General features: G+C 52.0%; 48 protein-coding genes, 2 pseudogenes and 1 other annotated feature (2 of these 51 cut by a window edge). Of the genes and pseudogenes, 13 read left to right on the forward strand and 37 right to left on the reverse strand.

All coding sequences use genetic code 11. From position 1 onward, the window contains the following. From DPQ25_RS07315 to DPQ25_RS07335, 4 genes and pseudogenes are all read right to left on the reverse strand, one after another. Positions 1-1,134 carry the 5' portion of a Ger(x)C family spore germination protein gene (locus tag DPQ25_RS07315; protein ID WP_112332513.1) on the reverse strand. The gene continues 12 nt to the left of window position 1, outside the view, so only the first 1,134 of its 1,146 coding nucleotides appear in the window; the start codon lies at positions 1,132-1,134; its stop codon lies off the left edge, out of view. After that, on the reverse strand, positions 1,115-2,236 hold the full coding sequence (locus DPQ25_RS07320; protein ID WP_112332514.1) for a GerAB/ArcD/ProY family transporter: 1,122 nt from the start codon (positions 2,234-2,236) through the stop codon (positions 1,115-1,117). The genes DPQ25_RS07315 and DPQ25_RS07320 overlap by 20 nt, the downstream gene beginning before the upstream one ends. Positions 2,237-2,245: 9 nt before the next feature. Beyond that, a pseudogene (locus tag DPQ25_RS15325) lies at positions 2,246-3,018 on the reverse strand (spore germination protein). Beyond that, positions 2,949-3,695, reverse strand: a complete 747-nt coding sequence (locus DPQ25_RS07335) for a spore germination protein (RefSeq protein ID WP_112332517.1) — start codon at positions 3,693-3,695, stop codon at positions 2,949-2,951. Before DPQ25_RS07335 ends, DPQ25_RS15325 begins: the two are co-directional and overlap by 70 nt. Before the next feature lie 125 nt (positions 3,696-3,820). Between DPQ25_RS07335 and DPQ25_RS07340 the strand changes: the two genes are divergently transcribed. The 7 genes from DPQ25_RS07340 (at position 3,821) to DPQ25_RS07370 (ending at position 8,953) form a co-directional block, all read left to right on the forward strand. Beyond that, positions 3,821-4,504, forward strand: coding sequence for a DUF421 domain-containing protein (locus DPQ25_RS07340; RefSeq protein ID WP_112332518.1), 684 nt, complete (start codon positions 3,821-3,823; stop codon positions 4,502-4,504). Continuing rightward, positions 4,501-4,884 (forward strand): DUF4363 family protein, encoded by a 384-nt coding sequence (locus DPQ25_RS07345; protein ID WP_112332519.1) that lies wholly within the window; start codon positions 4,501-4,503, stop codon positions 4,882-4,884. Before DPQ25_RS07340 ends, DPQ25_RS07345 begins: the two co-directional genes overlap by 4 nt. A 250-nt stretch (positions 4,885-5,134) precedes the next feature. Continuing rightward, the gene (locus DPQ25_RS07350) at positions 5,135-5,338 is read left to right on the forward strand and encodes a helix-turn-helix transcriptional regulator (RefSeq protein WP_112332520.1); all 204 of its coding nucleotides are present in this window, start codon (positions 5,135-5,137) and stop codon (positions 5,336-5,338) included. Beyond that, entirely contained in the window at positions 5,339-6,253 is a 915-nt protein-coding gene (locus DPQ25_RS07355; RefSeq protein WP_112332521.1) for an ABC transporter ATP-binding protein, read from the forward strand. It abuts the gene before it with no gap. After that, complete coding sequence (locus DPQ25_RS07360) at positions 6,250-7,524, forward strand: ABC transporter permease (RefSeq protein WP_112332522.1); 1,275 nt, start codon at positions 6,250-6,252, stop codon at positions 7,522-7,524. The genes DPQ25_RS07355 and DPQ25_RS07360 overlap by 4 nt, the downstream gene beginning before the upstream one ends. A 158-nt stretch (positions 7,525-7,682) precedes the next feature. Beyond that, on the forward strand, positions 7,683-8,306 hold the full coding sequence (locus tag DPQ25_RS07365; protein WP_216083974.1) for a cytidylate kinase-like family protein: 624 nt from the start codon (positions 7,683-7,685) through the stop codon (positions 8,304-8,306). An 83-nt stretch (positions 8,307-8,389) separates the two neighbouring features. Beyond that, the gene (locus DPQ25_RS07370; protein ID WP_112332523.1) at positions 8,390-8,953 is read left to right on the forward strand and encodes a GNAT family N-acetyltransferase; all 564 of its coding nucleotides are present in this window, start codon (positions 8,390-8,392) and stop codon (positions 8,951-8,953) included. A gap of 84 nt (positions 8,954-9,037) precedes the next feature. Here DPQ25_RS07370 and DPQ25_RS07375 read toward each other — a convergent pair whose 3' ends face one another. Continuing rightward, positions 9,038-10,258: a GNAT family N-acetyltransferase gene (locus tag DPQ25_RS07375; RefSeq protein WP_112332524.1), complete on the reverse strand. Its 1,221-nt coding sequence runs from the start codon at positions 10,256-10,258 to the stop codon at positions 9,038-9,040. Between the two features lie 315 nt (positions 10,259-10,573). Between DPQ25_RS07375 and DPQ25_RS07380 the strand changes: the two genes are divergently transcribed. Beyond that, positions 10,574-12,301 (forward strand): MutS-related protein, encoded by a 1,728-nt coding sequence (locus DPQ25_RS07380; RefSeq protein ID WP_112332525.1) that lies wholly within the window; start codon positions 10,574-10,576, stop codon positions 12,299-12,301. Between the two features lie 145 nt (positions 12,302-12,446). On the opposite strand, the gene purF is transcribed toward DPQ25_RS07380, so the two are convergent. The 9 genes from purF to DPQ25_RS07425 form a co-directional block, all read right to left on the reverse strand. After that, positions 12,447-13,820 (reverse strand): amidophosphoribosyltransferase, encoded by a 1,374-nt coding sequence (purF, locus tag DPQ25_RS07385; RefSeq protein WP_112332526.1) that lies wholly within the window; start codon positions 13,818-13,820, stop codon positions 12,447-12,449. A gap of 90 nt (positions 13,821-13,910) precedes the next feature. Further along, positions 13,911-15,638 carry an ammonium transporter gene (locus DPQ25_RS07390; RefSeq protein ID WP_112332527.1) on the reverse strand — a complete coding sequence of 576 codons (1,728 nt, stop codon included), beginning with the start codon at positions 15,636-15,638 and terminating at the stop codon, positions 13,911-13,913. 242 nt (positions 15,639-15,880) lie between these two features. Then, complete coding sequence (locus DPQ25_RS07395; protein ID WP_112332528.1) at positions 15,881-17,062, reverse strand: LL-diaminopimelate aminotransferase; 1,182 nt, start codon at positions 17,060-17,062, stop codon at positions 15,881-15,883. Between the two features lie 18 nt (positions 17,063-17,080). Further along, positions 17,081-18,715 carry a CTP synthase gene (locus DPQ25_RS07400; RefSeq protein ID WP_112332529.1) on the reverse strand — a complete coding sequence of 545 codons (1,635 nt, stop codon included), beginning with the start codon at positions 18,713-18,715 and terminating at the stop codon, positions 17,081-17,083. Between the two features lie 48 nt (positions 18,716-18,763). After that, complete coding sequence (locus DPQ25_RS07405) at positions 18,764-19,330, reverse strand: ANTAR domain-containing response regulator (RefSeq protein ID WP_112332530.1); 567 nt, start codon at positions 19,328-19,330, stop codon at positions 18,764-18,766. A gap of 45 nt (positions 19,331-19,375) precedes the next feature. Further along, positions 19,376-20,683: a glutamine synthetase family protein gene (locus DPQ25_RS07410; RefSeq protein ID WP_112332531.1), complete on the reverse strand. Its 1,308-nt coding sequence runs from the start codon at positions 20,681-20,683 to the stop codon at positions 19,376-19,378. A gap of 20 nt (positions 20,684-20,703) precedes the next feature. Continuing rightward, entirely contained in the window at positions 20,704-21,429 is a 726-nt protein-coding gene (locus DPQ25_RS07415; RefSeq protein WP_112332532.1) for a GltB/FmdC/FwdC-like GXGXG domain-containing protein, read from the reverse strand. 14 nt (positions 21,430-21,443) lie between these two features. Then, positions 21,444-22,949: a glutamate synthase-related protein gene (locus tag DPQ25_RS07420; RefSeq protein ID WP_112332533.1), complete on the reverse strand. Its 1,506-nt coding sequence runs from the start codon at positions 22,947-22,949 to the stop codon at positions 21,444-21,446. Then, on the reverse strand, positions 22,946-24,103 hold the full coding sequence (locus DPQ25_RS07425) for a class II glutamine amidotransferase (RefSeq protein ID WP_112332534.1): 1,158 nt from the start codon (positions 24,101-24,103) through the stop codon (positions 22,946-22,948). Before DPQ25_RS07425 ends, DPQ25_RS07420 begins: the two co-directional genes overlap by 4 nt. 450 nt (positions 24,104-24,553) lie before the next feature. On the opposite strand from DPQ25_RS07425, the gene asnA reads away from it, so the two are divergent. From asnA to DPQ25_RS07445, 4 genes are all read left to right on the forward strand, one after another. Next, positions 24,554-25,564, forward strand: a complete 1,011-nt coding sequence (gene asnA / locus DPQ25_RS07430; RefSeq protein ID WP_112332535.1) for an aspartate--ammonia ligase — start codon at positions 24,554-24,556, stop codon at positions 25,562-25,564. A 48-nt stretch (positions 25,565-25,612) separates the two neighbouring features. Continuing rightward, entirely contained in the window at positions 25,613-27,736 is a 2,124-nt protein-coding gene (locus DPQ25_RS07435) for a glutamine synthetase III family protein (protein ID WP_112332536.1), read from the forward strand. Between the two features lie 346 nt (positions 27,737-28,082). After that, positions 28,083-29,255 (forward strand): class I SAM-dependent methyltransferase, encoded by a 1,173-nt coding sequence (locus DPQ25_RS07440; RefSeq protein WP_112332537.1) that lies wholly within the window; start codon positions 28,083-28,085, stop codon positions 29,253-29,255. A gap of 64 nt (positions 29,256-29,319) precedes the next feature. After that, the gene (locus tag DPQ25_RS07445) at positions 29,320-30,360 is read left to right on the forward strand and encodes a phosphotransferase (protein ID WP_112332538.1); all 1,041 of its coding nucleotides are present in this window, start codon (positions 29,320-29,322) and stop codon (positions 30,358-30,360) included. Between the two features lie 89 nt (positions 30,361-30,449). On the opposite strand, the gene trpA is transcribed toward DPQ25_RS07445, so the two are convergent. The 23 genes and pseudogenes from trpA to thyX all read right to left on the reverse strand — a co-directional run bounded on the left by trpA (position 30,450) and on the right by thyX (position 55,825). Next, positions 30,450-31,226 (reverse strand): tryptophan synthase subunit alpha, encoded by a 777-nt coding sequence (gene trpA / locus DPQ25_RS07450; RefSeq protein ID WP_112332539.1) that lies wholly within the window; start codon positions 31,224-31,226, stop codon positions 30,450-30,452. Then, the gene (gene trpB / locus DPQ25_RS07455; protein ID WP_112332540.1) at positions 31,219-32,403 is read right to left on the reverse strand and encodes a tryptophan synthase subunit beta; all 1,185 of its coding nucleotides are present in this window, start codon (positions 32,401-32,403) and stop codon (positions 31,219-31,221) included. The genes trpA and trpB overlap by 8 nt, the downstream gene beginning before the upstream one ends. Then, positions 32,400-33,011, reverse strand: a complete 612-nt coding sequence (locus DPQ25_RS07460; RefSeq protein ID WP_112332541.1) for a phosphoribosylanthranilate isomerase — start codon at positions 33,009-33,011, stop codon at positions 32,400-32,402. Before DPQ25_RS07460 ends, trpB begins: the two co-directional genes overlap by 4 nt. Further along, positions 33,008-33,796 carry an indole-3-glycerol phosphate synthase TrpC gene (trpC, locus tag DPQ25_RS07465; protein WP_112332542.1) on the reverse strand — a complete coding sequence of 263 codons (789 nt, stop codon included), beginning with the start codon at positions 33,794-33,796 and terminating at the stop codon, positions 33,008-33,010. The genes DPQ25_RS07460 and trpC overlap by 4 nt, the downstream gene beginning before the upstream one ends. Then, positions 33,793-34,802, reverse strand: a pseudogene (gene trpD / locus DPQ25_RS07470) (anthranilate phosphoribosyltransferase). Before trpD ends, trpC begins: the two are co-directional and overlap by 4 nt. After that, complete coding sequence (locus tag DPQ25_RS07475; protein ID WP_112332543.1) at positions 34,799-35,380, reverse strand: anthranilate synthase component II; 582 nt, start codon at positions 35,378-35,380, stop codon at positions 34,799-34,801. The pseudogene trpD and the gene DPQ25_RS07475 overlap by 4 nt, the downstream one beginning before the upstream one ends. Beyond that, positions 35,377-36,864 carry an anthranilate synthase component I gene (trpE, locus tag DPQ25_RS07480; protein WP_112332544.1) on the reverse strand — a complete coding sequence of 496 codons (1,488 nt, stop codon included), beginning with the start codon at positions 36,862-36,864 and terminating at the stop codon, positions 35,377-35,379. The genes DPQ25_RS07475 and trpE overlap by 4 nt, the downstream gene beginning before the upstream one ends. A gap of 68 nt (positions 36,865-36,932) precedes the next feature. Next, positions 36,933-37,178: a binding site (T-box leader), on the reverse strand. Between the two features lie 76 nt (positions 37,179-37,254). Further along, entirely contained in the window at positions 37,255-38,076 is an 822-nt protein-coding gene (locus tag DPQ25_RS07485; protein WP_207657300.1) for a prohibitin family protein, read from the reverse strand. 385 nt (positions 38,077-38,461) lie between these two features. Continuing rightward, entirely contained in the window at positions 38,462-39,070 is a 609-nt protein-coding gene (locus DPQ25_RS07490; RefSeq protein WP_112332545.1) for a toprim domain-containing protein, read from the reverse strand. Beyond that, positions 39,067-40,110 (reverse strand): DNA polymerase III subunit delta, encoded by a 1,044-nt coding sequence (gene holA / locus DPQ25_RS07495; protein WP_112332546.1) that lies wholly within the window; start codon positions 40,108-40,110, stop codon positions 39,067-39,069. Before holA ends, DPQ25_RS07490 begins: the two co-directional genes overlap by 4 nt. A gap of 7 nt (positions 40,111-40,117) precedes the next feature. Next, positions 40,118-42,319 carry a ComEC/Rec2 family competence protein gene (locus tag DPQ25_RS07500; protein WP_112332547.1) on the reverse strand — a complete coding sequence of 734 codons (2,202 nt, stop codon included), beginning with the start codon at positions 42,317-42,319 and terminating at the stop codon, positions 40,118-40,120. Between the two features lie 31 nt (positions 42,320-42,350). Next, complete coding sequence (locus DPQ25_RS07505; RefSeq protein ID WP_112332548.1) at positions 42,351-42,905, reverse strand: phosphoribosyltransferase family protein; 555 nt, start codon at positions 42,903-42,905, stop codon at positions 42,351-42,353. Between the two features lie 63 nt (positions 42,906-42,968). After that, positions 42,969-43,292 carry a histidine triad nucleotide-binding protein gene (locus tag DPQ25_RS07510; protein ID WP_242978257.1) on the reverse strand — a complete coding sequence of 108 codons (324 nt, stop codon included), beginning with the start codon at positions 43,290-43,292 and terminating at the stop codon, positions 42,969-42,971. Positions 43,293-43,438: 146 nt separating this feature from the next. Beyond that, positions 43,439-46,069 carry an alanine--tRNA ligase gene (alaS, locus tag DPQ25_RS07515; protein ID WP_112332550.1) on the reverse strand — a complete coding sequence of 877 codons (2,631 nt, stop codon included), beginning with the start codon at positions 46,067-46,069 and terminating at the stop codon, positions 43,439-43,441. 68 nt (positions 46,070-46,137) lie between these two features. After that, complete coding sequence (locus DPQ25_RS07520; protein ID WP_330409849.1) at positions 46,138-47,421, reverse strand: aminopeptidase; 1,284 nt, start codon at positions 47,419-47,421, stop codon at positions 46,138-46,140. A gap of 316 nt (positions 47,422-47,737) precedes the next feature. Further along, complete coding sequence (locus DPQ25_RS07530; protein ID WP_242978258.1) at positions 47,738-49,342, reverse strand: peptidoglycan D,D-transpeptidase FtsI family protein; 1,605 nt, start codon at positions 49,340-49,342, stop codon at positions 47,738-47,740. Between the two features lie 258 nt (positions 49,343-49,600). Beyond that, complete coding sequence (locus DPQ25_RS07535; RefSeq protein WP_112332552.1) at positions 49,601-50,803, reverse strand: peptidase U32 family protein; 1,203 nt, start codon at positions 50,801-50,803, stop codon at positions 49,601-49,603. Beyond that, positions 50,803-52,125 carry an endolytic transglycosylase MltG gene (gene mltG, locus DPQ25_RS07540; RefSeq protein ID WP_177576921.1) on the reverse strand — a complete coding sequence of 441 codons (1,323 nt, stop codon included), beginning with the start codon at positions 52,123-52,125 and terminating at the stop codon, positions 50,803-50,805. The genes DPQ25_RS07535 and mltG overlap by 1 nt, the downstream gene beginning before the upstream one ends. 103 nt (positions 52,126-52,228) lie before the next feature. Continuing rightward, a complete protein-coding gene (locus tag DPQ25_RS07545; RefSeq protein WP_112332554.1) occupies positions 52,229-52,846 on the reverse strand; it encodes a 5-formyltetrahydrofolate cyclo-ligase in 618 nt (205 codons plus the stop codon). Between the two features lie 19 nt (positions 52,847-52,865). After that, positions 52,866-53,408 (reverse strand): DJ-1 family glyoxalase III, encoded by a 543-nt coding sequence (locus DPQ25_RS07550; RefSeq protein WP_112332555.1) that lies wholly within the window; start codon positions 53,406-53,408, stop codon positions 52,866-52,868. Positions 53,409-53,467: 59 nt separating this feature from the next. Further along, positions 53,468-54,358 (reverse strand): GNAT family N-acetyltransferase, encoded by an 891-nt coding sequence (locus tag DPQ25_RS07555; protein ID WP_177576923.1) that lies wholly within the window; start codon positions 54,356-54,358, stop codon positions 53,468-53,470. A 31-nt stretch (positions 54,359-54,389) separates the two neighbouring features. Then, positions 54,390-55,055, reverse strand: coding sequence for a dTMP kinase (locus DPQ25_RS07560; RefSeq protein WP_112332557.1), 666 nt, complete (start codon positions 55,053-55,055; stop codon positions 54,390-54,392). Continuing rightward, the gene (thyX, locus tag DPQ25_RS07565) at positions 55,052-55,825 is read right to left on the reverse strand and encodes an FAD-dependent thymidylate synthase (protein WP_112332558.1); all 774 of its coding nucleotides are present in this window, start codon (positions 55,823-55,825) and stop codon (positions 55,052-55,054) included. Before thyX ends, DPQ25_RS07560 begins: the two co-directional genes overlap by 4 nt. A 252-nt stretch (positions 55,826-56,077) precedes the next feature. Between thyX and DPQ25_RS07570 the strand changes: the two genes are divergently transcribed. Then, on the forward strand, positions 56,078-57,671 hold the 5' portion of the coding sequence (locus DPQ25_RS07570) for a hydantoinase/oxoprolinase family protein (protein WP_112332559.1). It continues 143 nt past the right edge of the window; the window shows 1,594 of its 1,737 coding nt (coding positions 1-1,594); it begins with the start codon at positions 56,078-56,080; its stop codon lies off the right edge, out of view.

Genomic DNA, 57,671 nt, shown 5'->3' on the forward strand with positions numbered 1-57,671 from the left:
GCCGTCCTCTCCAAGTGTTGGCGACAGCTCCTGGCCCACTCTGGCAATATCAGCCGTTACATCAATTTTATAGCCGGCACGGGTCATCAGGTTTGTCCAATCCGCTTCATGCTCCTTCCACCAGCTTCGTTCTGCCTGGTGGAGCCGTCTGCCAAATGAAAAAACGTCCGCCTGCTCCCGGTGGATACAAACTTCCAAGCTGTCCTCCATCTGCTTTTTTATGCTCTCTTCGAGTTTTTGGGAAAAGATTGAATAATACTGTTCGCCGTATACCTGATGCGGCCCGCCATCAATAGAATCGACATTTGCCGTACAGTAGACCGATATTTCAAATACCGGCAGGCCGTTTACAATGCGTGGCTTAATATCGGTTTTCGCCATGGTGATCTCCAGAGAAACCGTGGTATCCTCCTCCACCGAAAGCACCTCAATTCCGTGTTCCATCTGACCGGTTAAAAAAAGCAAGCCGCGGGTCTCCTCCGATGTCAGCAGGTCCTTAAAAAAGCCCTGCTCGTCAAAAAGCGCCGTTCCCACGGAAAACAGCTCGCCGTTCACAAGCCCTACCGCCGGAAGGTACGGGGCGGTGGAACTGTTATCTAGCAGATTGACAAGGTCTACCATGCTGATATTGACGCACTTGCCATTCAAATCGCTCTGCTTGATTAAATCCTCCAAGTCCGTAATCGGGACAATTTTATCATCCCTCTTATAGGTCACAATTTCCTCCGCCCGGTCTTGAGCCATCAGAATTTTAGCCGATGCCCTCGTCTCTGGATGCCGGACAAAAAAGTCAATGGTTTCCTGTAGACCGTGTTCTGCGGTGCTTCTTCCTAAAACAACTGTCAGATTATGGCTGTAAACCGGCTTTTTCCCGACCTGAAGCGTCACATTGTTCAAGGAGTCGATGACCGTGTCGCCCTTGGTCTCGTAAACCATCATGCTGGTATTTCCATCCTCGGAAATATCCAGGGCCTGCACATAGATATTATATTGCCCGTCCGCATAATCAACGCCCATTCCTTGAATCAAAAGACGGTCGCGCAGCGAAAATTGTGTCTGGCAGCCAGACAGGCCGATCATGCCGGCCGCACATAAAATGACCGCCAGTATTTTTCTATTTACTTTCCAGCGCAAGCTTCTTTTTCCCTCCTTTCTTTCTCTGTTTAACAGAGTAAATAATCCACATCAGCGCCGGCAGCACAAAGCTGGCAATCAAGTTGACCGGTAGCAGCAGGTCAATTCCGAAAAAGAGACGCTGCAGCGTTAAATTTTTGCAGATCATCACCGCTAAAAAGGCAACTACCGCGCCGCCCGCTATAACCGGCCACTTTTTAAAACCGCTCTTAATATGCTGTGCACAGCCAGTAAACAAATTGACGTCGAAGGCCAGCTTAATAACCAGTGAGCTGATCCACATGGCTATGAACAAGGCGTCCATTCGCTCCATTACGCCTGCATCCGCAAACGAGGATGCCGAGTACACTGGGAACAGCTGGTAATTCAGGTAGCTTCCCATTGCCCCCACAATAACAAACAGGGTAGCGACCATCAAAAAAACAATGAGAATGTTCCACAGAATAAAGCCCGGCTTTCTGCGCCCCTTCGTCTTGGGTAAAACCAGAAGCAGCACCGCAAGCCCGCTGCTTCTGGAAAGCAACAGTGCGGTTCCTTTCAGGGCCTGATCCGGCCCCTCGTCAAAGAAGGGCAGATAGTTGAGCAGATTGATTTTTGGAATTAGCGCGGCGATGATAAACACCAATCCGGCAACAACGACAATGGTCAGCACCGTTGCGGTTCGGGCAATGGTCTCTGTCCCCTTCCAAGCCGCATAGCAGGCCACAATAACAACGCAAAGCGCAATCAGTTCAAGAGACACATAGGGCTCCATTACATTAGACATGAACAGAACGAAAAAGCCAAGATAGTAGGAAGCCATTAATAAAAAATATAACCCGTAAAATGCCGCCGCCACCTTCCCGAATTTACCGAAGCACTCGGTAGACAGCTGGTAAAAATCCTTGCCGGGCGCGGCCTTAAAAAGGAAATAAATTGGCAGGATAAAAACAAAGTTCCCTACCATGGCAAGTAGTGTAGAAATGATATAATCTTGTAAATTTGCACCATCCGAGAGAACATTGTTAACCGTCAGCAACAGAATTGCACGTGAAATAAAAAGGATGGTAAACAGCTGAGAGGTACGAATCTGGTTGGAAATACTGCTGGATTCCTTGCCCATATCAAATAATCATCCTTTCAATTTAGCCCCCGGCATGTCCTGAATTTTAGCCCCGCTTTTCCCCAGCTTTTTCCAGCTGCTGCGAATCAACACATCCCGCATGCCCCGCTTCCCAAACGGCGCTACCGGCGCGCTTAACGGAACGCCGTACAGGTTATTGCTGCATATATTGATTAAAACAAACAGGAAGCCAAGCGAAATTCCCCAAAAACCAATACTGCCGCCCAGCACAATAAAAATGAGCCGCAGCAACGCAATGGACTCATATAAATTCGGCACCGCATAGGAGGATATGGCGCTGACTGCAATGACCATCAGCGTCGGGGCCCAACTAAACCGGAGTTTACGGCGGCCTCGCCGATTACAAGCGCACCGACAATGCTGACCGCATGGCTCAGGCTCTTTGGGGCCCGCAGACCCGCCTCGCGCATAATTTCATAGATGATGTGAATCACCAGCGCTTCCAGCATAATCGGAAAGGGCGTGGTTGTCTCTGATTGGGCAATTTTTATCAACAGCGGCTCCAAAATGAGCTCCGGGTGAAAGGTGGTAACCGACACATAAAAACCGGGCAGAAAAATTGCTAGAAAGAACGCCAGGTATTTGATAAGCCGGGTAAAGGTGGCATAATAGGGCCTATTGGCATAGTCGTCAAAGCTTTGAAAATTCTCAATAAAAAGGTGCGGAACCACCAGGACATTCGGTGTTCCGTCTATAATGACCGCCACCCGCCCCTCGCTGATTTTACCACAGATGGTATCCGGACGTTCTGAAAGCCCCACACAGCTGAAAATGGAAGTACCCTTTTTTTGGCTATGAAAGGGGTCAGGTAGCCGGCGGCTAAAACATTTTTAAGCGGAATGCTTTTGATGTTGTTCCTGACCTCGCTCAGAATTTCCTGAGAGACCGTATTGCGCAGATAACATAGGCAAACTGCGGTATTGCTCTCCTCTCCCACAGTCATCCGCTCAAATTTTAGCAGCGGGGTTTTCATTCGGCGGCGGATCATCGAGACATTTACCTGGAGCGATTCGACAAACCCCTCTCTTGACCCACGCTGCACCACCTCGCTTTTGGGCTCGCTGATGCTCCTCAGCGAAAACCCCTGAACGCCGATAGCCAAAATCCGCAGGCAGCCGTCCACCAGCAGCAGGGCAAATCCGCTCATTAGCAGATTGAGTGCTGTTTTATAATCCACCACCTCCTGCTGATCAACGGTGGACAGAACAAAATCCTTCAAATAATCAAATTTCTTTACCGGGTCCTGTTCCAGTATGGCTGCATGTGTAATCGGGTTCATCACACTCTGGGCCAGGGTCTGTTTATTGACAAGGCCTTCCATGGTGACAATTGCTGCCCTTGTACCGGAAATATGAAATTCCCGGCAAATATAATCCAAGCTCCCATCAAAGGCATCTGCAAAATACTTGAGGTTTTCATCCAGATGAATAGATACCACCTATAACTCCTCCTTTTCCCTGTTTGCGTTATTTTTACAAGGCAGGTGTAAAAATATACATGTATAACCGGCAGCCGTCAATGGCAAACTATTCAACAGTTCCGCGGTCAAGGAGGCTGACTTTTATGATGATATCCTTTTTGCGCACGGCCCTGCTTTATGTAGTCATTATTATTGCCGTGCGTTTGATGGGAAAACGGCAAATCAGTGAATTACAAACCAGTGAGCTCGTCGTCACGCTGTTAATCTCAGATATTGCCGCCATCCCCATGCAGGACAGCGGCCAGCCGCTGGTCAGCGGGCTTTTGCCGATTGGGATTTTGATTGTCTGTGAAATTCTTGCTTCTATTTGGATGCTCAAGAGCACAAAATTCCGGCGCGCTATCTGCGGCAGGCCAATCGTTGTCATTAACAACGGCAGGATCGACCAGCAGGAGATGCGGCGCCTGCGCATGAGCACGGAAGACCTCAGTGCACAGCTGCGCCAAAAAGATATCTTTGCGCTGGAGGACGTCGCCTACGCTATTATGGAGACCAACGGAAAGATGAGCGTCATCAAAACGCCGGACAAGGAAACGCCTACCGCCGGCATGCTCGGCGTCGCTTTGCCGGATTCCGGCATCGAGGCCGTTGTTGTCAGCGACGGGGTGATCTCGGATTTTTCACTTGTGCTCATTCACAAAAGCAAAGCCTGGGTGGAGGGCATCCTCAAGGGGAAAAGCACACAGCTCAACGAAGTATTTATCATGACCGCCAACACCAAAGGCGATTTCCAGATTATTAAAAAGGAGGACGCTAAAACCACATGATTAAAAAAGGGATCGCTGCCGTTCTCCTGGCCCTCTTTCTGCTCGGCCTCAGCCTTACCGGCCTTTTTTACACCAACTATACAGCCGATGAAATGAACCGTCTTCTTACCGAAGCCCTGAAGGCCTCCCAAGATCAGGACCGTGACAAAGCCGTGGAGTTCAGCGAAAAAGCGTTTGAAGCCTGGGAACGTCAGCATCGGTACCTATGCACCTACATGTCCCATACCAAGCTTGAAACCATTGACCAGAGCCTTGCAGCGCTTAGTCCGCTGGCCGCCTACGAGACCTGGGATCAGTTCACCGCCGAATGCCGCCGCTGCTTAACAATGATTCATTATCTGAAAGACGGTGAGATTCCCACACTGGATAATATTTTATAACTAGTTCACCTTGATAATCAAACGGCTGGCCGCTGCCAGATTTTCCATCCTTACTCATTTTATTGTTTCTTCTCAAAACTCTATGGTTCAGGGAGGCACGGGTGCTTCCCTGAACCATTTTTATTGCGGGCATAGCGCCTTAGCTTCTGTTGACAACGCCTTTATGTAAAATTAACTTGACATTAAAAATTTCTGCTGTTATACTGAACTACGCTATAATTATTATTTCATAGCAAAGGCCGTGTTTTTTATGAAAACCAAGTTACCCGCGCTCAGAAAGATGCACAAAATTACCCAGGCAGAGTTAGCCGCCGCCATGGGTGTATCCCGCCAGACCATCATCTCCATTGAGTCCGGCAAATATACGGCCTCTCTGCCGCTGGCTTACAAATTATCCCATTTCTTCGGGTGTACCATCGAGGAAGTATTTAATTTTGATGAGGAGGAATTATGAATGACCTTTGAGGCAAAAGGCCTTACCAAAAATTTTGCTGACAAGCAGGTTCTTCAGGGAATCAGCCTACAGACACAAGGTGGAAAAGCACTGGGGCTTCTGGGCCGCAACGGCGCCGGCAAAACCACTACAATCCGCATTATTATGGGCGTTTTTCCGGCGGACTCCGGCGAAATTCTTATCGACGGTCAGCCGATTCGCCGCGAGAGGATCAATTTTGGCTATCTCCCCGAGGAACGCGGACTCTACCCTAAAAAGATAATCTCTGAACAGCTTTTGTACCTGGCTGAGCTGCGGGGTTCTTCCAAAAAAGCAGCGCTGTCCGCCATGGACCACTGGCTGCAGCGCCTGGAGATGGGCGCGTATAAAAACAAAAAGCTGGATACGCTGAGCAAGGGCAACCAACAAAAAATCCAGCTCGTTGCCACGCTGATCTCCAACCCGGATTTTGTCATCCTGGATGAACCCTTTTCCGGCCTTGATCCCGTCAACGCCATGCTGCTTAAGGATGTCGTGCATGAACTGATAGATGACGGAAAAATCGTCCTTTTCTCCAGCCATCAGATGAGCTACGTCGAGGAGTTCTGTGACGATATCGCCATCCTCCATCAGGGACGTATCGTCCTCTCCGGCAATATCAGGGATATTAAGCGCTCCTATAACCGCAACAAAATTATTGTGGACAGCAAAAACGCCCCGCAAATCGCTGCATATACCCGCGAACAATTGCCGGAGCTGGTCGAGAAGAGTACCGCGGAAGGCCCCAACGCCGTCATTACACTCCGGCAGGCGGAGCAGAAGAACAGCCTGCTTGCCGCCCTGGCAAGCCAGGCCTTCGACATAGACGGCATCAAGGTCTTTGAGCCCTCACTCAACGACATATTCGTGGAATATACGGAGGAGCATGTACAATGAAACAGTTTTGGGCTATTTATAAATTCGAGTTTAAAAACTATGTAAAAAATAAAGGCTTTTTGATTGTGACCATACTGCTCGTCGCCGCAGCGGCCGTGGTTCTTTCTCTTCCCCGCCTCGGCGAGATGATCGGCAGCTCGGACTCCCAGGCAGAACAGCAAGCAGCAGGTACTGAGGAAAAATCGGAAATCCTTCTTTCCGCAGCTTCACTTGAAGAGGCGGAAAAAGCCGCCGCTTATTTTAATCAAGCCCTTACAGACACCCGGTTCACCCCTGTAGACGAGGATGAAGCCTCCCTGAAAAAGGAAATTGAAGCCGGGGCTTACAGCGATGCCGTAATGCTGACCGGCGACCTCAGCTATACCCGGATTACCGCCAATGTGTCCATGTATGATACGCTCGACAGCCGTCTGGAAAGCGCTATTCTTAATTATTACCGCCAAACCGCCATGGAAGAACTCGGCGTTTCCGAGGCCGATGCCAATAAAATATTAACCACTCAGGTTGAGTGTTCTCTCGTACAAACCGGGGACGGAAAAAATCAAATGGAGAATTTTTTCTACACCTACATTTTAATTTTTGCTCTGTACATGGCCATTCTACTCTACGGACAGTTTGTGGCGACCAGCGTTGCAACGGAAAAAAGTACCCGGGCCATGGAGTTGCTCATCACCTCCACCAAGCCCAAAAATTTGATGTTTGGCAAGGTCTTTGGAGCCGGTTCCGCCGGCCTGGCACAATTTGTGTTAATTTTCGGCACCTGTTACTTGTTTTATAATCTGAACGCCTCGTACTTTCAGGATGATTGGATTGTACAGTCTATTTTCAACATGCCGCTCTCAATTTTAATGTACGCCATTCTCTTTTTGGTTCTCGGCTTTTTCCTCTATGCTTTTCTCTACGGAGCACTGGCAAGCTTGGTCAGCCGCATGGAAGAGCTTTCCTCAGCGGTCATGCCGGTAACCTTCCTCTTTATCATTGCTTTCCTCGTGGTTGTTTATTCAATGAACAGCGGTAATGTAGACTCCGTTCTAATGAAAGCCTGCTCCTTTATTCCCTTTACCTCGCCCATGTCCATGTTTGTGCGTATTGCGATGGGTCAGGTTGCCGGCTGGGAAATTGCGCTCTCTGTCCTGATCTTGGTTGTTTCTACAATTGCCATTGGTTTTCTGGCCGCCGGAATTTACCGCATGGGCGTTTTAATCTACGGCAAAGCGCCCACCCCTGTTGAAATGATTAAAATGCTAAAAAATAACCGCAAGCGCGCCTAAGCGGTACGCTCACCGATAAGGCTTTCATGGAAGGCGAGGACCGCCGTCTATGAAAGCCTCCTTTTTTATGCAGCGGTTTGACAAATGTTTCAGAAGGTTGTAGTATTTAAATGTACCCATTCACTAAATCTACCTGGATAAAGACTGGAGTGAGCATTATGACATCAACGATTTTTACCATTGCCCGGCAGTATGGAAGCGGCGGACGCCAGATCGGTAAAAAAATAGCCGAAAGGCTGGAAATCCCTTTTTATGATAAGGAACTAATCGCAATGGCTGCCAAACAAAGCGGCATGAGCGAGGCTATTTTTGAAAAGGCGGATGAAAAGGCCAGCAGCAGCTTGATTTATTCTCTACTGATGGGCACTTATGCCTATAACGCCCAGCTCACGCCCAATGATCTGCCCGTCAACGACAAGCTCTTTTTGCTTCAGACCAATATTATCAAGCAAGTGGCACAAAAGGGGCCGTGCGTCATAGTCGGCCGCTGCGGCGACTATATTCTGCGTGACAATCCCAATTGCTTCAATATCTACGTTTACGCGGATCAGGAAAGCCGGGTGAAGCGCGCCGTGGAGGAGTACGGCATTGAAGCAAAGCACGCGGCAGAGTTTATTGCCAAAAAGGATAAGCAGCGGGCCAACTACTATAATTTCTATACCAATCTCAAATGGGGAGCGGCCCAAAATTACCACCTTACCCTTAACTCCCAGAAATTTGGCATCGACCGTTCCGCACAGTTGATCTGCGGCGCTGCAGAGCTGCTTCATTCCGCCCCTTAAAAATAAAAATAGGTTTCCAGCGGGCTGCTGTTAACAATATAAGACCGCTGAGCGAGCCGGAAACATAAAGGAGAACGACTTTTATGAGCCATCTTGAAATGCGGTACAACGAACCGCTTCCACACCGCCCTTACCTTCTGCCTGAAGGGTATCGCCTGGTTACCGTGGAAACTGATGCCGACAAGCTGGGCTGGATCGAGGCTTGTGCAGAGGGTTTATCCACCGGGGCCTGGACCGTCAAGGATTTTGAAAAAAACATGCTGGAGCCGGAAGGGCTTGCGAAGGATCAGATCTTTCTGGTCAAGGATGCCGCAGGCAGGGTCGTTGCCACTGCGACAGCCTGGCTTAAACCTGGAAACCGTGGCTACCTTCACATGGTTGCCGCCCTCCCCGAGGCCCGCGGACTTGGGCTTGGCGGCCTGCTCACACAGCATGTGCTCGATTTTTTCCTGGCGCGCGGCGTCGATTATATCACGCTTGACACAGACGATTTCCGGCTCCCGGCTATTAAAACGTACCTGCGGCTTGGATTTATTCCTGTACTCAGCGAATATGGCGCAGAACAGCTTTGGAGAGACATTTTTGTAAAAACAGGGCTGCGCACACCTGTTTTTGAAGTTCAACACGTCAAAAAGGAAATGAACTGAACACGAGGGGTTTTGCTTTTTTACTGAAAGAACGCGCTGCCGGCTGGCAGCGCATTCTTCATTGTAACCCTTCTTTACATTCTGTTAGAATAAATCCATAATATAGCATTTTTTCCGGTAAAATACTTGTTCCAGCGGAGCCTGCGGCGTATGTACCTTTATGCGCGGCATCCAGGGGATATCCTCTGCCCCCCTGGCGCCACAAATCAGGGCGGAAAACTCATTGATTGGCATCGTGACGTCTGCTGCCGCCTCCGTCTTTTCCACCCGGTTTTCCCGGCCCGGTGCAAACGTCAGCTCCCACACCGCATTATTCTGCGGCAGCATTTCGTCCAGCACACGAATGCGGACTGTACCGCTGCCCCTGCACCTACACACGGAAAGCACATCCTCCACCCGGACAACACGCGCCATTCCATTAAAAAGTACCTGGCACTTTGCTGTGTTGTTCTCGCCCACCAAAGAGGTGACAGAAAGAGAACCCGGAACGGAAAAACGAATTTTTTCATAGTCGGCCGAGAATGCCTGTTTAACAAAATAAAGCAGGCCCTGCAGGGCGCGTACATCCAGAAAAAGCAGGCCGTTCCGCAACGCGAAACCATTAGTGCAATCCATGATAACGCCTTCCGCCTCTCTTTGCTTACGGCAGATCATAAAGCCGCGCGCGGCGCCGGTTTCATCCTTCCAAAGATAAATATACCGCTGTTGGTTCAATAAATTCGTTTTTTCAAGTTCTTCTTCGTATATTTCACGGACGGCGGCCAGATTATAATCCTTATAAAACTGCCGGTAAATTTCAAGCAGCGGCTGCGTACTCTCACCCGGCAAAAGCTGTTCAATGCGCCCGCCTACATCCATGGTTTTCATATCCTGAAGCGGCACCGTCCACACACGGTTTTCCGCGCCGACCTCATAGCCGAATTTGCGGTAATATTGAGTGCTAAACGGGTAGAGAAATGAGAGGCTGAACTCCTTCTCATACATATCTTGAAGCGCCGCGCCAATGCAAGCCCGAATTGCCCCACTGCGACGGTATTGAGGCAGTGTCGAGACTCCGCCTACACCGCCCATCAGCGCTTCACGGCCTTCAAAATTGCAGCGGTAGCGGCGAATACTCATACAGCCATATAAGGCGGTTTCATCCTCAGAAAACGCTCCCCACATCCAGTTGTCCTTGTCCGCAGCCGGGGGCTGCTTTTCCGCCTCTTCCTTTTCCTTCTGATACTCGCTGTTACCCTCAAAAGCCACAGCCTGCACCAGATGCGCCCGGTAGTATTCCGCCGGAGCTAGCTTACGCACAATCACGATTTCAATCCTCCCTTTTAACTTAGCGGGCAGGGACTGCTCCCTCTTTTCCCCTTGAATCTACATGAAATTTATCTTATCACATTACCTGTTGCCGATGCAATCCCTTAACGCAAAAAAAGCAAATTCTTTCATGCCGGCCCGTACCCCTTACCGGATCCAGACAGCACTCCCTTGCACTTAAAATTCATCGGCATTTACGCTGCAATAAAGAAAAGAACAATCCTATCATCCATAAAAATTAAAATATAGTTCTTTTATTTTTATGCAAAATAGATTATAATTAAAAAAATATATAAGGAAAGGTTTTGTTGTATGAATCAAATCAGCCTGTTATATCCCGCCGGAATGGAACCGCCCCTGGTCCAGCAGCTTACCGACGAAGCTGTAAACGATCTCTCCATCGACTACATATGTGCCTGTTTATCTCACCAGGCCACCGAACAGAATCTTATTAAAAAGATTATGATTCAGCTCTGCGATGATCCCGCCGTCATTCGCTACCGCTGTGATATTTTCGAGGATGTCCTTCGCTTTCCTGTATTACGCCAGCACATCGCAGCGCTCTTGGAGCAGCTCGATTTTCTTAAAATGGTTGAACGGCTTTCAAAGGACTCCGATGCTCCTGGTATCTGGCAGCTTATCAACCGCTTGAACGAACTCGACCATTATATCAAATGCATCGAAGGTATTCGCGACTGCCTCAATGGCCTTGATATTCAATCCCAGGGGTTCAATGACCTGAAAAACTTTGTGGACCGGATTTATCAGGACAGTGGATTTGATTACCTGAAAAAGGATATTGCCCATTTACAGGAAAATGTTTGCAAAATTAAAAGCCTGACGCTTGGGGTAAACCTCGATAACCAGCTCCGGCCCATTGAAACCGGCATTGTATCCATTAACAACGAGGCCTACAAAAAAATGGGCATTCTGCGCAACCTGCTCGACTTTACCGGCAGCCGTGAAGAAATTCATGACGGAGTTGCCTTTACCGGGATGGCCCCCTACCACCCGCCAAAGGTTACCGCTGACGACAAAGCGCTGAAGGCCGGGGAAGCCGCCGCCGATGTTATGTTGCCCGGGCGCAGAGCCCTTCGCCAGGAGGACTATGGCGCCCAGCAGATAGGCGCCAATCCACTGATGAATAACCTGAACCTCACCATAACCGATATGCTCCAGGGAGTTGTGCGCAACCTGAAAACCGCTCTGAGCAAATATGTAAATATCAGCGGCTTTGCACTTTCCGCAATCATTTCTGAATTTACCTTTTATCTCCGCTGGGCGGAACTAATGGACAAGATCATCGAAAAAGGGGCGCCCGTATGCAAGCCGGAGATTCTGGACACTCCCCGCGCCTTCGAGGGCCATGGCATCTATAATTTTAAGCTGGCCCTTCAGCTCGTTGATGGAGCTAAGCTCGACATTGTTCAAAATGAGCTCCACTTTTCAGACGAACACCGGGTGTATATTTTAACCGGGCCCAACCGCGGCGGTAAAACGACCATAACGCAAGCAGTCGGCCTGATCTATCTGCTCGCCCAAAACGGTATTTATGTTCCCGGGGAGAAAGTGGCCCTCTGTCCTGCGGACAGCCTGTACACACATTTTCCGGCGGATGAAAATCAAACGGTCAACCTGGGGCGTCTAGGCGAAGAGTCAAAGCGGTTCAGCGAAATTTTCTCGGCTGCAACCAGCCGCAGCCTAATTTTACTCAATGAATCCTTTGCGACGACTTCATTTACCGAGGGCCTTTATATTGCAAAGGATATTACCAAGTCGCTCGTCTATTTAGGCGCCAATGCTATTTTTAACACCCATATGCATGAGCTGGCAGCAGACCTGGACGAAATCAACCGATCGGTGGGCGGTGTAAACCGGGCAGCCAGCCTGGTAACTGGCATCGACGGCGGCAGGCGTTCCTATAAAATCACCCTGGCGCCGCCGCAGGGCCTCAGCTACGCCAAGGATATTGCTGAAAAATATGGCGTAACCTTCCGGCATCTAAGAGACATCATCGAAAAAAGGAAAGACCCTTCCTAAACCTCGCCAGCCAAGGTCCCTGACAGAATGCGGAGCTATAGAACCGCGCCCGCCAATCCCCCAACTAGTTGGCGCCTTTTCCCATTCTCACAAACAGAGCCGGAAAGCAAGCTTGCTTTCCGGCTCTGTTATAAATGGCGCCTGGCTATTTACTTTTTTCGCCATGGCAATAGAGCGGCGTCACATACTCGCCGTTAAAGCAGGCAAAGCAGCAGTTGCCTCCGCATGCGCGCTGCAGGTCCTCCAAAGAGAGAAACCGCAGAGAATCCGCGCCGACATATTCCCGCAGGGCTGCACTGGAAAGACGGTAGGATATCAATTCCTGCTGGGTCGAGGTGTCCACCCCGTAGAAGCAAGGGTAGATAATCGCAGGGGAGGCAATTCGCAGGTGCACTTCCTTCGCACTGGCCTCCTTGAGCAGCTGTACAATATAGCGTGACGTTGTCCCACGCACCAGAGAATCATCAATGAGCACCACCCGTTTACCCGCAACAACAGAGACGTTGACAGAAAGCTTCATCTTAACCCCCATATCGCGCAGCCTTTGTGTCGGTTTAATGAAGGTCCTTCCCACATAACGGTTTTTAATCAGGCCCATTTCACAGGGCAGGCCGCTCGCCTCGCTGTAACCCATCGCTGCGGAAAGGGAGGAATCCGGTACCCCTACCACAATGTCCGCTGCCAGCCCGTCTCTATCCTTCATCGCCATGATTTTACCGCATTTTTTACGCACCGTATGGACATTGAGCCCCTCGACATTACTGTCCGGCCTGGAAAAATAAATATATTCCATGGCACAGATTCTATGCTGTGTTTCCTCCGTATAGAAGGAGCTTTCCATGCCTTTTTCCGAGAGCTTGATGACTTCTCCGGGCCGGACATCACGCAGGAACTTCGCGCCGATCGCTTCAAAGGCACAGCTTTCACTGCTTAAGCAATAGCCCTCGTTCAAGCGGGCAATTGAAAGGGGGCGCAACCCATTTTTATCTCTTATTGCGTATAAATTTTTCTCAGTTAAAATTAAAAAAGAAAACGCGCCATCAAGCTTTTTACAAGCCTCTTGAATTTTACGCAACAACGGCCCCTTTCTGCGCTGAATCATGTGCAAGATAATTTCGCTGTCGCTGGTCCCTCGAAAGATGCTTCCGTTATTTTCCAGCTCACAGCGTAGTTCGCCGGCATTTGCGATCTGTCCATTGTGCACCACGGCAATGCTGCCGATTTGTGCCCTAGCCACCATGGGCTGAACATTTTCAATTTCATTGCCGCCCTCCGTCCCATAGCGGACATGGCCCACGCTGTTGCCGCCTTTCAGTCCAGCAAGCCCTCCCTGCTCAAAGACTGACGCTAAAAGTCCTCTGCCCTTGAAGCAATAGATGTCTTTACCGTCTGCTGTCGCTATTCCAGCGCCTTCCTGGCCCCGGTGCTGCAACGCATGCAGGCCGAAATAGGCCAGGGAGGCCGCCTCCGGGTTGTGGTAAATGCCGAACACACCGCACTCTTCCTTTATTTCATCCACTAAAAATAGCCTCCTAACATGGCCGCTATTCTGCGCGGAAAAATCTTGGCGGACTAAAAACACCGCCAAGACTCTTTCCAACCGTTTTGATTAGTCATCACCCTGAAGAGCATCGTAACCATGCTCGCCTGTCCGTACGCGTACAGTGTCCTCTACATCGTAGACAAAGAGCTTACCATCTCCTACGTTTCCGGTATACAGGGCTTTTCGAGCCGTATCAATTACCGTCTGCACAGGAACCTTGCTGACGACAATTTCTACCTTAACCTTCGGCAGAAGCTTGACATCCTCCAGCTTAACTCCGCGGTAATAGGCCTCGTGCCCCTTCTGCGTACCATACCCCAGCACCTGGGTTACCGTCATACCCGTTACCCCGATGCTGTTCATTGCATTCTTCAGCGCTTCCAAACGCTCCTGGCTGAACACCATCGCAATTTTGGTCATCTTTGCAGTTCTATCGCCTACCTTCGCAACCGTCATGCCACTGGGAAGCTGTACCGCCGGTATGGCGTCTTCCTCAGCAGGAATCTCTAAAGAGGATTCCGCCCTGCCTGAGAGCACCCCCGGCATAGCGGCGGTTGTTGGCATAAAATCGGCATAGGAGCTGCTGATGCCATGTTCTGTTACATCCAGCCCTCTGATTTCCTCCTCCTCACTTGCTCGCAGGCCGATCGTTTTCTTAATAACCATAAAAACAATGGTCATAGTCACCGCCACCCAAACGGCAACAGAGACGACCCCCAGCACCTGAACCCCAAAGAAGCTAAAGTCCCCAGTATAAAATAAGCCTTTATCGGCTGCAAACAGGCCTGTGAGCAGCGTACCAGCCGCACCGCAGAAACCATGCACGCCGATTGCGCCGACCGGATCGTCAATTTTTAAAACCTTATCGACAAATTCAATTCCAAATACCACGACAAAGGAGGCAATCAGACCGATGAAGAATGCACCAACCGGCGTTACTTTGTCGCAGCCGGCGGTAACCGCCACTAGTCCGGCTAGAGATCCATTCAACGTCATGGAAATATCGGGCTTTTTATAGCGAATCCAAGTGATGATCATGGTCGAAACCGTTGCAACCGCAGCCGAGAGATTGGTCGTCAAAAAAATGCTGCCCGCCGAGGTCAGCGACTCATCCCCTGTCATTGACAGGGTGGAACCGCCGTTAAACCCGAACCAGCAAAACCACAGGATAAACACCCCTAAGGCGCCAAGCGTCAGGCTGTGCCCGAGAATAGCCCGCGGTTTGCCGTTCTTGTCGTACTTGCCAATGCGGGGCCCAAGGATTTTAGCGCCTACCAGAGCCGCAACACCGCCCACCAGATGCACCGCTGTGGATCCGGCGAAATCATGGAAGCCAAGCTGTGCAAGCCAGCCGCCGCCCCAGATCCAATGACCGGAGATCGGATAAATCACGGCACTGATCACGGCACTGTAAACACAGTAGGAAGCAAACTTTGTACGCTCCGCCATCGCGCCTGAAACGATGGTCGCCGCCGTCGCGCAAAATACAGTCTGAAAAATGATAAAGGCCGGCAACGGAATACTCAGCCCCAGGAAGGAATAATCCCCCTTGATCAAAAAATCAAAACCGCCAATCAATGCACCTGTTCCGCCAAACATCAGTCCAAAGCCCAATATCCAGAAGATCGGCGTACCGATAGCAAAATCCATCAGGTTTTTCATAATGATATTGCCAGCATTTTTAGCACGTGTAAAACCAGTTTCCACCATTGCAAAGCCTGCTTGCATGAAAAATACCAGCGCTGCCCCCAGCAGCACCCAGATGGTATCAACAGACGAAAAAAGCTGTTCCATAAATATCCCTCCGGTTGATTTTTTCTTTTAAAATACATGGCCGTGTATATTAAAACCAAAAAGGCAAAGGCGCCGTGTTTTCCACGGCGCCTTTGCCTTCGATAGTATAAGTATATACGCAGCTTCAATAAATGTCAAGCTGTTTTGAAGTTTTAATTCTAAAAAATTCATTTTTTATTTCTTTTCTCACTAATTCTTTCTCAAAACAAAAAATTTAGAAATACATTCCAGCTATTCCTGCACTAGGCGTAAATCTCCCATAGACGCTGCATCGCCTCCTCCGTATTGGCGTTGGTATTGAACGCCGTCAAGCGGAAAAAACCCTCTCCGTTTTTGCCAAAGCCGGCTCCAGGAGTTCCCACAACATTCGCACGCTCCAATAAATCATCAAAAAAGGCCCAAGAGTCCATTCCCCGGGGGCACTTCATCCAGATATAGGGTGAATTGACCCCTCCAACGTGCCATATTCCCAGGTTGTTCAATGTTTCTACGATGGTACCGGCATTTTTACGGTAGACATCAATGTGCGCTCTGCAGGCCGCGAGGCCCTCCAGTGAAAAAACGGCTGCGGCCGCCTTCTGCACCGGATAGGAAACACCATTGAATTTTGTGGTTTGGCGGCGCAGCCACAGCTTACGCAGTGAAAAACCGCCCCGGTTCAGCTCATGGGGAACGACTGTATAACCGCAACGCGTCCCTGTAAAGCCGGCTGTTTTTGAGAGTGAGCAAAATTCAACCGCGCATTCCCTGGCGCCCTCTATTTCATAGATGCTGCGTGGTAATGCCGGATCTGAGACAAACGCCTCATAGGCCGCATCGAACAGGATAACCGCCTCCTGCTCCCGAGCATAGTCCACCCAGTCCTGAAGCTGCGCACGGTTATAAACGGCCCCGGTCGGGTTATTGGGGGAACACAAATAAATCAGATCCGCCCGCTGCCTCCGGTCTGGTAACGGTAGAAATCCGTTTTCCATATTCGCGTCCAGATAGACGATTTCACGGCCCGCCATCAGGTTGGTATCGCGATATACCGGGTAAACCGGGTCCGGTATCAAAACCTGGTTATCCCGGTCAAACAGATCCAAAATATTACCCACATCACTCTTGGCGCCATCGCTGATAAAAATATCCTCCATCTCCAGCTCCACGCCATAGCTCATATAATAATTTCGGACGGCTTCACGCAAAAAGGCATAGCCCTGTTCCGGCCCATAGCCATGAAACCCCGCCTTGGTTCCCTGTTCCAGAACTGCAGCCTGAAAGGCGCTGACCACTACTTCAGGCAACGGAAGTGTGACATCCCCTATCCCCATCCGAATAATTTTACTGTCCGGGTGCCCGGTCTGATAGTCCTCCACCTTTTTGGCGATGGTAGAGAATAAATAAGATTCCTCTAAATCAGCGTAATAATGATTCATCTTCATAAGACAAGGATTCCTTTCTCAATTCTGCGCCGTTTTTTCCCGGCTCTGCGCATCATAATTGGATGCAGCGGCAATAAAGCGCCTGAAAAGCGGGTGTGGCTTATTGGGACGGCTTTTAAATTCAGGATGATATTGAACGCCTAAATAAAAGGCGGCGTCCGACAGTTCCATTGCCTCCACTAAGTGTTCATCCGGCGAAAGGCCGCAAAACACCATGCCATGCTGAATAAAAGCCGGCCGAAAGCTATTGTTGAACTCGTAGCGGTGACGGTGGCGCTCCTGTACCCGATCGGCCTGGTAGCTGTGAGCCAATACCGTTCCCTCCTTAATTTTGCAGGGATATGCGCCCAAACGCATCGTTCCTCCCTTGGGCAGGTTTCCCTGCTGATCAGGCAGCAGATCAATTACTCGATGGGCGCTTTCAGGGTCAAACTCCGCTGAGTTTGCATCGGAATAGTGGAGTACATTCCTGGCAAACTCTATTGCGGCAATCTGCATACCAAGACAAATACCAAAATAGGGCGTCTTGTGCTCTCGGGCATAGCGGGCAGCCAGAATCATGCCCTCTATTCCGCGGTCTCCAAAACCACCCGGCACAATTATGCCGGCGGCTTCCCGGAGGCGGCCGGCTGCATTGCCCGCAGCCAGCTGCTCGCTGTCTACCCAATCAATCTCCACCTTGACCCCATTGCACCAGCCCCCGTGCTTCAAGGCTTCCGCGACTGAGAGATAGGAATCCTGCAATTGAACATATTTTCCCACCAGCGCAATACGGACGGTGCGGTCGCAGCGCTTGATCCGCTCTACCATCGTTCTCCACTCGGCAAGGTCGCAGGGAATTGACGGCTCCATCGACAGCTCGCGCATCACAATCTCTGCAAAGCCTGCTTTTTCCAGCATCAAAGGCGCCTCATACAGTACCGGAAGGGTCAAATTCTGGATGACACAGTCCTCCTTAACATTACAGAACAGGGCAATTTTCTTTAGCACGCCCGGTTCAATGGGGTGGTTGCAACGGGCTATAATCATATCCGGCATAATACCGAAGGACTGCAGCTCTTTAACAGAATGCTGCGTCGGCTTGGACTTATGTTCCTTGGAGGATTCCAGGTAAGGGACCAGGGTAACATGGATAAATAGGCAGTTCTGCCGCCCGACCTCATGTCCGACCTGCCGGATGGCTTCCAAAAAAGGCTGCGATTCCATATCGCCCGTTGTGCCGCCGATTTCCGTAATCACCACATCGGCATCTGTTTTTTTCTGAACAGAATAGATAAAGCCCTTGATTTCATTGGTGATATGAGGAATCACCTGAACTGTCTCCCCAAGGTACTCCCCTCGTCTTTCCTTCTGCAGCACGTTCCAGTAGACCTTTCCGGTTGTCAAATTTGAGAATTGGTTCAGGTTTTCGTCAATAAAGCGCTCATAATGGCCCAGGTCCAGGTCGGTCTCCGCCCCGTCCTCTGTAACGAAGACCTCGCCATGCTGGTAGGGGCTCATGGTGCCCGGGTCCACGTTGATGTATGGATCCAGCTTCTGTGCCGCCACCCTAAAGCCGCGCGCTTTCAGCAGGCGCCCCAGGCTTGCTGCCGTAATCCCCTTACCAAGTCCGGAAACTACGCCGCCCGTTACGAAAATGTATTTTGTGTTCATTTGCCTACTCCTTTATTCTCTTCGAAATAAAGCCCGGATCAATTGGCCTCAATCGCCGTAAAGCTGTAAAATCTCCTTAGCAACATCCCGCTTGGCTACACGGCGGTCCATCGCCTGTTTTTCGATGCTGCGATGCGCCTCTTCCTCCGTCATTCGCTCATATTGAATCAACAGGCACTTGGCCTTATCCACCATACGGATGTCCCGTATCTTCTGCTGAAGCTTTTCAGCCTGGGGTGCGGCAGCGGCCAAGCGCTTGTGAACCGAGGCCATCAAACGAACCGCATAAGCAAAAAAACGGTGTCCCATCGTGGTAGAAAAAACAAAAACGCCGCTGTCCGCCATTTTCTCAAAGCTAAGCTCATAAAGCTCCGGCTTGCACACCATTATTACCCCCGCCGCCGTGCCTGCCGCCATTTTTGCCAAGTCGTACCCTGCGCCGTCACTTAAAGGAGAAACCACCACCACAAGCGCAAAGCTTTTCTCCTGCAATACCCGCCAAGCCTCCCGAACAGATCTTATACAAAGCGCTTCATGGTAGGATAAATCCGAAAGAGCTGACAAAAAAACCTCTTGTCCCTTCTTTGTGCTGGCCACCAGCAGAACCCGGTTCATCTTCCACCGTCCTCTCCATCCTTGCCCATACAAACCGCCGGCATACTAAATGGTATGGAAATAACGGGCCAGCTCAAAGGCCTGCCGGTCCGCAGCCGAGCGGCAGGAGGCACACTCCCGCTTTTTCTCCGCGATATATTTCTCCACAATAGGCTCAGGAAGCGCCCGGTGGACAAACGAGCTATTTTCCGCAAGCTGCAACGCCTGCTCCAGGCTATGGGGCAGCGCCGGGAGCATCGGGTCGTCAACCTCAAACAAATTGCGGTTGTCGGGAGGCAACAGCCTTGCCTTTTGCTCAATGCCGTCAAGGCCTGCATGAATCAGCAGGGCAAAGGCCAGATATGGGTTGCAAGCGGGGTCCGCAGCTCGCATCTCCATGCGGGTGCGCTCCTCGGTAGAGGCTGGAATCCGGATCAGCTGTGACCGGTTTTGGTGGGACCAGGTGACATATTTCGGTGCTTCAAAGGAGCCAAGACGGCTGTAGGAATTTGTCAAAGGATTCAAAAAAGCCGCCATCTCCGTCGAACGCGCCAGGATTCCCGCAATGAAGCTTTCTGCATTTGCACTGTGCTTGTCCCCGCGCTGAAACAGGTTTTTTCCTCCCTGTGAGAGCGACAGGTTAATGTGCAGGCCATTGCCGCTCTCCTGATGGAGCGGCTTAGGCAGAAAAGAAGCATACAGGCCGTTCTGTGCTGCAATGGATTTAACAACCATCTTAAAGGTAATAAAATTATCAGCAGCCGAAAGCGCATCGGAGTAGCGGAAATCCACCTCGTTCTGGCCCGGACCCCGTTCGTGGTGGGAGCTCTCCGGCAGCAGCCCCATCTCCTCTATCGCCAGGCAGATTTCCCGCCGGATATTTTCGCATTTGTCGAGCGGCGCAATATCATTGTAGCCGCCGTGATCAAACGGTTCCGTAGTCGGTTCTCCCGCCTCATCGGTCTTAAACAGGTAAAACTCACACTCTGTGCCGATATTGCAGATGTAGCCCATATCTACGCTCCGCTGGACCGCTTTTTTTAAAATATTCCGGCTGTAGCCTTCAAAATCTGTTCCATCCGGATTTTTCACATTGCAGCAGATTCGCATCACCCGCTCGTGAGAGGGCCGCCAGGGCAGAATAGTCACCGTGGATCCATCCGGCACTAAAAAAAGGTCGGAATGCTCAACGGTTTGAAAGCCCTTGACTGCCGAAGCATCAAAAATAATGCCCTCCTCAAACGCCTTTTTCAGCTGCCCGGCCATGATTGCCATATTTTTCTGTATGCCAAATAGATCACAATAGGCCAGCCGGATAAATTTTACGTCGTTTTCTTCGACAAACTCCAAAATATCCGCAATCGTTTGGTCCAATGCCTGCGCCTCCCTTTATTTTAGCTCTCCGCAGCATAGAGCTGCTTATATGGATTATTCGTATTCGGCCTGATGACATAAAAGTTTCTGGCGGTTATTGCCTCAAGATCCTCATGAAAAAGGCTACAGAATCGCCGCAGAGCGGGCATAATCGCTTCCAAATCCGCTTGCTCCGCTTTTTTACTCAGCAGGCGCTCTGAAAAATCCACCGGCAGGCTTTCCGCCCGCAGGTAGATAACGCCGCCATGCATGCCGGTTCCGCAAAAATTCCCCACCGGTACCCGTTCTGCTGCATGCAGCCCCAGAACAATGATGGTACCGCCTGCCTGGTACTCGCCCAAGAAGCTGCCCGCAGCGCCGCCTACTACTAAAAGCGGCTTTTTGTCCTGATATTCCTTCATGTGGATGCCGGCCCGGTAGCCGACATTCCCGTGAATGAAAATACTGCCGCCCCGCATAGCATAACCGGTTGCATCCCCGGCCATACCGTCGATGTCAATTTCACCCGCGTTCATGGTGTCTCCCACCGCCTCCTGGGCGTTTCCATGCAGCAAAATTGTACTGCCGTCCAGGTAGGCGCCCAAGGCGTTGCCCGGCGTCCCGTAAAGCTCCAGCCTTTTACCGGAAAGGCCGCTGGCAATATAACGCTGCCCACAGCAGTTGCGGACTACGACCTGTTCGCCGGCAGCCTCATTAATTCGCTCATTTAGTGCCTTGAAGTGTAAATTTTTAGCATCAATCATCATTTTCAATCACCTCCCTATTCCCCGGCATGCTTGATGCCCAGAATATTCAGCTCACGATCCGTCAGCCCAATACCACGCAGCATCAAGCGGTTTCCCCGCAATGCCTCAATGGAATTAATCCCCATGCCGCCCATCATTTCCTTCAGCTCATGGGTCCAGGCTGTCACCAGATGGACTAGCCGCTGCGCGCCCTCCTCCGGATCCAGCCGCTTGACCAGGTCCTCGCGCTGCGTCGCTATTCCCCAGTTGCATTTGCCCGCATGGCAGGAGCGGCATAAATGGCATCCCAATGCCAGCAGAGCCGCTGTTCCAATATAAATGGCATCCGCCCCCAGCGCAATGGCCTTGACCACATCCGCGCTGGATCGGATACTGCCCCCCGCAATGATGGACACTTCTCCCCGGATTCCCTCCTCGCGAAGCCGTTCATCCACCGATGCCAAGGCTAATTCTACCGGAATACCGATATTATCGCGGATTCTGGTCGGCGCTGCGCCCGTGCCGCCGCGATAACCGTCAATGGCGATGATATCGGCGCCGCTTCTCGCTATCCCGCTGGCAATCGCCGCAATATTGTGCACCGCTGCCACCTTGACAATGACAGGCTTGGCATAGCCCGTGGTCTCCTTGAGTGAAAATACCAGCTGGCGCAAATCCTCAATGGAATAAATATCATGGTGCGGGGCCGGTGAAATGGCATCTGCGCCTTCCGGAATCATTCGTGTCTTGGAGACATCCGCCACAATCTTGGCGCCGGGTAAATGACCGCCAATTCCCGGCTTGGCCCCCTGCCCGATTTTGATTTCAATCGCCGCGCCGGCATTCAAATAATCCTTATGAACACCAAAACGTCCCGATGCTACTTGAACAATGGTATTGCTGCCATATTGGTAGAAATCCTCATGCAGCCCCCCTTCTCCCGTATTATAGCATATTCCCAGCTCCTTTGCAGCCCTTGCCAGCGCCGCGTGTGCATTATAGCTGATAGAGCCGTAGCTCATGGCAGAAAACAAAATCGGTGTGCTCAGTTCCAGGCCGGGCGTGTGCTCCAGCCGCAGGCTGCCATCTGGATTGCGCTCCATTCTCTGCGGCTTTTTTCCCAGATAGGTGCGGGTTTCCATCGGTTCACGCAAAGGATCGATGGATGGGTTCGTCACCTGTGAAGCATTCACCAACATTTTATCCCAATATATCGGCCCTTCTTTGGGGTTTCCCATGGAAGACAACAACACGCCGCCCGTCTCCGACTGCCGGTAAACCTGCTTGATCACCTCGTCCGGCCAATTAGCGTTGCCGCGGAACGTCAACTCAGACTTAACAATTTTCAGCGCTCTTGCCGGACAAACCGCCACACAGCGGTGGCAGTTGACGCATTTGCTGTCGTCGGCCAGCATCGTCTTTTTTTCTGCCGAATAGCAGTGCACCCCGTTGGCGCACTGCTTTTCGCAAAGGCGGCAATTGATGCAGCGGCTGAAATCCCGTACTACCTCAAACTCTGCATAAACATTATTGACTTTCATGCCTGCTCCCCTCCTTGTCCGTGCTCCAGCTGAACAATAACCGGCTCGCCGCCGCGCGGAGCCCAGATGCGGTCCAGCTCCGGCTGGATGATGCGGATTGCGCTTTCCTCACTCGCTATGAAAAAGCGGTCTTCCTTCTCTGCCACCACCATAGAGCGCAGCTTCAGCCGGTCGTTCAGCGCCATCAATCCGCCCTCAAAGCCCAAAATGATGGAAAACGGGCCCGTCACCAGCAGGCTGGAAAAAACCTTGCGCAAGTAGGTAAGCTGCTCTCGCTCCTGCGGCGGCTTCCGTTCAATTGTGCTCCAGAACGGCGCTGCAACTACATGGGCCGCCTCTTCCAGCGTCAGCCCCTGCTTGCGGATAAGGTAATCAAAAATATAAGTGATGACTTCTGTATCCGTCAGCAGCGTACAACGGTAGCCAAACATCTCTACCCAGCGGCGGTTGGCATCGTAGGACGAAATTTCACCGTTGTGAACAATGGAATAGTCCAGCATAGCAAATGGGTGCGCGCCGCCCCACCAGCCCGGTGTGTTGGTAGGGTACCGTCCATGTGCCGTCCAGCTGTAACCGGCATATTCATCCAGCCGGTAGAAGCTACCAACATCCTCCGGGTAGCCCACCGCCTTAAACACGCCCATATTTTTGCCGCTGGAAAAAATATAGGCGCCGGTTATCTGCGTATTGACCCGAATGACACAGCGGGCAACAAACTCCCGCTCGTCCAGCTGGCTGTCTGAAAGCTTGTGCGGCAGCGGCGTTACAAAATAACGCCAGATCAGCGGTTCGTCCGTAATGGCCGGTATTTTTTTCGTTGGTATTTTGGACAGGTTGATAATATCAAAATGGCGTTCCAAAAACTTTTCGCACGCCTGCTTCGCCTCCGTGTCGTCATAAAAGACGTGGAACGCATAATAATCTTTATATTCCGGGTAAATACCATAGCCGGCAAACCCGCCGCCCAGGCCGTTGCTTCTGTCATGCATAACGGAAATGGATTTCACAATCTGATCTCCGCAAATCAAATTTCCCTTTTTGGAAAAAATGCCGGAGATTGCGCACCCCGATGGGATTCTCACTTGTCCTTCTTTCAACACAAACGACCACTTCCTTATAAAATAGAAAAGGTGCCCATAATACAAGCGCCTCATCCTTTGATCCCAACACTGAACGCTGCCTGTATTATGAACACCTTTGTTCTTTTTGTAGTATAGCACAATGCAAGATATAAGTCAACATCCTGCATAATAATATTTTATGTTCTACGTTTTCAAGTAAACCCCTATCCTCCCCCGTACCGTCCATATAATAGATTTCCTCCGTAAAATCTATATTATCCCCATACCTCTACACCCATTCCCCCTGCGCGCTACATGCTGTATGGGCAGCGATTTTCCGCACGCAAACGACGGATTTATAAAAAAAATTGCAAATCTACTTGACAAACGATAATTCTTCCGTATAATAGAAGATAGAAACAGCAAAGGCGCTGCGCATGTATTCGCGTTGCCTTTGCTGTTTTTTGTTTTGGTAATAATCATTGCGGTAACGGTACGGTGCACATACTCGGATCGCAATCATCAAGGAAAGGGTGCGTATTTATGAGTAAAACAGTTATTCCTCAATCCTATCATGCTGTTCTGTCGGTTTTGGAAACAGAAAAGGCAATCCAGTTTATCAAAAATACTTTTACCGCAAATTTAGAGCAAGCTTTGCAGTTGACGCGTGTTTCCGCGCCGCTGTTTCTGGAGGCCTCCACGGGCCTGAACGATGACCTGAACAATGTTGAGCGCCCGGTTTCCTTTGATATTAAGGAGACCGGGAAAGAGGCCCAGGTTGTACATTCCCTGGCAAAATGGAAACGCTACGCTCTATATGCTTATCATTTTAAACCTGGCTATGGCCTCTGGACAGATATGAACGCCATCCGCCGCGACGAAGAGCTGGATAACCTGCATTCCATCTATGTAGACCAGTGGGACTGGGAAGCCATTATTCCAGAAGGCCGCCGTGAAGTCTCTTTTCTAAAGGAAACGGTACAAAAAATTGTGGATTGCATCTGTGACACTGCGGAAAAGCTTCATCAGCTTTACCCGATGATCCCGGCTTCGCTGCCTTCCCGGGCGGTCAGCTATGTTACCACGCAGGAGCTGGAGGAGCTTTACCCCACGCAGCCGCCAAAAGAGCGCGAGAGCCTCTATGTAAAAGAACATCCTACCGCTTTTATTATGCAAATCGGCGATAAGCTAAAATCCGGCAGCAGGCACGACGGGCGAGCGCCGGATTATGACGACTGGAAGCTCAACGGAGACCTTGTATTTTGGAACGAAGTGCTGGGCTGTGCTTTTGAAGTCTCCAGCATGGGTATTCGCGTTGATGCTGCGGCAATGGATGAGCAGTTAAAAAAGGCTGGCTGCGATTACCGGCGGGAGTTCCCCTTCCATCAACAGGTGCTGGACGGCACACTGCCTTTGACCATCGGCGGCGGCATAGGCCAATCCCGTTTGAGCATGCTCCTATTAGCCAAGGCCCACATCGGCGAGGTCCAGGCCTCTCTCTGGGATGAACAGACCAAGGCGGCCTGCAAAAAGGCCGGTGTCCAGCTTCTTTAATCAGCTAATATCATTGAATACAATCAAACTGTGAGAGGTGTGAAGATTATGAATGACCCATTGAACCGAAACGTCGTTTCTGCACAATCCATTCCGGAGGTATTTGGCAGCATGGTATTTAATGACCATGTGATGAGGGAGCGCTTGCCGAAGGACACCTATAAAGCCCTGAAAAAAACCATGGAGCTTGGAAAAAGCCTGGACCGCACCATTGCCAATGTAGTTGCCAACGCCATGAAGGACTGGGCTGTCGAAAAGGGCGCTACCCATTTTACCCATTGGTTCCAACCCATGACCGGTATTACGGCCGAAAAGCACGACAGCTTCATCTCGCCCGAGGGAGACACCGCTGTTATCATGGAATTCAGCGGCAAGGAGCTGGTAAAGGGCGAGCCGGATGCCTCCAGCTTCCCATCGGGCGGATTGCGCGCTACCTTTGAGGCCAGAGGCTACACCGCCTGGGACCCCTCTGCCTATGCGTTTATCAAAGACCACACCCTCTGCATTCCAACGGTCTTCTGCTCCTACAGCGGGGAGGCGCTTGACAAAAAGACCCCCCTGCTGCGTTCGATGGAGGTCATTAACAAGCAGGCACTGCGGATTCTCAGACTTTTCGGCAACACCGGCACCACCCGGGTAAATACCACCGTGGGCCCTGAGCAGGAGTATTTTCTAGTTGACGACAAGCTCTACCGGCAACGCGAAGATCTTATTCTATGTGGACGCACTCTATTCGGCGCGAAGCCTCCCAAGGGCCAGGAGCTGGAGGATCATTATTTCGGCGTTATCAAACCGCGTGTCATGGACTATATGGCAGACCTAGACCAGGAGCTGTGGAAACTGGGCATTTTCGCCAAGACCGAGCACAACGAGGTGGCCCCCGCTCAGCATGAGCTCGCTCCTATTTTCAACAATACCAACCTAGCTACCGACCACAATCAGCTGACCATGGAAATCATGAAAAAGGTTGCCCGCCGGCACGGTCTGGCCTGCCTGCTTCACGAGAAGCCCTTTGAGGGCATCAACGGCAGCGGTAAACATAACAACTGGTCCATTTCTACCAATACCGGCGTTAACCTGCTGGAACCGGGGGATTCCCCGCGCGAAAACGCACAGTTTTTACTCTTTCTCACCGCCGTCATCAAAGCGGTGGACGAGTACCAGGACCTGCTGCGCGTCTCCGTAGCCAGCGCAGGAAACGATCACCGGCTTGGCGCTAACGAGGCCCCTCCTGCCATTGTTTCCATCTTTCTGGGCGACGACCTCACCGAAATTTTGGATGCGATTGAGAGCGGTTCTCCCTACAGCAAAAGGGATGCGGAGGAGCTGAAGGTCGGTGTGCATATTCTGCCGCGTTTTCCTAAGGATACCACAGACCGCAACCGCACGTCTCCCTTTGCCTTTACCGGCAACAAGTTTGAATTCCGCATGCTGGGTTCCGACCTCTCTATTGCCGGGCCCAACATCATCCTCAATACCATCGTGGCGGAGGAGCTCTCCCAGTTTGCCGATGTCCTGGAAAAAGCAGCGGATTTCAACACCGAGCTTCAGGAGCTGATCCGCAAGACCATCTCGGAACATAAGCGGATTATTTTCAACGGCAACAACTATTCCGAGGAATGGGTCCAAGAGGCCGAAAGGCGCGGGCTGCTGAACCTCAAAACTACGGCAGACGCGCTGCCCTCCTTCATTGCCCCTAAAAATCTGGAATTGTTCACCAAGCATAAAATTTTCACCACTACAGAGCTTCATTCCCGTTATGAGATTCTGATGGAGGTTTACTGTAAAAAGCTGCATATCGAGGCGCTGACAATGGTCGATATGGCACGCAAGCAAATTTTGCCCGCCATTGCTAAATATTCCAGCTTGCTGACAAAATCGGCGCTGGAAAAGAAACAGCTTACCTGTGACAATGCCTGCGCCTATGAGGTAGAAATTGTAAAGGAGTTGTCCACCGATGCCACCGGACTGCTCGACAGCGTTCGTAAAATGGAGACCGACCTTGAACGTGCGGAAAACGAATCCGACATTACCGCCCGGGCAATGTTCTATAAGGATACGGTTCTGTCCGGTATGGCGGCGGTTCGAAGCTATGCGGACCATGCTGAAACCATAACAGCCAAGGAGTATTGGCCCTTCCCAAACTATACCGACCTGCTTTACAGCTTATAAAATTCCTTTTAGCCGCCGGCCAGGATGAACATCCCGGCCGGCGGCTTTACCGTTATTTTCTGTAAATAAAAATTCCTTCCGTTTTTCCGCAAGCTTAATTGCCTAAAAGCAGGTGGATTCCATACCGGACAGAAGCCCCTCTGCACCCCAGAATATAGAGGCAAATTCCAGTTTTAAAGCGCCCAAAGCTCTCCCGCATGATTGAAAAAAACAGAATATTATGATATAGTTTTTTTGCTGGAAAGCCTTTATAAGCGCCGGTTGTCTTTGTGCTGAGGCAATGACAATTTATAAAAGGTATTAAGCGCCTTCATCAACAGCAATAAAAGAAAAGAGACTGTGGCTAATGGAAGAATTAAAGCAATATTTAAACAGCATCCTTATAGAAAAGCCGGCAAAAATCATTCTTAGCAATCCCAGAAACAAGCCGGCACATTTCCGAAAAATTGAGCTTCTGGATAAAATGAACGGCTACCAGGCAGCAAAATATACACAGCAGCAGGTTTTTCACGAAAAGGTAGAAATAAACGGGCTGGCCGGCTACCTTGAAGGGTACCTACAGGACGAATTCTCCCAGTTGAACGCTTTTACCTCCTGTATGGAATACAGCCTACGCATCACCAAAAAGCAGAAGGTGTTATTTACAAAACACGGTAACGCATGTACCACCGCCCTGCCCGACCCCGCCCATAACCGAAAAAAACATTATATTTTTCAAGAAGGGCAAATCATTCCCCCGCTAATTGATATGGGTATTTTCACTGAAGAAGGAAAGGTCGTACAATCCATGTACGACAAGTACCGGCAGATCAACCGCTTTATTGAGATCATCGACGACTCCATCAAAGAACGGCATTTTGAACAGCTTCATGTCATTGATTTCGGCTGCGGTAAATCCTACCTGACCTTCCTGCTTTACTATTATCTTCATGAAATCAAGCATATCAATGTGCAAATCACCGGGCTGGATTTAAAAGCAGATGTGATTGAAAAATGCAATCAGGCCGCCCGGAAATACCGCTATGACCAACTTCATTTTTCCGTGGGCAGCATTGCGGACTTTCAGTGCAAAGCCCCGGTTGATATGGTGGTTACGCTGCACGCCTGTGACACGGCCACGGATTACGCGCTGATGAATGCTGTCCTATGGGATGCCGCCATGATTTTCTCCGTTCCCTGCTGTCAGCATGAGCTCAACCATCAAATCCAAAGCGAGGACTTTTCCATCCTTACCCGCTATGGCATTATTCAGGAGCGGGTTGCCGCCGCCATGACAGACGCCATCCGTGCCAACCTGCTCCAAGCCTGTGGTTACAAAACACAATTGCTCGAGTTTATTGACTTTGCCCATACGCCGAAAAACATCCTGATTCGTGCGAACAAATCCAACATCCCCCGCGCCGCACGGAACAAAGCGCTTAACGAAGTTTGGCGCCTGACCAAGGAATTTCACCTGACGCCCTGCCTTCTGGAGCTACTGAGAAAAAATGGGCGGATTGTCCCGCCAGCAGAAAAATAAATTCAGCACATGAATTGTGTCAACACAATAGGTATTCTAATCATTGCTGAGAAAGGAGCAAGTCTTGGACATTGCAGCGTTAAAGCCCCATCATCTAATTGAATTTATAAAAAGCACATGGGGGATCCATCCCAAGAAAATGGCTGCGCTCATTGAGGGTTCTGCAAGGTGCTTTATCATCGAAAATGAATCAGGCCGATTCTTTTTCAAGGTGTACCAGGATGAGTTTAACGAGGATACATTGCGTAATGAAATTTATATCTGTGATTTTTTATCTAAAAAAGGGTTTTCAGTTTCTACTTTTCTAAAAACCAATGCGGGAACATTTATTGAACGTTTTTGTCATCATTGGTGTACTCTGCAAAACTATATCGACGGCTTTACTTTTCAAAAGTTTGAGGTTCCCCGCCCATTATTACTCGATTCCATAAGAGTTCTGGCAAATATTCATATTGCACTAGCGGAGTTCCCACTTCAACTCCCCACCGGATTTGAGCAAGCGTGGTTTTTACAATGGTCAAAAGATAGTGCTATAGAAAAGTACCATCATTTACTTGCGCTACTAGAATCGTCCGATGAAAATTATAGAAAAATTTCAATTGATTTTGAGACAAAGTCCAATTTAATCCGTGCATTTGACCCCACAATATACGATTTTTCTTCCTTGACTATTGAAAACTCGCATGGTGATTACAATGCTTTGCAACTGATTTTTTCGAGTGACAAAGTCAAAGCAGTGGTTGATTTTTCCTCTTGCGCGAAACTACCCATTTGCTGGGAAATCATCCGCTCATATACTCTTTCAAGCCCGGAATGTAAAGAAGCGATTATTGATACTGACAATTTTGTTCATTACGTTAAAGAATATTTGCAAATCAAAAAAATTGAAAAAACAGATTTAGAATTGATGCCATACTTTTACTTGTTTACGCTTATTAGGAGTTCTTTTGGTTACAAGTCTTATATAGAAAAAAGAAAGAATGGTACTCCAATTGACCGAAAGGATCAAAATGCTTTAGCATTTGCAGCTTGGAGAACAGCCATGTGCAAATGGTTATTCAAACACGCGGATTTCCTTTCTTCCAGACTGAAAAAAATCATTTAACCCACAGTTGGAAAAAGCGCTCATAAATATAGATAAAGGCCCGCTTACCTAAAAAGATAAGCGGGCCCACTCTTTCCAGAGATGTTCTGTTATAAATCTGCAATAGCAGCCTTCATGCTGCGCACATAATCCGTCACTGGCGCAATGCAGCCACAGCCATGCTGGCCGCACAGCTTCACAATCGCGCTACCGACTATCACACCGTCAGCAACTGCTGCTACCCGGCGTGCCTGTTCCGGTGTGGAGATGCCAAACCCCACAGCACAGGGGATTTTCTTTTCCTGTTTGACCAAGGCGATCATTGAGCCGAGATCTGTCGTAATTTTACTGCGTACCCCAGTCACGCCCAGTGAGGAAACACAGTAAATAAATCCATTCGCCTCCCGGGCAATACATGCAATCCGTTCATGAGAGGTCGGCGCAATGAGCGAAATAAACGCCAAGCCATATTTTTGGCACACCGCATCAAACTCCTCCTTTTCCTCAAAGGGGACGTCCGGCAAAATCAGGCCGTCCATCCCGATTTCCGCCGCTGTTTGAATAAACCGTTCCGTTCCATAGGAAAAAACTACGTTGGCATAGGTCATAAACACCAGCGGAATTTGCGACTGCGTCCGAATACGCCGCACCATTTGGAAAATTTTATCGGTGGTGACACCGCCTGAAAGAGCGCGCAGATTCGCCGCCTGAATCACAGGCCCCTCTGCCGTGGGATCGGAAAACGGGATGCCCAGCTCTACCAGGTCTGCTCCTGCACGTTCCATGGCCAGTACCAGCTGCTCCGTTATCTCCAGAGAGGGGTCGCCGCAGGTGATAAACGGGATAAAAGCCTTTCCGTGGCTGAATACCTTCTCAATATTATTCATGAATATCCTCCCCTCTGTAGCGGGCGATGGCGGCACAGTCCTTATCGCCCCGCCCGGATATATTGACGACAATGGTCTGGTCCCCGCGCATAGTAGGGGCCAGCTTGCGCGCATAAGCCACTGCGTGCGCGCTTTCTATCGCCGGAATAATCCCCTCCAGCCGCGACAGGTATTCAAACGCCTCCACAGCCTCATCATCCGTAACCGCAACATATTCCGCACGGCCCGTATCATACAAATCGGCGTGCTCCGGGCCGATGCCGGGATAATCCAACCCCGCGGAAATCGAATATACCGGGGCAATCTGGCCGAAATCATCCTGGCAGAAATAGGACTTCATCCCATGGAAAATACCCAGTCTGCCGGTCGCAATGGTCGCCGCCGTTTCCGCCGTATGAATACCGCGGCCCGCCGCCTCGCAGCCGATCAGGCGTACCTCCGGGTGTTCAATAAAATGGTAAAAAGCGCCGATGGCATTGCTGCCGCCGCCGACGCAGGCCAGCACCGCATCGGGGAGCCGTCCTTCCTTTTCCAGCATCTGCGCCTTGATCTCCTTGGATATGACGGACTGAAAATCACGCACAATCGTCGGAAATGGATGCGGCCCCATGCAGGATCCGAGTACGTAATGGGTGTCCTCAATGCGGTTGGTCCATTCCCGCATGGTCTCGGAGACCGCATCCTTGAGCGTCGCCGTCCCGGAAGTCACTGCATGCACTTTCGCTCCCAGCAGACGCATCCGGTAGACGTTCAGCGCCTGGCGCTCGGTATCTACCTTACCCATGTATACCTCGCACTCCATGTCCATTAGAGCTGCGGCCGTTGCTGTTGCCACACCGTGCTGCCCGGCGCCGGTCTCCGCAATTACACGGGTTTTCCCCATTTTTTTTGCCAGCAGTACTTGTCCGAGTACATTATTGATCTTATGCGCGCCGGTATGGTTCAAATCTTCGCGCTTCAGGTAGATCCTCGCGCCGCCCAAATCCTCGCTCATACGCCGTGCATAGTATAACCGTGAAGGCCGGCCTGCATATTCGTTCAGCAGCTCTGTCAGCTCCCGGTTGAAATCGGGGTCCTTTTTATAGCGCTCATAGGCTTCTTCCAGTTCAATCACAGCGTTCATCAGCGTTTCCGGTATATATTGCCCGCCATGAATGCCAAATCTTCCCTTTTTCACAAATCCCATCTCCTAACCGCGGCAACAGCCGCTAATATCTTTTCACGGTCCTTTTGACCCGCCTGCTCTACTCCGCTGCTGAGGTCAACAGCCCATGGATGTACCGTTGAAATCGCGGTACACAGGTTCTCCACAGTCAGTCCGCCCGCCAGAAAGAAAGGACGCTTCACCCCAGAGACAAGCTGCCAGTCAAAGGCCTTTCCTGTTCCTCCGCTGCCATGATCGAACAGCAGATAATCCGCCTTGCTGTGGAGCGCCGGCCGCACAGACTGCTCCGTGTCGGCCCGGAAAGCCTTGCAAACCGGTTTCCCGGTTCTTGCCCTCAGTTCCCGGATGTAGCCTTCCCCCTCCGAGCCATGCAGCTGCGCCATCTCGATGACGCCATTCTCCAGCAACGTCGTAACATTTTCCAGCGGCTCGTCGACAAATACACCGACCGGGACAATTTTTCCCGCCAAGCGTGCCCGCAGCCGCGCGGCCTCTTCCGGTGAGACGCTGCGCCTGCTTCCGGGCACATGGATGACAAAGCCGGCATAGTCCGGTTCCGCTTCATTGACAAAAGAAATATCCTCCGGGCGGGTAAGGCCGCATATCTTGATCCTCGTCACACTGCCGCACCTCTCAATGCATCCAACATCGCCCGCTTATCCGCAGCGCGCATCAGCGCTTCGCCGATCAGCACCGCGTCTGTTCCATTTTCCCGCAGGGCCGCGACGTCCGCCGGTGTATGAACCCCACTCTCGGAGACAAACAGGATGGAGCGCGGCACCATCCGACGAAGCCTCAGGCTGTTTTGCAAATCCACCTGAAAGTCCTTCAGGTTGCGGTTGTTCACACCGATGATGCGGGCGCCCGCCTTTTGAGCGCGTTCCACTTCCTGCTCCGTGTGAGCCTCTACCAACGCGGAAAGGCCCAGCTCCTGCGCAAGCTGTAGGTAGCTTTTCAGCCGCTCGTCCTCCAGAATGGAGCAAATCAGCAGAATTGCCGATGCTCCCATCGCTCTGGCTTGATACACCATATACTCATCCACCGTGAAATCCTTACGCAGCACCGGTATGCTTACACGAGCCGCTATCTCTTTCAAATATTGATCCCGGCCCTGAAACCAATAGGGCTCTGTCAGGCAGGAAATCGCTGAAGCGCCAGCGCGCTCATATTCCTGTGCAATGGCTGTATAGGGGAATACCGCATCAATGACTCCTTTGGAGGGTGAGGCCTTCTTTACCTCACAGATAAAAGAAACGCCCTCCTCCCGCAGCGCGGCCTCAAAGGGGAACCCCTGCGGGCACGGAGCCTCTTCCGCCCGGACCCGCAGTTCAGCAAGCGGCATTTTTCTCCGTTCCTCTGCAATTCGGGTATAGGTCCGTTCGGCAATTTTCGACAAAATATTCATACTCTGCTCTCCCGTGCAAATTCCTCCAGCTTTAACCGCGCTGCACCGTTGTCAATCAGCTGTTCCGCCAGCCGGACGCCTTGCTCCATGTTCTCAGCTCTTGCGGTGATATACAGCGCCGCGCCCGCATTTAAGCACACGGCACACCGGCGGGGCCCGCGGTCCTCGCCGGCAAGAATAGCGCGGGTAATGGCGGCATTTTCCTCCGGCGCCCCTCCAACAAGCTCCGCCTTATCGCAGCGCTTGTAACCAAACTGTTCAGGAGTAAGCTCATAGGATTGGAACCACCCGTCACGAATTTCACAGACTGTTGTCGGCGCACTCATGGAGATTTCATCGAGCTTATCCTGCCCATAGACCACCATACCGCGCGCTACTCCCAGCTTAGCCATGACCTGTGCCAGCGGTTCCACCAGGTTTTCCTCATAAACGCCCATCAATTCCATATTGGCGCCGGCCGGATTAGACAGCGGGCCCAAAATATTGAACACAGTCCGGATGCCCAGTTCCTTACGGATGGGTGCCACATACTTCATTGCGAAGTGGTAGTTTTGCGCAAACAGAAAGCAGATGTTGATCTTTTTCAAAAGCGCAGCGCTTTTTCCGGCGTGAGGGCAATGTTCACCCCCAGGGCCTCCAGTACGTCTGCAGCGCCGCATTTAGAGGAGGCCGCGCGGTTTCCGTGCTTGGCAACAGGGACGCCTGCCGCCGCAATAACAAGGGCTGAGGTTGTGGAAATGTTGAACGAATTGGCGCCGTCGCCGCCGGTACCGACAATCTCAAGCACGTCCATCTCATGCAGCAGTTTGGCACAGTGTGCGCGCATGCCCGATGCAGAGGCCGTAATCTCGTCAATTGTCTCCCCTTTCATGGACAAAGCGGTCAAATAGGCGGACATCTGCACCTCGCTGGCCTTTCCCTCCATGATTTCATTCATAACCTGCTCCGCCTCAGCATAAGCCAGGTCCTCTTTTTTTGAAAGCTTGATAATGGCTTCTTTTATCATTTTACGGCGCCTCCCATTGCTAAAAAGTTTTTGATTATTTGCCGTCCGTTCGGAGTCATGATGGACTCGGGATGAAACTGTACGCCGAACACCGGATATTCCCGATGCTCTACTGCCATGACCTCTCCATTTTCTGCCTCAGCCGTAACGCGAAGTATATCCGGCAAGGTCTGCCGGACCGCGGCCAGGGAATGATACCGCGCGGCGGTAAACGGCTGTGCAATTCCTTGAAAAAGCCTGCTGTCCGGACTTGTTGTAATCAAAGAAGTTTTTCCGTGCATCAGTTCCTTCGCATAGGAAACCTGCCCGCCAAAAGCCACACAGACAGCCTGATGCCCCAGGCAAACACCCAGAATCGGAATACGGCCGCTGAAGCGGCGCACCACATCAATACAAATCCCGGCGGTTTCCGGTCTGCCGGGCCCCGGCGAGAGGACAATCGCCTCCGGAGCCATTCGCTCAACCTCCTCTATACCGGCCGCATCATTGCGCTTAACCAGAACATCCGGGTTAATGCTGCCAACCAGCTGAAACAGGTTATAGGAAAAGCTGTCGTAATTATCAATGAGTAGAATCATTTTAATCCTCCCTCCGCGGTATGAATGGCATCGACCACCGCCCTGGCCTTGTTTTGGCACTCTTCAAACTCCTTTTCCGGCACGCTGCCGGCTACGATGCCCGCGCCGGACTGCACACAGACCTTACCATCCTTTTTATAGGCCAGACGAATGGCGATGCATACATCCAGATTTCCGGTAAAATCCAGATAACCGATAGCGCCGCCATAGATGCCGCGCGGGCGCTGTTCCAAATCCCGGATAATCTCACAGGCTCTCAGCTTTGGGGCGCCGGAAAGCGTTCCTGCCGGCAATATTGAGTCCACAGCGGCAATCGCCTCCAGGCCCTTCCGCAGCGTTCCCGAAACAGTGGACCCGATGTGCATCACATGGGAGAAGCGCTCAATTTCACAGTATTTTTCTACCTGAACACTGCCGATTTCGCTGATACGTCCAATATCATTGCGTCCCAGGTCCACCAGCATGTTATGCTCCGACAGTTCCTTTTCATCCGCCAGCAGCTCCCGCTCCAGCCGCCTGTCCTCCTCCTCTGTTCCGCCGCGCCGGCGAGTACCCGCCAGCGGAAAGGTGTAAAGGGTTCTGTTCTGGAGCTTGACCAGCGTTTCCGGAGAAGCCCCGGCAATTTCTACATCATCGCTGGAAAAGTAAAACATATAGGGAGACGGATTTGTTGTGCGCAGCACACGGTAAGTGTCAAACAGGCTGCCCTGCGCCCGGGCCTCCAAGGGGTCAGAGAGCACCACCTGAAAAATATCGCCCTCACGGATATAGTTCTTGGCACGCTCCACCATCTCGCTGTACTTTTCCCTGGAAAAGTAGGGTTTCAGTTCCTCTTTCAGAATGAGCGGCCTAAAATCTGCTTTCGCACCGCTGTCCAATAGCCGTTCCATCTCATCAAGCTCCGCCTCCGCTTGCCTGTAGGACGCCTCCAAATCAGATGTTCGGACACCAGTGATTAAAATAAGCTTTTGACGGTAATGATCAAAAACAATAACCTTATCAAAAAGCATTAAATCCACATCCCGGAAAGTCTGGCCGTTTTCTCCCTCCACCCGCAGGCTCGGTTCCGCATATTGTATGTAATCATAAGAAAAATACCCTACCAGCCCGCCTGTAAACGGCGGCATTCCCTGTACCTTCGGGCTGCGGTATTCTTCCAGCAGCTTCTGTATTTCTGCGCCCGGGTGCTCTGTCTGGCGAATAGTCTCTTGGCAGCAATCTCCTTCTGCAACCGAACGAATGAGCAGCCTTCCGCCGGTACAGGTCAGCTCCAGCGACGGGGCGTAGCCCAGAAAGGAAAAACGCCCCCATTTCTGGCTATCCTCCGCGCTTTCCAACAGGTAACAGTGACAGCTGGCGGCACGCAACGTGCGCATAACCTCTACCGGCGTAAAACGGTCTGCCAGCAGTTCCCTGCACACCGGAATCCGGCGGTAATTCCCGGACCCCGCCAAGACCTTCACTTCTGCCAAAGATGGGTACATTATGGTTCCTCCTATCCCTTATTCCCGGGGCAGGCAAATAAAAAAGCCCGTCCCGACAGTTTCACTCTGTCAAGGACGGGCTGTAAATTCCCGCGGTGCCACCTTGCTTTACGGAAGCATTTCCGTACTCTTTGCGAAATACCAACATATTTCCGGCAACTAACGTATGCCCACACGTCGCAGAATACTCGGCCTGCGGCCTTTCCCTGCGCCCTCCGCGGCCCATTTGGCAGCCTGCCTCTCGACCCGGCTTTCACCTACCCGGGCTCTCTGTACGCGCACAACTGCTTTGACTTCCGCTTCAACGGTTTATTATTAATTTTTACTTAGTATAGCACTGCTTCACGCCATTGTCAAGAACCATGGCTAACTTTTCTGCCGCTGAGGCGCCTATTCACCCTGTACCGCCGATGAAGAATTAGAGCCGGTCAGGATGCTGTCCAGGTCAAACAGGTTGCCGCCGTCGGAAACGACCTTGGGAAGCTGGCCATCCCATTTATCAATCATCGCCATTTTAATCAGCTCCTCGGTCAGCTCCTGGGACTTCAGGCGGTAACTCTCTGCTTCAGCCTCGGCCTGCGCCACCTTTTGCTCCGCCTCAATCTTGATACGGGCCAGATCCTGTTCCGCCTTTAAAGCATTTTGCTGTGCGGTCTGCTTAGCCTCAATGGCTGCGTTAAATTCCTCTGAGAACTGAAAATCAACAATATTCAAGCTTTCGGTAGAAAAGCCGTAGGCAGCTATTTTCTCCGTAATGGCCTGCTTCATCTCCTCGCCAACCGTCTGGCGGCTGGTAATGAGCTCTTCTGCTGTATACTGTGCCGTAACGGATTTGACCGCCTCCTGAATTGCCGGGACGATTACAACATTTTCAAAATCGTACCCAATATTTTTATAAATAGAGGGCGCGTTTTTATTGGGTACACGATAATTCAACGCCACTGTGCTGTCCACCGTCTGAAGGTCCTTGGATGCGCTGGAGGACGCCACCTCCGCTTTCAGTACCTGGTTGTTAATATCAATAACCTTCGTCACAAAGGGGACGACAAAATGCAGGCCTTCGTCCAGGCCGTTTTCATCCACTGCGCCAAAGCGTGTGACTACACCGGTATGCCCTGCCGGAACAGAATGTACGGAAAAACCGACTAATACGGCTGCGCATACGACAATTACCAAGGGGATTATCCACTTACCCATCTTCTTCAAGTTCATTTTCTCTCCTTTACGTTTTGCTGCCGGCATCCCTTCTGTTGCGGGTCCCTTTGCAGCAGTGTTTTGATTCTTCCATTTGCCAACAAGGTTTTTAATGAGCCGTTCCAGTTCATCAAAAAAGTCCAATTGCGACAGTCTCCTTTCCTCCTCGCCCGGCGTGGGTTTTAGGGTTGAGATAATCATACCGGAAAGCTTATAAAAAAGCAAAGCCGATTTTCGGGCATTTTCACCCGTTTTCAGGGCTTAGAGACCGCAGTCCGCACTTCCGGGCTTTCCCTGCTTTCCCCCCACGTTCAGGCACTCTCCAGGCCCCTCTGCCGCAATAACAGCACGGAACTTCCCATAAAAATAAAAAAGATACACCCCACCCGAATGTATCTTTATCTTATAAATCCGGCAGCGGGAACGCGTACAATTCCCGTACCGCCTGCTGAAATGCCTCGTAGTCCATGATTGAGTTCAACACCTTGGCCATGGTGCTTGTGTTCATATGCTCGGGCAGGTTCAACTGCCGCAGCAAAGCCCGGCGCCGTTCAGCACTCCCCTCGCGGCCTATCAGGCCCGCCTCGAATAAATCTGTTTTTTCGATCCGCCGCTCCGCCACACATCGTTTTTCTTCATAAAGCACCCCCGCGCGGGCAAGCGCTTCACGCAGCACCTTGAGCGGCAGCCCCTCCACCCCCAGTTTTCCTTCGCTGGAGGCCTTTTCCTTCCTCCTCTCCTTCCCGTAAATATCTGGAATATAGGCTTGCTTGATGTATTGGGGCCCGATTGCCCCAGTCAGGTAATGCCGGATTTGAAAGCCCGCGGCGTCGCTGTCTGTGAGAATCAGAAGGCCGCGCTCCTTTGCTAGCCGGCGCAGCAGATTCATCTTCTCAGGGTTTTTGTAAATCTGAAAGCCGTTTGTCTCGATGATCAGCCCATCGATCAAAGCCGAAAGCTTGATTTTATCATATTTGCCCTCTACTACTACCGCTTCATTTACAGCAATCACACCGGCTCGCCTCCCTTCGCCAGCAAAAGCAGCTCTGCAATATAGCGCTCCAGGGTAATCCGCCGGTCGCCCCGGGCGCCCTTCAGCGCTAAATCCGCTTTTAACAGCACATCCAGGCTTCTCCTGAGCACTGGCAAGGAAACTCCACGGCTGTCCCGCTCCGCATTACGCAGACGGAACTCCTTCCCTTTATAATCAAAATGTTTCGCCGCCTCAGTCACAGCCAAGCCGCTGCGAATACTGGCGGCGGCACGGTACATATCCACATAGGAGGAGGATAAAACCGCCAGGATTGCCACGGGTTCCTCATTCTGAGAGAAAAGAAGGTCCAAAATAGAATAGGCCTTTTGGGGGTCGCCTGCCACTACCGCCTTCGCCAGAAGAAAAACCGTGGATTCCAGGTTCTTTGTCGTCAGTTTTTCTATGGCCGCCGGGGTGATTTCCCCCTCGCCCGTAAATGCGCACAGCTTTTCCAGTTCATTGAAAAGCGTTTGCAAATCATTGCCGCAAGAGCGTATTATTTTGCCCGCATTTTGCCGTGAGAGCTCACAGAAACGCTTTGCAGCCGCTGTGCAAAGGATCTTCTCCAGGTCAGACTCAGAACGGCGTTCAAAGCAAACCGATTCCCCCTGCTTTTCTGCCAAGGCAATAATCTTCTTCCACTTAGCGGCCCGCTTGGGGTCAAACTCCAAGCCCGGGTAATAGAAGAGCAGAACGGTCGTTTCCGGCAGGCCGGCAAGCAGCTGGTTGAGCTTTTCCATGTCCGCCGCACTGCGAGCCTCCACATCAAAGTCCGAAACTGCCACACATTTGCGCTCCGCCATAAAAGGCAGCGCCGTTACCGCAACGGAGATAGCCTCTACCGAGGCCTCCCGCCCGTCGAACCTCTGCAAATTAAAATCCGCAAACACAGCAGCCCCGGCCTTGCTCATAATCCGTTCCGCATGGCGCTGAAGCATATATTTTTCCGGGCCATAAAGGAAATAAAAGCGTTTGAGGTCACCACGGTCAACCTGCTTCTTCAGTTCAGCCTCCGTCATACATCCATCACCATTCTCTCCTAATCTGTATTCTATGCTCTCCTTGAAAACGAATTTCGATATAATCGGATTCCTTCAAATAGACTGCCTGAAAATCCGACGCTGTCCGATTCTGTCCGGACTCCCACACAGACGGGGCCAGAATGCCGAAAAAGGACTCTATCCCCGGCAGCTGCCTTCCTAAAACCGAGATATCACATGTTTTCCACGAGGCCGGAACGGCCTCCTCGTCCCCCGAACCGGCGATAACAAGCACTGTCACACCATTGCAGCTCAAGAGGGCTTGTCCGCCCGCGGACTGAATGGTCAGCGCTGACCACAGGCCCGACTCCGCCGTATGATCATAATAGAAGTACCGTTCCGCTGGAATCCGCTTTTCTATAAATGCCCGCGGCTCCTCCGGTGTTTTCATAATAAGCGCTTCGACCGGGTAGCTCCTCGCCAGAGCAGCGGCATAGCGGTATTCCTCCTCTGAGTTTTCAAGCAGCTGAATGGAATCAACCCGTTCAACTCCCTGTGACCACAAATAGTCCTGAACCGCATAGCCCGCATAACCGCCGCAGCCCAGCACCGCGGCAGAACGGTTTCTCAGCAGCACCACGCTGAAGGAATCGCCCGTAGGCAAAACCGCCATGCGGACAATGTCTGTTTTAGGCATTAGCTGAGAAAGCTCGCTTACCAGCAGCAAGATTATGCATAGACAAGCAAGGTGTGGCAGCAACAACCGTTTTCGCATGAACAGCAGAGCCGTTGCAACCAGCGCCAGGCAGGCAGCCACCCACAGTGCCGCCAGACGGCCGCTAAAGGGTACGCTGGCATAGGGGATGGAGCCTAGCATCCCGCTGCATGCGTCTAGATAGCCCGCCAGCCACCCCGACACCATTGCAAAAGGCGCCGCCAAACCGGTCCACGGCAGCAGAAGCTGCAGCAGTGCGGCAACCGCAGCAAGCTGAATCAACAGGGTCGAGGGCAGTAACAGCAACAGCGTCGAAACCGGCGCCAGCAACGCAATCATGCCAAAGGTCAGAACAACGACCGGCAGCGTAAAAACCGACGCCGCAAGCGAGGTGGAAACCGATTCATTGACAAGCCCTACAAGAGGCTTGAGGCGCTTCCCCCGTGGAGAACGCCTGTCCAGCCAAAACCGGACCGGGCCGCACAATAAAATCAGGCCCAATGTCCCGGAGAAGGAGAGCAAAAGACCGATGTCTGCTGCCGCATAGGCGTTCTCTATACCCAGCAGCAGCACTGCAATTCCCAGGGAATTCAGCGAATCCGCACGCCGAGACAAAAAATTGCCCGCCAGTACAACCAGGCACATGACACCGCCGCGGCAAACCGAGGCTTGAAAACAGGTAACAGCCATAAAGCAGAGGACACCCAGCATAGAGAAAAAACTGGCCTTTTTGCCCCGGATATGAAACAATGACAAAATCAGTGTAAACAGCTGGACAATCGTGGATAAGTGCAGGCCGGAAACCGCCAGTAGATGCGAGGCCCCGATTTGACGGAAATTTTCCTCTGTTTTCGAGCTCAGTTCTGATTTATCGCCGAACAGGAGCGCGCACACCATACCGGCCTCTTTTTCTGGAAGCAGCTCTTTTACCACGCCTTGAAGCGCTTGCCGCAGCCTCAGAGCATAATAATAGGGTGGGTGTTCCAATGCCGGGAGCAGCTCCACCGGTTCGTAGGTCTTTAAATAGGCAAACAGCAATATGCCGTCACCTGCATAGCGGCTTTTTGAGGAAAAGCCGCTTTCGCCCGACGGCAGCATAAAATGGACATTGCCCTGTAATCTTGTATAGGGCTCATCCGTCAGTTCCTCTCGGGAAGACAAGCGGATTTTAAACCCTGACGGCGCGTCGGGGATAGACAAATTATCCACCCGTACCGTGTAATAGTAGGTTCCTCCATTTCTAACCGGCAATTCGCAGATGGTTCCGGTCATGGCCGCGTCCTTCTCCGCCAGGGCCGCCCGCACCGCCTCTTGAGGCCGCGCCTGTGCCGTAAAGCAGCCAAACGCCAGCGCTGCTGCCAGTAAGGCCAGCGGAAGCGCACCGCCGGCTGTCATCCTTTTAGAAAAGAGTGTCAAAAGGAATAAGAACAGCGCCAGACATGCGAGTACCAACGCCGTCTCTGCGCCAAAACAGACAGCGGCCGTCAACGACAGCAGATAAGTGATACCCACTAGCGCAAACGGCCGTTTCATACAGATCCCCCTTTGATTGGGCGTCTATGGTTTAATTTCTGGGGAACAAGGGCAGCGGCTCCAGGAATACGATATCCTCCCGATCCTTCGCTTCCCCTTCTGCGAGAACGCAAGCACGTCCCACGATCCGGCCCCCAAACTGTGCGACAAGATTTTCCATTGCCGCCAAGGACTCACCTGTACTGATGACGTCGTCGACAATCAGCACCCGCTTGCCGTTCAGCCCCTTATAATCATCCTCTGCAAGATAGAGCTTTTGAACGTGATCCGTCGTAATGGACTTAACCTCAACATGAATCGGGTTCCGCATATAGGCCTTTACGCTCTTCCGGGCAACCAGGTAGCGCCTGCAGCCTTGCCGGGCCATTTCATAGCACAGCGGAATACCCTTCGTCTCCGCTGTAACCACCACATCGTGCTCCGGGCATTTTTTCAGCAGCGCAGCAGCCGCCTTTTCCGTCAGCTCAACATCTCCCAGCATCACAAAGCCCGCGATGTCCAGATGCTCGTCAATGGCACAGATCGGTAAATCTCTTTCACAACCCGCAATGGTCATATGGTAATAATTATGTTCAGCATCGCTCATGATGTTCATCCCTCTTTATGCTTTTCTAAATAAGGAGCTGCTCTTGCCCCGTTTTCCAATGCATTAGCCCGGCGGCCATCCCATTGCCCGCCCTGCGAGCAGATGAAAATGAAGGTGCGGCACAGTCTGCCCGCCGTCCTTCCCGCTGTTCGTCACAACGCGGAAGCCATTTTGCCAATTTTTCTCCTTGGCAAGCTGGGCGGCAACCTCAAAAATATGGGCTACCAGCGCGGAATTATCCGCCGTAATCTCCGCCGGGGAAGCAATATGATCTTTGGGGATGATTAAAATATGCTCAGGCGCCTGGGGCTCCAGATCATAGAACGCCAGCACTAGCTCGTCCTCATATGCCTTCCGACTGGGAATATCCCCTGAGGCGATTTGCAAATATACAGTCCAATCCTTTTCCCCTCCTTTCGGCTTAAGGTGCAACCGAGTTCCCTGCTTCGGCTGCTTCTACTGCCCGCTCGGCGGTAAAAGCAGCCGACTGGTTACTTTTTATTATAGCGCAAAGCCCTTCTGCGTACAAGGAATTATTTTACTATGGCTGCAATGATTTCCTTAGCAGCCGCCAGCGCCTCCTGTAATTTCGCGGTGTCTTTAGCGCCCGCCATGGCAAATTCAGGCCGGCCGCCGCCGCTGCCACCCGCAAGCTTAGCGACTTCGCGGACAATCTTCCCCGCATTCAGGCCGGCCGCCAGCGCCTGTTTGCCAACGCAAACCGCAATATTGGCTTTCTCGCCATTGACACAGGCCAGAACAGCGACCATGGATTCGCTTTGCTCCCGAATCCGGTCACACATGGTACGCAGGGTAGAGGGATCCGCATCCGGCAGCTGTGCTGCCAGTACCTGAAGACTCCCCAGCGTCTCGGCCCGCTCCAGCAATCCGCCCAGACGGGCCACCGCCATTTTATCGCTCAACGCCTGAATCGCGCTGTCCTTTTCTTTGCTTTCAGCCAGCACTTGCTCCGCACGTCCCGGCAATTCTTCGATATTGTTGACCTTCAGGACCGCACAGGCGTTATGAAGCAACGCGTTGGTTTCATTGAACAGCCGCAGCGTATTTAAGCCTGTAACGGCGGAAATGCGCCGCACGCCTGCCGCTACCGAGGACTCGGAGATGATCTTGAATAACCCTAGCTTTCCAGTACGGTCCACATGTGTACCGCCGCAAAATTCCCTGGAGAAATCCCCCACAGAAACCACGCGGACAATATCGCCGTACTTTTCACCAAAGAGCGCCATTGCGCCGAGCTTTCTCGCCTCGTCAATCGGCATCTCGCGGCATTCCACCGGAATATCTTCCAGAATCACATTGTTGACAAGAGCCTCTACACGCTGAAGCTCCTCCGCCGTAAGCGCTGAAAAATGTGTAAAGTCAAAGCGCACAAACGCATCGTCCACCAGTTGGCCGGCCTGTTCCACGTGCGCGCCCAATACCTCGCGCAGCGCGGCCTGCAATAGATGCGCGCCCGTGTGGTTGCGCATAATCGACAGGTGGCGGGCCGATTCATTTTCTACGTTCACAGCGTCGCCAACCGTCAGCGTGCCCTGCGTAATCCGGCCATGATGTAAAAACACCTTGGAGGCGGTCTTTTGTACGGTATCAATTTCAGCCCGGGCCTTGTCGTTGAAAACCAGCCCCATATCGCCAACCTGTCCGCCGCTCTCCGCATAAAGGGCTGTGTGGTCCAGGACCAGCGCGATCTCATCCCCCGCCGCCGCTGTGCTTACACGTTCGCCGTTTTTGAGTATGCCTAAAAGGGCAGCCGGCGTTTCAAGCCGGTCATAGCCCACAAAATCTGTTTCGGGCAGGCCGTCCAGAGCATCAGCTTCTCCCGCCCATGCATCCGCGCCTGCATTTTTCCGCGCAGCACGTGCGCGGTCTTTCTGCGCCTGCATCAGCCGGTGAAACTCCTCCTCGTCCACCGTCATTCCTCGTTCCGCTGCAATCTCCTTGGTTAGATCCAACGGGAAACCGTAGGTATCGTTGAGCAGGAAGGCGTCCTGACCGGATACCACCCGGCTTTCATTTTTATCCAGCACGCCGGCAAGCAGCTGCATTCCCTGGTCAATGGTTCTGGCAAAGCTTTCTTCCTCTACGGAGATCAGGCGGGTAATCATCGCCTTTTTCTCCTCAAGCTCCGGGTAAGCATCTTTATTCTCCTGTATTACCGTCTGGGCAACCTCAGAGAGGAAGGGACGGCCAATACCGAGCAGGCGGCCATGGCGGGCGGCACGGCGCAGCAGGCGGCGCAGCACATAGCCGCGCCCTTCATTACTAGGCATAACACCGTCGCCAATCATAAACGTCGTGGAGCGGACATGGTCGGTTATGACACGCAAAGAAATATCCTTTTTCTCATCCTCGCCGTATTGTACTCCTGCAATGCGGCAGATGTGCTTCATAATGCTTTGCATGGTGTCAACCAGGAACAGGTTGTCCACTCCCTGCATAATGCAGGCCAAGCGTTCCAGCCCCATGCCGGTATCAATGTTGGGGTGTTCCATCGGCGGATAATTGCCCTTTCCGTCGCTGTCAAACTGCGAGAACACCACATTCCAAAATTCCGTATAACGGTCGCAATCGCAGCCCGGTCCACAAGACGGCTTTCCGCAGCCGTATTTTTCACCGCGGTCAAAATGAATCTCAGAACAAGGGCCGCAGGGGCCGCTGCCGTGTTCCCAGAAATTGTCCTCCTTACCCAGACGGACAATTCTCTCCGGAGAAACGCCGATTTCCTTCGTCCAGATGTCAAAGGCCTCATCGTCATCCAAATAAATGGTCACCCAGAGCTTTTCCTCTGGCAACTCCAGCACTTTTGTGCAAAACTCCCAAGCCCAGGCGATGGCCTCATGCTTAAAATAATCGCCGAAGGAGAAATTCCCCAACATCTCAAAGAAAGTACCATGCCGCGCTGTAATGCCCACACGCTCGATGTCCGGTGTGCGGATACACTTCTGGCAGGTGGTGACGCGCCTGCTGGGCGGCGTGACCTCACCGGTAAAATATTTTTTCAGCGGCGCCATACCCGAGTTAATCAGCAGCAGGCTGTTGTCATCCTTCGGGATCAGCGAGGCGCTCGGCATCCGCAAATGCCCCTTGCTTTCAAAAAATGAGAGAAATTTTTCCCGCAGCTCATTGAGCCCTGTCCATTGCATATCAATAATCTCCTTTCAAAATCCATCCTGGTTGTTAACTGCCGGTGGGTAATTTCAGTTTTACCGCCTCAAACCGCCCAGTCGCCATTGTCAAAAACCACTGTTTCTGAGCCGCTGCCATCCACTCCTGTGATGCGCAGATCCTTTGTGCCGACCATGAAGTCCACATGGTTGATTGAGTCGTTTCCGCCCCGCTGTGCAAGCTCCTCCCTGGTATTGTCCACACCGCCTTCCAGCGTGTTGGGGTAGCTCTGTCCAAGCGCCAGATGGCAGGAGGCGTTTTCGTCAAACAGCGTGTTATAAAACAGAATATGTTCTTGAGAAATAGGCGAATGGTAGGGCACCAACGCAACCTCGCCCAAGCGGCGGGAACCCTCGTCCGTATCCAGCAGCCGCTGCAGGACCGCATGGCCCTCCGCAGCCTCAAAGGATGTCACCCGGCCTTTTTCAAAGGTCAGGCTGAACCGGTCAATCAGCGCGCCCTGGTAGGACAGCGGCATCGCCGAAACCACACGCCCATTCACTTGGACGTTGCTGGGCATGGTAAAGACCTCCTCCGTGGGCAGATTGGCTACGAATAAGACGCCGCTGCGGGACCGCTCCGCGCCGCTGAGCCAGATATGGCCCTCAGGCAGCCCGATCACCAGGTCTGTTCCCAATGAATTGGTATAGTGCAGCGACCTGAATTTTCTGCTGTTCAACCAAGCTGCCCGGTCTGCCAACTGCCGGCAATGTTCCTGCCACGCCGCTACCGGGTCCTCGCGGTCGATGCGAACCGTACGAAAAATCAGCGACCACAGCTTTTCCTCCGCCACCCAGCCTTCACAGCCGGGAAACACCTTCCGCGCCCATTCGCAGTTGGGAACGGCGCCAATCGTCCATTGGTTGCTGCCGTCGTCAAACCTCTGGTAATACTCGGTAAAGGCCTTGTCCGTTGCCTTTGTATTTGCCAGCAGCTTTTCTGGGGAAACGCCCTTGTATATTTCAGGATCCTCTGAAATCACATTGATAAACGCCGCCCCACGGCGCGCATAGTAGTTCAGCGACTCCGCCCTCCAGCCGGGAACCTCCTCAAAAACCTCCAGCGGCGCGCAGTCGAAACGAATCCGGTTCGATTTTTCGTCCCGCCAATGAAGGACCACCTCTCTGGCCCCGGCTCGATAGGCCTGCTCTGTCACCAGGCGGGCAAAATCCGCTTTTTCTACCGGGCATTGCAGCACAACCTCTTGCCCTGGCTGCACATTGGCCCCGATTTTTACCAGCAACTTCGCATAATTCTCCAGTTTTCTGGTAAAGTCCACAATCATTTTTACAGAGGCCGCCGTGCGCGTACGGCAAAGCCTCCTTGTCACCTCGCCTTTCCGTTAAATTCGGCAAAATAAAAACTCCCCCCGCCCCTCTATGGGACGGAAAGAGTCCGTGGTACCACCCAAATTGCGCCGAAAAACAGCGCCGCTCATCCGCGGGACAACCCGCGCTCCCTTAACGCGGGAAACGGTACAGCTCATCGCTGACAGCTCCGGGCCGGCACGTTTGTGAACCGGAACAAGTCCTTCCAGCAACCAGACTCTCTCTTGGGAACCGGATTCATAACTGAAGCCCTTCATCGCAGTTAACCTATTGTTTTTATTATATACTCAGCTTTAAAAAAAGTCAAATAAAACCGCCTTATATGCCTATTTTTTCATAAATTTCATCTGCAATCTCCTTAAATACAGGGCCGCAGGTAGTGCCGCCGCCTGTGCCTCCCTCCGCAAAAACCGTAATGACATATTGAGGGTTCTCATATGGGTAAAAGCCGGCAAACCAGGATTGCACCTCCTCGACCCCATCTGTTTCCCGCCCGGTCTGCGCTGTTGCAGTCTTCGCACCAGCGCCGGCATGTGCCGGCTTGGCACGGCGGCTGGTTCCGGTTTCTACAGACTCCTTCATAAACTGTTTCAGGTATCCGGCGGTTTCCTCACTGATAATCTGCCGGGTAAAGCCGCCGGTATTCCGTCTTGTATACTGCAAGCCCGCATCGACAGTCCCCTCCCATAGCTGTGGCTGTGTATAGGTACCGCCTGATGCAATGGTATTGATCATGGCCGTAATTTGCAGCGGTGTTGCCGTCAATTCCCCCTGCCCAAATGAGAAATTGGCCAGCGCCTTTCTTGCCGACAAGGTACGCAGCGAAGGCAGTGTCCCTTTTACCGAAAAAAGACCCGGAGCAAGCTCACAGCTGCTGCCAAAACCAAAGGCCTCTGCCATTTTCAAAAATTTTTCTTCGGGTACCTGCTGCATTAAATTAATAAAGTAGGTATTACAGGAATGTGCAATGGCGGTACTCATGGTTTCCTGCCCGTGCGCCTCCTCATTATAGCAGTGAAACATGCTGCCATCCACTTCAATTTCACCCTCACAGACATAGGAGTAATTCGGGGGAATTCCGCTCTCTAACGCTGCTGCCGCTGAAACCAGCTTAAATACAGAGCCCACATTATAGGCCGAAAACGCGCGGTTCATCAGGGGTGAATTTTCCCCTTGCAGGGCCTCTGCAACATTCGCGGGATCAAACCCCGGCAAGCTGACGACCGCCCTCAATTTGCAGGATGGAATCTCCGCGACGAGGACGGCAGCCTGGTCCAAATGTTTTTCCGCCACCTCCTCGGCAATCTGCTGAATCCGTTTGTCCAGCGTCAGCACCACCCCGGATTTTCCCAGGTAAGAGGTGTCCGTCACCCGGCCCTCATCGCCGCCCAACGGCCGGTTCAATGCATCCACCACATATTGAATGGAAACCTTTCCCTGATTTTCGGTGAGGACATCGTTAAAGGCTTTTTCAATACCGGCAACCCCCTCGCCGGAGCCATCTAAATAGCCGATGGTATGGCACGCCAGTGACTGATCGGAATATCGATAAGGCGCGGGAAAAAGCAGTATGCCCTGTGCCTCGATCCGCTCATCCAGCCGTATAGCAAAGGGAACCCCCTTTTGCAGGGACGGATAGATGGCGGAAAAGCGTTCCGCGGGTAGATTTTCACTCAACGCAGCGGCAGCCTCCACTGATGGCGATATTGCCGCGACATAGGATTCCGCCTCCCCGGTAATGGGAAGCATACGGCAGTCATAAATAGTGCCCCGGGTAGCGGCTACCTTCAGCCGGTAGCTGCTCTGCCGTTCTGCCGCTTCAGCAAGCTGTGTGCCGTTCGAAATACCAAAAACACTGAAAACACATATAAACAGCCCGGTGATCAATAACATAAAGACCGAGACGGTACGTCTATCCGCCATGGGACTCCTCCTTTTCCTTTTAAAAAGCTTCGTGGATAAACTGGAAGTGTAGCTGCCGGTGAGCTCCCCGAGCCGGAGAACGATTTCGTTGCGAAATGAAGCCGTTAACAAGCACAGTTATTTGAGACGGCAATTCTTTTCCTGCTTTGTTTCTTTAGAATATGTTTCAATGGACTCTGAAATAAAAAACCGGCAATGCCTCTTTGTAAAGCATTGCCGGTTTTATTATTTTTCATTCATCCAATTACGGCGCTAACATTAAACCCGCCTACGGCGAAGATAAGCCCCCTCCTTCAGTTCCGCATCCGTATGAAGCAGCACCGTCATAGCCGCATGACACGCCGACTCCAGCGGATTTCCGTCTATATCGGTCATATGATCCGCCACCAATGAGAAAGGAGGCCGGCCAGGCTCCAGCACCTCCAGTGTTTCCCCCTTGAAGAAACGGTTTCTCTGTAACAGCACCGCTGAATCCGCACAGTGGCCGACACAGACTGCCGCAACCTCCCAGTCGCGGATATAGCCGCCGGTCTCCGTTTCCTGGCCCGGCTCATCCCCCATATAAAAACCGGTATGATAAGCACGGTGGCTGACTTTTTCCACTTCGTCTTCCACCCAGCACGGAAGCGCCTCACCACAGAGTGCAGCGTCCAGCGCCGCACGGTAAGCGTTGGTAACCACTGCCGTATAATAAGCAGCCTTTGCCCTGCCTTCAATTTTCAGACTGGTAACGCCTGCCTGAAGCAGCTCCGGGATATGTCCGACCATGCAAAGGTCGCGGGAATTTAAAATATAGCTTCCCCGTTCGTCTTCAAGGATGGGAAAATACTGCCCCGGGCGCTTCTCCTCCATCAGGGCGTATCTCCAACGGCACGGCTGTGCGCAGTCCCCGTGATTGGCATCCCGCCCCACCATATAATTGGAGAGCAGGCATCGGCCAGAAAAGCTCATGCACATAGCGCCATGGACAAAGGCTTCAATTTCCAGAGCCGGCGGCGTCTTAGCCCGAAGCTGTGCAATCTCCTCGAGAGCCAGCTCCCTGGCCAGTACGACCCTGGAGGCCCCCAGCTCATAAAACATGCGGGCGGCGGCGTAATTGGCCACACCGGCCTGCGTGGATATATGCACATCCACCTGAGGGGCATATTTTTTTGCAAGCCGCAGCACGCCGACATCCGCAATGATAAATGCGTCCACACCGGCTACCGCCGCTTCTTTGATAAACGCCGACAAGGGCTCCAGTTCATGGCTATGCGGAATAATATTGCAGGTTACATAGACCCGCACCCCCCGCGTGTGTGCCTGTTGTACAGCCTGCTGTAGCTCTTCTGTGCCAAAATTAGCGGGAGAACTGCGCATGCCAAAATTTTTACCGGAAAGATAGACGGCATCCGCGCCGTAACGCAGCGCTGCCTGCAAGCATTCCATATCCCCAGCAGGGGCCAACAGCTCCGGCCTCATCAACGCAGCCCCGCCTTCTGCATATTAACACTGTGTTGTGCTGCCGTCGTTGCATAATAGGCCTCTTGTGTCTCCGGGTTATGGCAGAAATAATAATAGTTTGTTTTTGCCGGGTCCAGCAACGCCTCAATGGCAGCCATACTCGGCGTACAGATTGGGCCAGGTGGCAACCCCCTGTTTCTGTAGGTATTATACGCCTCCAGCGGCTCGAAGGAATCCTTTAAATCATCCGGTATCGCAGCCGGTGAACGGTAAGGATAATACTGCGTTGAGTCGCAGTCCAGCGTATAGATATTCTGGTAGCCAACATTGTTTAGACGATTCAGCAGAACAGAGGCGACCAGGTACATGTCCTCATCGTCAGCGGACTCACGCTGCACGATGGAGGCGAGGGTCAGAAAGTCATCCAGGGACATGCCCGTCTCGGCAATCTGATCGCGCAGTGCCTTTGTCAGCTTATCGTTTGTATTGCGAAGCAGCTTTTTAACAACGCTGGTTACATCCTGGTCCTTATAGAAATAATAGGAGTCCGGGAACAGGTAGCCCTCCAGGTGGTAAGGCCGTTCACTCTCCGCAGGTATCTGTGCCAGCAGTTCGAAATCGCCGTCAAAATCCCGGCTTTTACAAAGCTCCAGCACATCCGCAGCCTTGCAGACGCCCTTCTCCTCCAGTAAACCGGCCAGTTCCAGAACCCCCATCCCCTCCGGAATGGTGACAAACACTTGCTCTCGCGTGGATCTGGGCGTTTGAAGCTCGCTGATAATCGCCTGGTAATCCATAGAAGTATTCAGTTCAAACGTTCCCGCCGTATAAGTGTCGCCCGCCTTCGTCAGTGTGGCATAGAGCTTAAAAAAGCTCTCATTATTAATCAGGCCGCCGTCCTTCAGCTTTTGGGCTATTTTAGCGGTTGTATCGTCTTCCTCCACCGTGAAAGACACATCAACAGAAGAACGTCCTACCGCCAGCATATCATTGACGCCGTCTACCATATAGCGCCCTGCAATGATGGACACCAGCACTACCATAACCAGCCAGACCAATCTGAAAAAGCGCCGGTTTCCCCGGCTCTTTTCCTTATTACGCCGTTTCGCCGCCTTTTTAAGCCTTTTTTGGGTTTCCTTGCTTTGCGCCGGGGCCTGTCTTTCCCCCAACTCCTTTTCCCGCGGGTCGCTGTAGCTGTTGAGGGCGGAGTCATCTGCCTCCGCGGGCGGTTCCTCCATGGAATTATCCGTTAGGTTTAAGGAAAAATTTTTGACCCTCTTTTCATAGAGTTTGCGCTGAAGCTCTTCGTCTGAAATGGACCCCTTATTATGTTCATCCATATTCCGGCCTCCTGTCGTCCTTAACTTTAATTGATGTCCAGCCCCTAATTGGCCGGTTAAAACAATATCCGCTACTTTTCCGGGCGGCAAAACCACAAGGCTATCACTTACAGGCATGCGCCCCGGGCTTACGAACGGCAATCCGGCGCAGGTAGCGTTCCGTCACCAGTATATCGACGGGCCTGTCAAAATAGCCATGCGGCAATTCCCATTGTACACAGCTATTATAACAGATTCCGGCGGTAACGCCATGAAATCCGGACAAAAAGCGGTCGTAATACCCCTTGCCATAGCCAAGCCGGAACCCGTTGGAATCAAACGCGAGCCCGGGAACCACGCACAGGCCACCGGTCTCTTTCTCCACTTTCCGCGAGGACTCGGGAATGGGCTCCAGCACACCAAACGCCCCTTTCTCCAACTCCTGCGGGGAACGGATATAATAAAACTCCATTTCAAAGGTACCGGGAACGCATCTAGGCACTGCGACCGCTTTGCCATCTGCCAACGCCCTGCGAATGATACCGAAGGTGTCTACCTCAATCGCTTTGCTCACATAGGTAAAAAGGATATCTGCCCTTCGGTACTCCGGCAGTGCAAAAAGCCGGTTCTCTATCGCGGCATCCCACTGGAGCTTTTTCTTAGGGTCCATTCGCTCCCTTGTCTGCCGATGCCGGGCCCTCAGATTTTTTTTCCACTCTTTAATATTTCGTTTTCCGTTCATAGTTTCCTTTGGCTCATTTCTATTTTAATAAACACATTGCCGCTGCCAGTTCCTCGGCTTTTTCCTGGTTCACGAGAATTTTTACAAGCGTCAATGCAAACGCCATCGCCGCGCCCGGGCCGCGCCCGGTGATAATGCTACCGTCCACCTCTGTCTGGGCCCCTGTTACCCGAGCCCCTTTCAGTTCCTTTTCAAAGCCAGGGTAGCAGGTCGCCTTCTTCCCCGACAGAACCCCCTTATGTCCGAGGATAAAGGGCGCCGCGCAGATTGCCGCCAGATATTTTCCATGCGCCAGGCACTGCTCCAATGCCCGCTGTACTACAGGAGACCGCTCCAGGTTCAGCGCGCCGGGCATCCCGCCGGGCAGAACCGCCATTTCGATATCGTCGAGCCTTGCCTCATCATCCGTTATGTCCGCTTGTACGGCAATGCCGTGTGAACCGCGGACGACCCGGCCGCCGATGCCGACCGTTTGCACGGCACAGCCAGCGCGGCGCAGTACATCCACCGGTGTCAGGGCTTCTACCTCTTCAAAGCCCTCTGCCAAAAATACATAAATCAATGCGCGTTCTCCTTTCTGAATAACCAGGCTAAAATCATTTTCTCCTTACATTGCCGAGATTATGATAGCGCCAGCCCCAAATAAGGGGCCGGACCGGTAAGCGGGGCCTGAAGCGGCGGCTGATTTCCAAGCGGGCGGAGCATGCCGGCGTTTTCGGCTACTCCGTTCTTGCCTAAAAAATCCCCGCCTGCTGGTAAGCGAAAATGGTAGGCGGCCGCCGGCGCCCGCCTCAGCAGCTCCGCCCCGAAACGGAGGTACCCATCCCCCTCCGACATCAACTCTGTCACCATGCAATCCTCCCCAGCCATCTCATACAGCGCATAGTCCATGCGCCCATGATTTTGCAGGGTCAAAATATTCCCACCGAAAACGCGGGAATAACCGGCGGCATAAGCCAAAGCGTCTCCATCCCATTGTAAGGAACCCTCCCGGTTCGTAAGCCGGGCATTTCTTGTTGCCGCTAAACGTTTGAAATCTGGCAACAGCCATTCTCTGTTTTCCAGATGAACGGCTACCGTCAGGTCCGATAACTCCTGCTTTGTAAAGGCAACCTGAACAACCTTATAATAAAGGACATAACCCGCTTTCGCATAGAAGCGATAAAGCGGCTCCGTTGCTGGCAGAACCGCTGAGTAGGCCTCTCCTCTCGCCCAGCCCTTTTGTCCCGCAGCTTCCAGCAGGGCAGCCATATACCCTCTGCCCCGGTATTCCGGCAGCGTTGCCGCCGCATAAATATAATGGGCCCGATAGGCTATCCCGGCAATTTTCAGCGAGGCCGGAAGCAGGTAGAGCGCAGCGGCAATTTTCCCATCCCTTCTGTACACCAGGCAGTCCTCCGGGCGGAACCTGTTCTGAAAGAAAAAGCGCACCGCCCGCGGTTGGTCGTCAAAGGCGAGCTGCCATAACCGGGACAATTCAGCCCGTTCGCTCCAGCTTGGAAATTCTATCATGTAAACCTTCCTCCGCCGGCCTATGCGCAAATTAAAATAGGCCGGATGTCCTTTCCAGCACTTCTCCGTGAATAGAAGCAATCGTTTTAGGATGGTCATTTTCTACACAATTTATAACCGCCCAGCCTAAACGCTCCGCCGTATAGAGCGCGCATTCACGGCACTTCTTCAGATATTCCCTGTCTTTTTCATGGAGATCCTTTTTTTCCTCATGCCCCTCATAACGTTTTGTCAACAGCTCTTGGGACACTTCGATCGGCATGTCGAAAAAAAGAACTCTATCAGGCCGCGGCAGGCCTAGCTTTTCATATTCATAATCCTGTAACCAGCAGATATAGCTTTCCCACTCGGCACGGGGAAGCTTCGGCATTTGATAAATAAAATTAGATGTAACATAGCGGTCCGTCACCATGTGTGTCCCTTGAAGATAATCCGACTGCCAGTAGCGCACAAAGCTGGCAAAGCGGTCCACCGCATAGAAAGACGACGCCGCATAGGCGTTGACAGCATCTGCCTGCCCGCCCAGTTCGCCCGCTAAATACATCTTTACCAATGTGGAGGAAGGGTCGCTATAATCCGGAAATTTTATACGCCGGTATGGCAGGCCCCGTTCCGTGAGCACACGGCAAAGCGCATCGGCCTGGGTCGTCTTTCCACTGCCGTCAAGCCCCTCCAGGGAAAGGATTCTCCCGCTCATTTTTTCTCCACATCCTTTAAAAAGCTTTTGCGGACCTCCTCCGCCCGCCCGCATGACATCTTTCCTTCCGGGCACGCGCCGCGCAGGCAGGGCGGGCCCGCATGGGCAAAGATGTGAGGCGCAACCTCGCGCACTAAAAGCAGCATCTGTGTCGCAACCTCACGGATCTCCCATTGTGCGCGGTTGCAGCAGCGGTGGGAGAAAAAGTTAAGCAGGGAACGCGCGTTAAACGTGCACACCATTTTTGTTTCACAGGCATTGGGCAGGACAAAGCGCGCATCTTCAATGGCCTTTTTCTCAGCGGCACGTTCCGCCTGCTTCTCACTTTTTCCCTGGTGCAAAAACGCCCGCTTATACTTCTGCTTGAGAATCTCTGTTATTTTCTCATAATGACGGCAGTCCTCTTCCATCGCCTGTAAGAAAACCGCTTTGGCCTCAGGCTCTGCCTCAATCTCCGGCGGCAGGATGAAATCAAAATTTTTTTCAGCAACATAGCGCTGGCTCTGAACACTAAAGGAGGCGATGCGGTGCCGTGTGATCTGCGCCAAAAAAGAACGCGAAACATTTTCGATGCCGAAGGTAAAGCTGGCGTGTTCAATTGGGCTTTCATGCCCGATTTCCGCCAACATATCGACAAAAGAAGCCGCCTTATCCTCTGAGAGCCCCTCCGCTATTGTCTCAATCCCGGAAGCCGAATAGCAGAGCTTAGCCGCCATTGCTACTGTTTTCTCCGGCGCCGGCGTATAAGCCAGCAATGTTACCTTCGCCATCTTAAAACTCCTTTTCCCGACAATATTTAATTCTATTATAACAAAGTATGGCACGCTCTTCAAGTCAAATAACACAAGCCTTCATTCCATGCAGGCCTAGGCCCAAAAGGCACAATGGCCGTTTTTTCTTTTTATGAAAGGACCTCGCGAAAAGCTTCACGATAAAATTCCATATTTCGCATGATATTGCAAGCAACAATCCACTAAAATCTATATAATAAATAATATTTGTTAAAAAGGAGCATCTTACTCATGAAGATCGGATTAGGCGTTGATACAGGCGGTACTTGCACGGATGCCGTCCTCTATGATATGGAGCGCAAAAAGATTATTGCCAGCGCTAAAGCGCTTACCACCAAACAGGATCTTTCCATTGGAATATCGGCTGCCTTAGAACAGCTGCCGCCGGAGCAGCTTAGCGAGGCCGCCCTGGTCTCTCTTTCCACAACCCTGGCTACAAACGCCTGCGTTGAGGATAAGGGCGGACGGGCTAAACTCATTTTTATTGGCGGGGATCGCAATATCGTCGCGCAGACCGGGGGCCGCTATGGCCTTCCGTCCGCTGACGAGCTCTATTTTCTGGACGGCAGCATCAACGCACGCGGCGAGGTAGAGCAGGAGCCCGATTGGGACTTGTTCCGCCGGGACTGCGCTTCCTTTCTCAGCGGTTGTGACTGTGCCGCCGTTGTCTGCTGCCAGGGCATACGGAACCCTTCTCTTGAGCTGAAGGCCAAGGAAATTATTTCTGAGCTGACCGGGCTGCACACCGTGTGCGGCCATGACCTGTTTTGGGATTTAAATTACATCAAGCGTGGCTCCAGCACCCTTTTGAATGCGCGGCTCATGCCTGTGATTCAGGATTTTCTGGCTGCCATGCAAAAGGTAACCGGCCGCAAAAACATACACGCCCCTGTAGTGACTGTACGCAGCGACGGCAGCCTGATGTCCGAATCCTTTGCAAAGGAGCATCCCGTTGAGACTATTCTCAGCGGTCCTGCGGCCAGTGTCATCGGCGGTATGCGGCTTGCGGAAAAAAATGACTGCGTACTGGTGGATATGGGAGGTACCACCAGCGACATCGCCATTGTCAGAGGCGGTGTCCCCGTTAAGGTTTCAGAGGGGGTCCAAATCGGGAAATGGAGCACATTTGTCAAATCTGTTTCCATCCATACCTTTGGCCTGGGTGGAGACAGCCTCATCCATATCGATGCGATGGGCCGGCCGCAGGTTGGCCCCCAACGCGCCATTCCGCTGTGCGTCGCCGCCTCCCGCTGGGATAATATCCGGGATGAATTGGCGGAGCTATTACAGACGGAGCGCAACCCCTCCCATTATCTCAACGAATTTATTGTCTGCTTGCGCGAATTACCGGCAGACAACAGCTACAGCGAACGCGAGCAGAAAATCTGTAAAATTGTAGGAACGCGGGCGATACGGGTCGATCAGCTGGCTGAAGCTGTCGGTATAGATTTGTACCAGCTGGACACACAGCGGCTGGAAGCGGATTTTGTTCTCATGCGCTGTGCCTTTACGCCAACCGACGTTATGCATATCCGCGGCGATTACAGCGCCTTCGATATCAAAACAGCCCAACTGTCTGCTGAATATCTAACCCGCCGTACGGGCGGCTCTGTAGAAGAGCTCTGTGAATCCATATACGAATGTATTCGCAAAAATCTCTTTTTCCATATCTCCCAAATGCTGTTGGAAAATGAACTGCCAAATCTTTCTGAGCATGAGCTTCACGGAATTCATAGGCTGCTTGAAAAATGCTGGACGGAAAGAAACGGCGGAAACGCGCTTTTAAACTGCCTCTTTAAAACCTCCGCCGTACTCGTCGGCATTG

The sequence above is a fragment of the Hydrogeniiclostridium mannosilyticum genome, from assembly GCF_003268275.1.
GTDB classification, from domain to species: Bacteria; Bacillota; Clostridia; order Oscillospirales; family Acutalibacteraceae; genus Hydrogeniiclostridium; species Hydrogeniiclostridium mannosilyticum.

What these genes read in the sequence shown, in the direction of transcription:
- DPQ25_RS07320 (WP_112332514.1), bottom strand. Translation starts at nt 2,236, where the DNA reads ATGGGCAAGGAATCCAGCAGTATTTCCAACCAGATTCGTACCTCTCAG.
- DPQ25_RS07340 (WP_112332518.1), top strand. Translation starts at nt 3,821, where the DNA reads ATGATGATATCCTTTTTGCGCACGGCCCTGCTTTATGTAGTCATTATT.
- DPQ25_RS07345 (WP_112332519.1), top strand. Translation starts at nt 4,501, where the DNA reads ATGATTAAAAAAGGGATCGCTGCCGTTCTCCTGGCCCTCTTTCTGCTC.
- DPQ25_RS07350 (WP_112332520.1), top strand. Translation starts at nt 5,135, where the DNA reads ATGAAAACCAAGTTACCCGCGCTCAGAAAGATGCACAAAATTACCCAG.
- DPQ25_RS07355 (WP_112332521.1), top strand. Translation starts at nt 5,339, where the DNA reads ATGACCTTTGAGGCAAAAGGCCTTACCAAAAATTTTGCTGACAAGCAG.
- DPQ25_RS07360 (WP_112332522.1), top strand. Translation starts at nt 6,250, where the DNA reads ATGAAACAGTTTTGGGCTATTTATAAATTCGAGTTTAAAAACTATGTA.
- DPQ25_RS07365 (WP_216083974.1), top strand. Translation starts at nt 7,683, where the DNA reads ATGACATCAACGATTTTTACCATTGCCCGGCAGTATGGAAGCGGCGGA.
- DPQ25_RS07370 (WP_112332523.1), top strand. Translation starts at nt 8,390, where the DNA reads ATGAGCCATCTTGAAATGCGGTACAACGAACCGCTTCCACACCGCCCT.
- DPQ25_RS07380 (WP_112332525.1), top strand. Translation starts at nt 10,574, where the DNA reads ATGAATCAAATCAGCCTGTTATATCCCGCCGGAATGGAACCGCCCCTG.
- DPQ25_RS07390 (WP_112332527.1), bottom strand. Translation starts at nt 15,638, where the DNA reads ATGGAACAGCTTTTTTCGTCTGTTGATACCATCTGGGTGCTGCTGGGG.
- DPQ25_RS07395 (WP_112332528.1), bottom strand. Translation starts at nt 17,062, where the DNA reads ATGAAGATGAATCATTATTACGCTGATTTAGAGGAATCTTATTTATTC.
- DPQ25_RS07400 (WP_112332529.1), bottom strand. Translation starts at nt 18,715, where the DNA reads ATGAACACAAAATACATTTTCGTAACGGGCGGCGTAGTTTCCGGACTT.
- DPQ25_RS07405 (WP_112332530.1), bottom strand. Translation starts at nt 19,330, where the DNA reads ATGAACCGGGTTCTGCTGGTGGCCAGCACAAAGAAGGGACAAGAGGTT.
- DPQ25_RS07415 (WP_112332532.1), bottom strand. Translation starts at nt 21,429, where the DNA reads ATGATGATTGATGCTAAAAATTTACACTTCAAGGCACTAAATGAGCGA.
- DPQ25_RS07420 (WP_112332533.1), bottom strand. Translation starts at nt 22,949, where the DNA reads ATGAAAGTCAATAATGTTTATGCAGAGTTTGAGGTAGTACGGGATTTC.
- DPQ25_RS07425 (WP_112332534.1), bottom strand. Translation starts at nt 24,103, where the DNA reads ATGAGGCGCTTGTATTATGGGCACCTTTTCTATTTTATAAGGAAGTGG.
- asnA (WP_112332535.1), top strand. Translation starts at nt 24,554, where the DNA reads ATGAGTAAAACAGTTATTCCTCAATCCTATCATGCTGTTCTGTCGGTT.
- DPQ25_RS07435 (WP_112332536.1), top strand. Translation starts at nt 25,613, where the DNA reads ATGAATGACCCATTGAACCGAAACGTCGTTTCTGCACAATCCATTCCG.
- DPQ25_RS07440 (WP_112332537.1), top strand. Translation starts at nt 28,083, where the DNA reads ATGGAAGAATTAAAGCAATATTTAAACAGCATCCTTATAGAAAAGCCG.
- trpA (WP_112332539.1), bottom strand. Translation starts at nt 31,226, where the DNA reads ATGAATAATATTGAGAAGGTATTCAGCCACGGAAAGGCTTTTATCCCG.
- trpC (WP_112332542.1), bottom strand. Translation starts at nt 33,796, where the DNA reads ATGAATATTTTGTCGAAAATTGCCGAACGGACCTATACCCGAATTGCA.
- DPQ25_RS07475 (WP_112332543.1), bottom strand. Translation starts at nt 35,380, where the DNA reads ATGATTCTACTCATTGATAATTACGACAGCTTTTCCTATAACCTGTTT.
- trpE (WP_112332544.1), bottom strand. Translation starts at nt 36,864, where the DNA reads ATGTACCCATCTTTGGCAGAAGTGAAGGTCTTGGCGGGGTCCGGGAAT.
- DPQ25_RS07485 (WP_207657300.1), bottom strand. Translation starts at nt 38,076, where the DNA reads ATGAACTTGAAGAAGATGGGTAAGTGGATAATCCCCTTGGTAATTGTC.
- holA (WP_112332546.1), bottom strand. Translation starts at nt 40,110, where the DNA reads ATGACGGAGGCTGAACTGAAGAAGCAGGTTGACCGTGGTGACCTCAAA.
- DPQ25_RS07500 (WP_112332547.1), bottom strand. Translation starts at nt 42,319, where the DNA reads ATGAAACGGCCGTTTGCGCTAGTGGGTATCACTTATCTGCTGTCGTTG.
- DPQ25_RS07505 (WP_112332548.1), bottom strand. Translation starts at nt 42,905, where the DNA reads ATGAGCGATGCTGAACATAATTATTACCATATGACCATTGCGGGTTGT.
- alaS (WP_112332550.1), bottom strand. Translation starts at nt 46,069, where the DNA reads ATGCAATGGACAGGGCTCAATGAGCTGCGGGAAAAATTTCTCTCATTT.
- DPQ25_RS07530 (WP_242978258.1), bottom strand. Translation starts at nt 49,342, where the DNA reads ATGGCGGATAGACGTACCGTCTCGGTCTTTATGTTATTGATCACCGGG.
- DPQ25_RS07535 (WP_112332552.1), bottom strand. Translation starts at nt 50,803, where the DNA reads ATGAGGCCGGAGCTGTTGGCCCCTGCTGGGGATATGGAATGCTTGCAG.
- mltG (WP_177576921.1), bottom strand. Translation starts at nt 52,125, where the DNA reads ATGGATGAACATAATAAGGGGTCCATTTCAGACGAAGAGCTTCAGCGC.
- DPQ25_RS07545 (WP_112332554.1), bottom strand. Translation starts at nt 52,846, where the DNA reads ATGAACGGAAAACGAAATATTAAAGAGTGGAAAAAAAATCTGAGGGCC.
- DPQ25_RS07555 (WP_177576923.1), bottom strand. Translation starts at nt 54,358, where the DNA reads ATGATAGAATTTCCAAGCTGGAGCGAACGGGCTGAATTGTCCCGGTTA.
- DPQ25_RS07560 (WP_112332557.1), bottom strand. Translation starts at nt 55,055, where the DNA reads ATGAGCGGGAGAATCCTTTCCCTGGAGGGGCTTGACGGCAGTGGAAAG.
- thyX (WP_112332558.1), bottom strand. Translation starts at nt 55,825, where the DNA reads ATGGCGAAGGTAACATTGCTGGCTTATACGCCGGCGCCGGAGAAAACA.